We start from the raw sequence: 56,040 nt of genomic DNA, 5'->3' as shown, positions 1-56,040 counted from the left end.
TTCACCAGCTTGATCGCATCGTCGCTCGCCCATTCGGCGGGACCGGCGATATTGGCGATTTCGCAGCCCTTGCCGTCGATCAGCACCGACGTCGGCATGCCCAGCGCCTTGCCTATGTTCTTAAGGTCCTGAAAGACCTTGGCTTTCTGGTCGCTGAAATAGCCGAGATTGGTCAGATTGGCTTCCTTCAGGAAGTTCTTCGGCTTGTCCGGATCGCGCGTGTCGATGTTGATCGCAACCACCTCGAAATCCTTGCCGCCGAGCTTGGTCTGCAGGCTGTCGAGCGCCGGCATTTCCTTGCGGCAGGGCACGCACCAGGTCGCCCACAGATTGACCAGCACCGTCTTGCCGCGCCAGTCAGAGAGTTTCTTCGGCTGGCCGTTGGCGTCCTCGAAGGTCAGGTCGGGAAGCCGGAGCGGCGTAGTCGCCATGGTCAGCGCCGCGACCTCGCCATGGGCGAGCGGGGCGATCTTCTTGGCCAGATCCACCGCGCTGTTGCAGGCGATATCGCCGCCGGCGGGATGCCTGAGGCCGGAGACGCCGACATAGCCGATCACGGCCCCGGCCAGCACGGCGCCGATCACCAGCGGGATGCGCCATTTGGCCGTCGGCTTGGCGGTCGGTTCGGATGGGGTCGTCTCGGGCATATCGTTTGTCATCCTGGGTCAGATATGGCTATGCAGTGCCGGGAATACGTCCGGAACCGCCATGCTGTTTCGCCACTACGGCCAAAGAAACAGCACGGCCTGAAATACAAATTCGTGAGCGAGATGTCATGAGCAACAAGATGTGGGGCGGCCGGTTCTCGGAGCGTCCCGACGCCATCATGGAGGAAATCAACGTCTCCATCGACGTCGACCGTCACCTTTACGCCCAGGACATTGCCGCGTCCAAGGCCCACGCCGCGATGCTCGCCGCGCAGGGCATCATCACCTCAGCTGATGCGAAAAATATCGGCAAAGGTCTAGACACGATTTTGTCAGAAATCGGCAAGGGTGATTTCGATTTCAAGCGCGCGCTTGAGGACATCCATATGAATGTCGAGTCGCGGCTGTCCGAATTGATCGGGCCCGCGGCGGGCCGGCTGCACACCGCGCGCTCGCGCAACGACCAGGTCGCGACCGATTTCCGGCTCTATGTCCGCGACACGATCGACGAGACCGAAGCCGCGCTGGCCGCGTTCCAGCAGGCGCTGGTCGCCCGCGCGCTCGAGCATGCCGGAACCGTGATGCCGGGCTTCACCCATCTGCAGACCGCGCAGCCCGTGACCTTCGGTCATCACCTCCTGGCCTATGTCGAGATGGCCGGCCGCGACCGCGGCCGCTTTATCGACGCGCGCAAGCGGCTGAACGAATCGCCGCTCGGCGCCGCTGCGCTCGCCGGCACCTCGTTTCCGATCGACCGCACGGCGACCGCCAGGGCGCTCGGCTTCGACCGGCCGATGGCCAATTCGCTCGACGCGGTGTCCGACCGCGATTTCGTGCTGGAAACGCTGTCGGCGGCGGCGATCTGCGCGGTGCATATGTCACGCTTCGCCGAGGAGATCGTGATCTGGACCTCGCCGCTGGTCGGTCTCGTCAAGCTCAGCGACAAGTTCACCACCGGCTCGTCAATCATGCCGCAGAAGCGCAACCCGGACGCGGCCGAACTCGTGCGCGCCAAGACCGGCCGCGTGATCGGTGCGCTGACCGCGCTGCTGATCGTGATGAAGGGCCTGCCGCTCGCCTATCAAAAGGACATGCAGGAGGACAAGCAGGGCGCCATGGAGGCGTTCAAGGCGCTGTCGCTCGCGATCCGCGCCATGACCGGCATGGTCGAGGACCTGGTGCCGGACGAAGCCAAGATGAAGGCCGCGGCCGGCGAGGGCTATGCCACCGCGACCGATCTGGCCGACTGGCTGGTGCGCACCCTGAAAATGCCGTTCCGCGAGGCCCACCACGTGACCGGACGCATCGTCGGCCTGGCCTCGGCACAGGGCGTGGCGCTGCACGAGCTGCCACTGAAGGCCATGCAGGAGGTCGAGCCGAAGATTACGGCAGAGGCGCTGAAGGTGCTCAGCGTCGAATCCTCGGTCAAGAGCCGGACCTCGTTTGGCGGCACGGCGCCGAAGAATGTGATGGCGCAGGCCAAAGCCTGGGCCAAGCGGCTGGAAAAAGAGCGAAAATTGGGCTGATCCGGAAAATTTGGCCGTGATTTCATGGCGCTCCGCCTCTCGCCAGAGCACGCCAATGTTTGTATGGTGCCGCCCGAATTGGGGAATTCGTCGTGATTAGCAAGAACCGCCTGACCCCCTCGGGATGGGCCATCATTGTGCTGAGCGCTGCAACGCTTGCGCTCGGCGGCTGCGGCCGCAAGGGACCGCTCGACCTGCCGCCGACCGCGAACGCCGCGCCGGCCACAGCACCGGGCGACACCGAGAGCGAGCGGGCGGCACAGCCCAGCGTGTTCAATCCGACCTATGGCTCGGATGCCGCGCCGGCCGCGTCGAAAGGCAATAAACGGTCTTTCGTCCTCGATCCGCTGCTCGGCAACTAGTATCTAAAAGCCCGTCATGAACCATTTCGACTATCGCAACGGCGTGCTGCATGCCGAGGCGGTCAATCTCATTGAGCTGGCGGAGGCCGTCGGCACGCCGTTCTATTGCTATTCGACCGCGACGCTGGAGCGGCACTACCGCGTCTTCACCGAGGCCTTTGCCGGCGAGAAGGCGCTTGTCTGCTACGCGATGAAGGCCAACTCCAACCAGTCGGTGCTGCGCACGCTGGCCAAGCTCGGCGCCGGCGCCGACGTGGTGTCCGGCGGTGAGTTGAAGCGGGCGCTCGCGGCCGGCATTCCGCCGTCGAAGATACTGTTCTCCGGCGTCGGCAAGACCGAAAGCGAGCTCCGCGCCGCGCTCGCCGCCGACATCCTCTGCATCAATATCGAGTCCGAACCCGAGCTCGAGATGCTGTCGCGCCTTGCGGTCGAGATGAAGACGACCGCGCGCATCTCGGTGCGGGTCAATCCCGACGTCGATGCCGGCACCCACGCCAAGATCTCGACCGGCAAGTCGGAGAACAAGTTCGGCATTCCGATCGCGCGCGCCCGCGAGGTCTATGCCCGCGCGGCGAAGCTGCCGGGCATCAAGGTCACCGGCACCGATGTGCATATCGGCAGCCAGATCACCGATCTCGGTCCGCTGGAGGCCGCGTTTCGGCTGCTCGCCGAATTCGTGCAGACGCTGCGCGCCGACGGCCACGACATCTCGCATGTCGATTTCGGCGGCGGCCTCGGCATTCCCTACTACATGGATCGCGCCGCGCCGCCGGCGCCGGCCGCCTATGCCGCAATGGTCAAGCGCGTCACGCATAATCTCGGCTGCACGCTGATGTTCGAGCCGGGCCGGCTGATCGTCGGCAATGCCGGCATCCTCGTCACCCGCGTGATCCATGTGAAGCCGGGCGACGCCAAGAACTTCGTGATCATCGACGCCGCGATGAACGACCTGATCCGGCCGACGCTGTATGAGGCGCATCACGACATCCTGCCGGTGCGCCAGCCTGCGCAGGGCACACCGACCATGGTCGCCGACGTGGTCGGCCCGGTCTGCGAGACCGGCGACTATCTCGCGCTCGACCGTTCGCTGCCGCAGCCGAAGGCCGGCGATCTCCTGGCGATCATGACCGCCGGTGCCTATGGCGCGGTGCAGGCCGGCACCTACAACACGCGGGCACTGGTGCCGGAAGTGCTGGTCAAGGACGACCAGTACGCCGTGGTCCGCCCGCGCATCGACGTCGACGCGCTGATCGCGATGGACAAGCCCGCGCCCTGGTTGTGATGGCCGGTGTCGCGCCTCACTAACGGTGTCGTCGCTGCGAAAGCAGGGACCCATGACCACCGCTTGTTGTCGTTGCAGTTATCTGGGGCCACAGCCCCTTAAACCACAAACGCCTGTGGTTATGGGTCCCGGGTCGCGCTTCGCTTGCCCGGGACGACAGCGTTATTTTGTCGACGGCGCTTACTTCGCGGCGTGACTGCCGCCCTTAGCACCACCCACGATCACGCCCGCGGCCTTTTCGATCGGCTTGATCGCCGCGGTGAAGTCCGACTCCGGTCCCTCGTCGCGGATGATGACTTCCCAGAGCCGACCAACCGCCTCGGCGACTTCCATCGACAACCCGAGCGAGCGCATCTCCTCGACCGCGAGCCGCACGTCCTTCACCATCAGGCCGGTGGCGAAGCCGAAGTCGAAGCTGCGCGGCAGCACCGAACGCGGAAACTTGTCGCGGCTCGCGGTGTTCAGCCCCGAGCCCGCATTGATAACGTCGATCATCACGGCCGGATCGAGCCCGGACTTGACGCCCATCACGACAGCTTCCGAGGTCGCGACCATCGCGGTCGCCGACAGGAAGTTGTTGGCGAGCTTCATGGTCTGGCCGGAGCCCGGCTTGGTGCCGATGAAGAACACCTTGCCGATGACGTCGAGCGCGGATTTCACCAGCTCGAAATCGGCGCGCGGGCCCGACACCATCACCGCCAGCGTGCCCTTCTCGGCGCCGGAGACGCCGCCGGAGACCGGGCTGTCGATCTGCACGATGTTCTTCTTGGCTAGCAGGTCGTGGATCTTCACCGCCATCTGCGAGCCGACGGTGGAGAGATCGATGAAGCGCTTGACGCGCTTGCCCTCGATCACGCCGCCTGCGCCGGTCGCGACCTCGAGCGAGGCCTGCAGCGAGGGCAGGCTCGCCATCACGGTCTCGACGCGGTCGGCGATGTCCTTCGGTGAGGTTGCCGTTGCGGCGCCGCGCGCAACCAGCCTGTCGAGTGCGTCCTTGCTCGTGTCGAACACGGTGAGCCTGTGGCCGGCCTCGATCAGCCGGCGCGCCATCGGGAAGCCCATCTTCCCGAGGCCGATGAATCCGATTTCCATGGGTCGTGTCCTCTATGTCGTTATGTGCCGGGCCGTGCGCCCCACATTCATCGTCGTCCTGGCTTTCGCCGGGACGACGATGCGGAGGCAGCCGCGCCTCACGCCTTGTTGTCGAGCTCGGCGAACACCTCGCGCGCGATGCGGAAGCTGTCGACGCCGGCGGGAATGCCGGCATAGATCGAGACCTGCATGAAGATCTCGCGGATCTCGTCGCGCGACACGCCGTTGGTCAGCGCGCCCTTGATGTGCGCCTTCAGCTCGTGCGGCCGGTTCAGGATCGAGATCATGGCGAGGTTCAGCATGCTGCGCGTCTTGCGCGGCAATTCCTCGCGGCCCCAGACCGCGCCCCAGCAATATTCCGTGACGAGTTCCTGGAACGGCTTGTTGAAGCTGTCCGAATTCTTCAGCGCATTGTTGACATAGGCCTCGCCGAGCACCGCCTTGCGGATTTCGAGCCCCTTGTCGTGTGTTTTTTGGTCCATGTCGTTTCCTCATGCGTAAGGCGTTGGTTCGGCCGGGACGTTACGGGGTCGAACCGCCGCAGTCACGCCTTCGTGTTATGCGTATTTCCCGGTGTGGGTTACGTCCCGGAACGGGTGCCTCAAAGCCGCCGCTGTGCTAGGCTGACCTGCCGGCTACCCCGGAGATTCTTATTGAGCGGAGCCAACATCGACCCGTCTGAGAACCCGTCACGCGCCGTCAACGACAGCGATGCGGACGCGCGGCTGAAGCTGACGCAACTGAAGCTGACCGAGGCTCTGCAGCGGGCGAAATTCGCGATTGCGTGGGAGCGGGCGTGGCCGCATCTGGCGCGGTTCCTGACGGTCGCCGGTCTGTTCCTGGTCGCGTCCTGGGCCGGGCTGTGGCTGCTGCTGCCGTTTGCCGCACGCGTGGCCGGCGCCGCCCTGTTCGGCATTGCCGCGCTCGCGGTGCTGGCGCCGCTGCTGCGCTTCCGCTGGCCGAGCCGCGAGGAGGGCCTGGGCCGGCTCGACCGCGGCGCCGGCGTCCGCCATCGCCCCGCGACCACGCTCTCCGACACGCTCACCAACAAGGATCCGTTCGCGCTGGCGCTGTGGCAGGCGCAGCGCGAGCGCACACTGGCCTCGATCAAGCGCATCCGCGCCGGCCTGCCGCGGCCGCGCGTCTCGCTGCACGACCCCTGGGCGCTGCGCGCGCTGGTCATCGTGATGCTGGTCGCGACCTATGTCGCCGCCGGTGACGAGCGTGGCCTGCGGGTCGCCTCCGCGTTCGACTGGAACGGCATCATGGCGCCGGCCAATGTCCGGGTCGACGCCTGGGTGACGCCGCCGAACTACACCGGCAAGCCGCCGATCATCCTGTCCAACGCCAACAAGGACGCCAACGCGGCCGACAGCACCCCGCTTGCGGTTCCGGCCGGCAGCACGCTTTTGGTGCGCTCCAGCGGCGGCACCATCGACGTCGTGGTCGGCGGCGGCGTCGCCGAGGTCGCGCCGGAGGGGCAGGCGCCGAAGGGCACCAATGAGCGGCATTTCAAGATCACCGGCGACGGCACCGCGCATGTCCGCGCCCCGGCCGGCCAGCCGCAGTGGAAGTTCACCGCGACGCCGGACCGTCCGCCGTCGATTGCGCTCGCCAAGGATCCGGAGCGGCAGGCGCGTGGCGCCCTGCAGATGTCCTACAGGCTCGAGGACGATTACGGCGTGACCGAAGCGCGCGCGCAGTTCGCGGCGCGGCCGGGCGATGCGCCCAAGGATGCGGCCAAGGATGCCGACGGCAAGGCCGCGCAGCCGCGTCCGCTGTTCGAGCCGCCGCAATTTCCGCTGGTGCTGCCGAATGCGCGCACCCGCAACGGCGTCGGCCAGACCGTCAAGGACCTCAGCGAGGACCCTTACGCCGGCGCCGATGTGACGCTGACGCTGACCGCGAAGGACGAGGCCGGCAATGAGGGCAAGAGCGAGCCCTTCAACATGCGCCTCCCCGAGCGCCTGTTCACCAAGCCCCTGGCGCGCGCGCTGATCGAGCAGCGCCGCATCCTGGCGCTCGATGCCAACCAGAACGGCCAGGTCTACGCCGCGCTCGACGCGCTGATGATCGCGCCGGAAATGTTCATGCCGGAAACCGGCTATTACCTCGGCCTCCACACCGTGAGCCGCCAGCTCGAGGCGGCGCGCACCGACGACCAACTGCGCGATGTCGTCGCCAGCCTGTGGGCGCTCGCCGTCACCATCGAGGACGGCAACATCAGTGATGTCGACAAGGCGCTGCGCGCGGCGCAGGACGCGCTGAAGCAGGCGCTGGAGCGCGGTGCGAGCGACGAGGAGATCAAGAAGCTCACCGACAATCTGCGTGCGGCGCTGGACAATTTCCTGCGCCAGATGGTCGAGCAGTTCCGCAACAATCCGCAGCAGCTCGCGCGCCCGCTCGATCCCAATGCCAAGGTCCTGAGCCAGCAGGATCTCAAGAACATGCTCGATCGCATGGAGCGGCTGTCGCGCTCCGGCGACAAGGATGCGGCGCGGCAGTTGCTGGAACAGATGCAGCAGATGCTGGAAAACCTGCAGATGGCGCAGCCCAACCAGGGCGACGACGACATGCAGCAGTCGCTCAACGAGCTCGGCGACATGATCCGCAAGCAGCAGCAGTTGCGCGACAAGACCTTCAAGCAGGGCCAGGATTCCCGCCGCGACCGCATGCGCGGCAAGCAGGGCGATCAGTCGATGGGCGACCTGCAGCAGGATCAGCAGGCGCTGCGCGACCGGCTGAAGAAGCTGCAGGAGGAGCTCGCCAAGCGCGGCATGGGTCCGGAGCAGCGCGGCCAGAAGGGCCAGAAGGGCCAGAAGGGGCAAGGCCAGAAGGGCGATCAGGCGCAGCAGGGCGACCAGGGCGGCGACCAGGGTGATGACGACGGCGACGGGCTCGACCAGGCCGATTCCGCGATGGGCGATGCCTCCGGACGGCTCGGCGAGGGCAATGCCGACGGTGCGGTGGATTCGCAAGGCCGCGCGCTGGATGCGTTGCGCAAGGGCGCGCAGAGCCTTGCCGACGCGATGCAGCAGGGCGACGGCGACCAGCCCGGCGATGGCCCCGGCAACCGTGCCGGCCGCCAGCAGAGCGGCGGCAACCAGACCGACCCGCTCGGCCGGCCGCTGCACGGCCGCGAGTTCGGCGACGACTACACGGTGAAGATCCCCGGCGAGATCGACGTCCAGCGCGTGCGCCGCATCCTCGAAGAGCTGCGCCGCCGCCTCGCCGATCCGTCACGGCCGCAGATCGAGCTCGACTACATCGAGCGGCTGCTGAAGGATTATTGAGCCCGCCATTCCCCTCCGCTGTCATCGCCCGGCTCGACCGGGCGACCCGGTATTCCAGAGGCGCCAGCGATGGAATCGAGAGGCCGCGGCGTACTGGATGCCCCGCTGGAGCCTGTCATCGGGCGCGCGTTCGCGCGACCCGGTGGCGAGGCATGACACGGAATGTGAGGCGAGTTGCTCCGCCCCGCAATGACGCCTAGCTCGCCTTCCTTGCCGCCAGCGCATCCGCCACCGCAGTGCGGATATCGGCCACCGAGAATGGTTTCGTCACCACGTCGTGCACGATCGCCTCGAGGCCGGAGGCGCGCTCGCGCTGGTGAGCGAAGCCGGTCATCAGCAGGATCTTCAATGCGGGAAAGTCGCGGGCCGCGGTCAGCGCCAGCGCGATGCCGTCCATCACAGGCATCTGGATGTCGGTGAGCAGGAGGTCGAACGCGCCTTCGTCGCGCGTCAGCATCTCCAGCGCCTCGGCGCCGTCCTGCGCGGTCACGGTCTCGTGGCCGTCCATGGCGATGGCGCGCGCCACCAGGGAGCGCATCGAGTCTTCGTCGTCGGCGATCAGAACACGCGTCATGGTGATTGGTCGGTTTCCGAAAGTGCTGGCCGCTAGCCTCAGGCGCGGCCGCCGGTGAGATCATGCTTGTTGAAGAAGCGTACGTCGATATTGCGGCCTTCGGGCGGCGGCGAGGCGAGGCGCGACTTGAAGAAGGCGCGTTCGCCGGGATTGAGCACCGGCTGCTCCAGCACCGCGTTCCAGGCATAGATTTCGGCGCCCTGCGCGTCGCGGACCGAGAAGCGCAGCCGCGGCAGTTCGACCGGCTTCCTGGTCTGGCCGACGATCATGCCCTCGATCACCAGCACCGGCTTGCCGTCCACGGTCTCGTTGGTGATCTTGAGGTCCTTGAAGGCGAGGCCGCGCAAATTCACGTCGAGCCCGACCATCTTGTAGAACAGCGCCGTCTGCGGCAGCAGCCGCACCACGTCGTTGCGCCAGACGAACAGCGCAATGATCAGCGCGCCCATCGCGGCGCAGGTGGTCGGCAGGGCGCCGATCACGGGCATGAAGGGAATCCGGGGCAGCGAGGGCAGCCGGAACAGGCGGGGCAGCCGCGGCAGGCGGAAGCGGCGCTTTCCGGCGGCGTCCTGGGTACCGGCATGGGCGGCGGCATCCGCCTCGGCCACCGCCGGCCATTCCGTGGCGGCGTCCCCGTCGGCGGGCAAATCGGCCGAAATCGAGGGGCTGTCGACCATCGGGGTCGTGTCAGCCTCCTCGCGGCCCATCGCGTCCCATTCGGCGGCGAGATTGGAGCCCGCGGCCTCGTAGGCCAAACTGGGTGCGGTCGCCCCGATCGCGTCCTCCGGCCGGGCCAGCCAGACCTCGCGGCAGCGGGAACAACGGACCGTGCGTCCGGCCTCGCCGAGGGTGGCCGGATTGATGGCGTAAGATGTTGTACAATGCGGGCAAACGATATGCATATGGAGCCGAATCTCCACCGTGTGGTATGCCCGGATGCTACCGAGCGACCGTTAACGAATCGGAAACCATAATCGACGCACAAGCTTTCTGTGCGGTTCGCGGCCGCTCGGCGGGTGTTCGGGCCGCGAAAGCGTTTTCGAGCGAAGTGGGTACCGGTTCGCGTGAAGAAAACGCGTCCAAACAAGAATCCAGAGCCTCGTTCCGATTTCATCGGAACGGAAAAGGCTCTGGAGCTGGGTATTGGGCCACAGGCCCTCTCGAACGGAGCTAGCGCATTGGTTCGGTTCGAAAATGTCGGTCTGCGTTACGGGCTCGGCCCGGAGATTTTGCGCGACCTCTCCTTCATGATCCCGGCGCACTCGTTCCAGTTCCTCACCGGGCCGTCCGGCGCCGGCAAGACCTCGCTGCTGCGGCTGCTGTTCCTGTCGCTGCGGCCGACCCGCGGGCTGGTCAATTTGTTCGGCAAGGACGTCTCCCTGCTGAGCAAGGACCAGGTCGCCGACCTGCGCAAGCGGATCGGCATCGTGCTGCAGGATTTCCGCCTGCTCGACCATATGACGACCTACGAGAACGTCGCGCTGCCGTTCCGGGTGATGGGCCGCGAGGAATCGACCTATCGCCGCGAGGTGATCGACCTCCTGAAGTGGGTCGGCCTCGGCGAGCGCATGGATGCCTTGCCGCCGATCCTGTCGGGCGGCGAGAAGCAGCGCGCGGCGATCGCGCGCGCGGTGATCTCGCGGCCGCAATTGCTGTTGGCGGACGAGCCGACCGGCAGCGTCGACCCGACGCTCGGGCGCCGTCTGTTGCGGCTGTTCATCGAGCTCAACAAATCCGGCACCGCGGTTATCATCGCGACCCACGACATCACATTGATGGATCAATACGAGGCGCGGCGGCTGGTGCTGCATCAGGGACGGCTGCACATCTATGAGTAGGAGCGGCGACGAGAAAGTGTCGTTGGTCGATCTCGGGCGCGAGCGCCCGCAGGTCCCGGCCACCGCGCGCAACATGTCGCCGATCGTGCCGCGCGCCTCGATCTCGGGCCGCGCGCTGGTCGCGGTGGTCGCGATCATGACCTTCCTCGCCTCGCTGACGACCGGCACCGTGCTGCTGGTCAGCGCGTCGGCGGCCGAATGGCAGTCCGAAGTGTCGAGCGAGATCACCATCCAGGTGCGCCCCGCGCCGGGCCGCGATCTCGATCGCGATGCGCAGGCCGCCGTGGAGGCGATGCGGGCGCAGTCCGGCATTCTCGAGGTCCGTCCGTTCAGCAAGGAGGAATCCGCCAAGCTGCTGGAGCCCTGGCTCGGCAGCGGGCTTTCGATCGACGAGCTGCCGGTGCCGCGCGTGATCGTGGCGCGGGTGCAGCCCGGCACCACGCTCGATCTCGCCGCGTTGCGCGCGCGGGTGACGCAGGTGGCGCCGACCGCGAGCGTCGACGATCATCGCGCCTGGATCGAGCGCATGCGCTCGATGACCGGCGCCACGGTGTTTGCCGGCGTCGGCATCCTGATTCTCGTGATCATCGCCACCATCATCTCGGTGTCGTTCGCGACCCGCGGCGCGATGGCGTCCAACCGTCCGATCGTCGAGGTGCTGCATTTCGTCGGCGCCGGCGACAGCTTCATCGCCAACCGCTTCCTGCGGCATTTCCTCCGGCTCGGTCTCGAGGGCGGGCTGATCGGCGGCGGCGCGGCGATGCTGGCGTTCGGCTTCTCCGAGTCGATCGCCAACTGGTTCTCCGGCACGCCGGTGGGCGACCAGTTCGCGGCTCTGCTCGGCACGTTCTCGCTGCGTCCGTCGGGTTACCTCGTCCTGGCGTTGCAGGCGGTGCTGATCGCGGCGATCACCGCGTGGGCGTCGCGGCGCACCCTGTTTGCCACGCTCGACGACATCGACTGACGGCCCGCAGCGTCGCAATCATGGGGCCGGTTTCGTGATCGCGTTTCGCCGCCAGAGTGTGATTTCGCGCGGATCCGCGCCGCTCTGGCCGGGCAAAACCGGTTTCCACTTTTCCGGATCATGCTCTAAAATCCCCGGGGGGAAGGATATCAGCATCACATGAGCTTGCAGCCCGACGATACGTCGCCGAAAGGCCATGCCGCGCAGGCGCGCGGCTGGCTTCGCGTCGTCATCGTCGTGCCGCTGGCGCTTGCCTTCGTTGCCGCCGCGGTCGGTTTCATCGGCTTCCTGTCGCAATTGCGCGGTGTCGAGACCGATCCGCCGCACAATGCCGACGGCATCGTGGTGCTGACCGGCGGCTCGTCGCGGGTGTCCGACGCCATGGAGCTGTTGGCGGCGGGCTACGGCAAGCGCCTGCTGATTTCCGGCGTGCATCCGACCAACGACGCCAATGACATTTCGCGCTCGGTTCCGGACAGCCAGGGGCTGATGCGGTGCTGCGTCGATCTCGACCGCTCGGCGGTGAACACCCGCAGCAATGCGGCGGAGACGCGGCGCTGGGCGCACGAGCGCGGCTTCAAGTCGCTGATCGTGGTGACGTCGAACTACCACATGCCGCGCGCGATCGTGGAACTGTCACATGCGATGCCCGATATCACGCTGATCCCGTTCGCGGTGGTCGGCGACAAATGGCGCGACGAGCCGTGGTGGACGAGTGGCGGAACGTTCCGCCTCTTGCTATCGGAATACGCCAAATATGTCGCCGCGGAGATGCGGGTGCGGCTGGCCGATATCGGCCTCGACCTGACCTCCGATCTCGCCGAGCCGGCAGCCGTGCCACGCCGCCCGGCGACGGCGCAGGCGAATAGGGACTAGGCATGATCCGGAAAAGTGCGGAGCGGTTTTCCTTCGCGACAAGCGCGGAACGCGTTTGCGCGGAGATCATGCTCAAACAAGGACTGAAATGATTTTCCTGCGCTCGCTGATCTTCAACGTGCTGTTCTACCTGGTGCTGGTGCTGCTCTGCATCGTCGCGCTGCCGGCGCTGCTGCTGCCGCGCGGCGCGATGATGGCGATCGAGGCCGCATGGGCCAACATCAGCCTGTTCCTGATGCGCGTGATCTGCAACATCCGGATCGAGTTCCGCGGCGTCGAGAAGATTCCAAAAGGCCCGCTGATCGTCGCCTCCAAGCACCAGTCGTTCTGGGAGACGTTCGCGCTGGTGCGCTTCTTCGAGTATCCGCTGTTCATCCTCAAGCGCGAGCTGATGATGATCCCGGTGTTCGGCTGGTACCTCAAGAAGGTCGGCATGATCTCCGTCGAGCGCGGCGGCGGCCCGCGCTCGCTGATCAAGACGCTGAAGCGTGCGGCGGCCGAGGTGAAGCTCGGCCGGCAGCTCGTGATCTTTCCGGAAGGCACCCGCACCGCGCCCGGCGCCGCGCCGAACTACAAGGCCGGCGTCGCGCAGATCTATGCCGAGAGCGGCGTGCCGTGCCTGCCGATCGCGCTCAATTCCGGGCTGTTCTGGCCGCGCCGCACCTTCATGCGCTATCCCGGCACGCTGGTGGTCGAATTCCTCGATCCATTGCCGCCGGGCCTGCCGCGCGAGGAGTTCATGACCCGCCTGCGCGAGGCGATCGAAACCGCCACCACCCGCATCGTCGACGCCGGCCGCGCCGAGCAGGCGAAATTGTTCGGCGGCGTGCCGGGTTCGGCGAAGGGGTAGGGCGCGCGCTGCGACGCTCCGCGCCGGCGGGCATATCCGAGGTTGGTCAATCGATGCCGGCGGAAGGCAGGCGTATCGCGACCTGGAGCCCGCCGAGCGAGGACCGGTCCAGAGCGAGGGAGCCGGCATAAAGCTCGGCGAGCTCTCGCGTGATCGACAGCCCGAAGCCGAATCCGGGAGAGCTCTCGTCGAGCCGTCGGCCGGCCTGTGTCGCCGCCGACATCTGCTCCGGCGAAAGTCCCGGTCCGTCGTCCTCCACGACGATGACCGCGCTCCTGCCGTCCTCGCTCGATCTGACCAGAACCTTGCTTCGGCACCAGGAGAACGCATTCTCCAGAACGTTTCCGAGCATCTCGTCGATGTCCTGCTGCTCGCACGCCACCGACAGCCCGGGCGGAATGGTGTTGACGAAGGTTGTCGACTTATCGGCGTTCACCTTGCCGAGGACCAGGGCAAGATCGGCGACGCGTGATGCGACCGCCGTTCTGGTGCGGACCGGACCGCCGAGTGCGGCCGACCGGGCGCGCCCCAGATGATGGCGGATGCGGCGGTCCATCAGCACGACGAGATCGTGAAGATCATCGGACCCCGGCGTCTGCTTCTGCAGCGCAATGGCCAGCGTAGCGAGAGGCGTCTTCAGGCCGTGCGCCAGATTGGAGACGTGCTTGCGCGCCCGATCGAGGTTTGCGGCATTTTGGACCAGCAGCGCATTGAGTTCGGTCGCCAGCGGCTGTACCTCGCTCGGCTGAGCATCCGGCACACGTTCGCGAAGCCCTGATCGTACGTCGGCGACCGCGCGACGAAGTCGCTCGAGCGGTCGCAGTCCGAGGCGAACCTGGATCAGCATGGCGCCGATCAACGCGATGCCGAGCACCGCAAGCGACAGCGCCAATGTGCGCATCGCTTCCCACAATGGTCCGAGCACCGCATCCCTGGGCGCGGACGCGACGATCGTAGCCGGAACGCCGGATGCGGACACGTTCAGGATGCGGAAGTGGAGCCTGCGGTCGTCCGGACCCACGCCATCGGCCGGAGCCGGGCGGCTTCGTGAAGGCGGATCGTCGGCCCGACGAGGCGGGGGCGGAGGCGGCGGGGGCCTGTCACGGATGTCGGGAGGCGACAGGTCCGCGCCATCGAGTGACCGGGACCGCAGCACGTTTTTTGGTCCGGAGATCTTCCAGTACCAGCCGTGTCGGCGCCGATCGAAAGGCGGGCCGTCGGCGGATCCTGCCAGGCGCAGATTGTCGCTACCATCGACGTCGAGCATCGAAGACAGAAACTGGATCTGGGCATCGAGCCTCTGATCGATCTGCCCTTGCACGAAACGATGCAGAACGAACGAGATCAGGACCGCGGCCACGACGAGCGCGGCGGTGATGAATATGCCGGCCCCGATCATGAGGCGTCGGCCGAGCGACGTGCTCTGGCTCATCATCAAGATCCCGAGTTGAGCTTGTAGCCGCGGCCTCTTTCGGTCTCGATCAGCGTCTTCCCGACCTTGCGGCGCAGTCTGGCGACGATCACTTCGATCGAATTCGAGTCCGTCCCGATATCCCCTTCGTAGACCTTCTCCGTCAACAGGCCGCGCTCGACCACGGTATCCTTGCGCAGGACAAGGCACTCCAGAACGCGCCATTCCAGCGCAGTCAGCTTCAACGGAAGGCCGTTGAACTCGAACACCCCGGTCTGTGTTTCGAACGTCAGAGGGCCGCAGGAGATGCGCGGCGCGGCATGCCCGGAGGCACGACGGACCAGCGCACGAAGGCGCATGACCAATTCCTCGGTCCGAAACGGCTTCGTCAGATAGTCGTCGGCTCCTGCCTTGAAGCCCTCGACCTTTTCAGTCCAGCCGTCGCGCGCGGTCAGGATCAGCACCGGCAGATGCCGGTCGTGCTTTCGCCATCGACGCAGCACCTCAACCCCGGGCACCCTGGGCAATCCAAGATCGAGCACCGCGACGTCGTAGGATTCCGTCTCGCCGAGATGCTGTCCGTCCTCGCCGTTCGCCGCCACATCGACCGCGAAGTTTTCCTCACGCAAGGCGCGGGCAATCTCTTGCGCGAGCAGGCGATCATCTTCCACCAGAAGGATTTTCATGCCGCTTCCACCTCGGACGGGACCTATGCCCGGGAGCTTAACCCAACCTGAACGAAACGGTTCAGGCTGGATTGGGGGCGGTGTCCTAGGCTTCGGTCATCGCAATCGAAAGGGACCACCCGATGACCGAGAGCCATTCACATCCAGATGCCGCCCCATCGCCCCCGGCGCGCCGACAGCCGCGGCATCGAGCCCTGCTGGCAGGTGCAGCACTCGCCGTACTCGCCGTCGGTGCTGCCGGCGGCGCGGGTGGGGTGAGACTCGCCCAGAATTGGCAACCGCGCAGCGTCATGCTGCTGCAGCCGACCGCCATCAATGCGCTGCAGCCTGGAAGTCCATCCGCGGTGCGCGGCAGCGTCGCCGAGATTTTCGGCAACAAGTTCATCATCGACGACGGCAGCGGTCGGGCGCTGGTCGACCTCGGACCGCGCGGAGAACGTACCGGCTTGGTGACCAAAGGCGAGACCGTGACGGTCGAGGGCATATTCGAGCGCGGGATCGTCCACGCCCAGATCGTTTCGCATGCCGACGGCAGGGCGGAAGCCTTCGGTCCCCCGCCGCATCCGCCTCGAGGGGCGCCACCTCCGCCGCCGCGGGCGGACGCGCCGCCGCCACCGCCTCCTGGAGCGCCGCCGCCGCGCGCGGATGCACCACCGCCACCGCCGCCTGGGGCTCCTCCGCCCCCGCGGGCCGATGTACCGCCCCCGCCGCCACCTCCGGGGCCCAAAGCGCTGTGAACGAATGACGAATGAATGAAAATCAGGAGACCAGAATGTCCGAAGACCAGATCAAATTATCCGGGAAGATCGTGCACGTGTTCGCACACCGCTTCGTGGTTCAAACTGCGAATGGTGCAGTACTTGCCGATCTCACGCCGCACGGAGCGGACCTCGTCAAGCTCCGGATCGGAGCTGACGTCGAGCTGGAAGGCGAACAGAAGCCCTCCGAGCTCAAGGTGACGCGTTTCGCCTGCGGCCGTGAGAACGTGATGATCCAGCACAAGAGGAAGCCCGATCACGGCCATCACGAACCCGCGGACTCCGCTACGGCGATCGAGGCCGCGCGCGCGGCCGGGTTCGAGCCGGTCGGCGCGCCGCGTCGCAAGCCCAAGCACTTCGAAATCGAGGGCCGGCGAAACGGTGAGACCTACGAACTGCACGTTGAATTGGGCGGCCGGATTCGGAAGGCCAAGCTGGTCGGCAACGGACACGAGGCTGCCTGAGGCTTGGGGCTTCGCCCCGGCAGCGACCCGACGTCAGAAATGGCGGCCGGAGCCGGAACTCAACCGGCTCTGGCTCCATTGAGGAGCCGGCGAGCGGACGGATCAATCACACATTGGGAGATGTTGTGTCCAATTCACGCGAAGAGATTCCGTTGCGGTTCGTGCAGATGGGCGACCTGCATCTGACCGAGCAGCGATTGCAAAACCATCAGGACTTCATCCGCATCGTGCGCGAACTCAACCGGAGCGTCGCTGGTGACGTCGATTTCGTTTATCTGCCTGGCGACAATGCCGACGACGGCACCGACGATCAGTTCGGCCTGGTGCGCGGTGGACTCGACGAACTCCGTCTTCCATGGCGCGCGATTCCGGGCGATCACGACTTCAAGCCGCGATCGCTTGACAGCTTCTATCGCGGACTTGGTGTCCCGCAACTGCCTTTTGCCGAGGAGATTCGAGGGCACCTATGTCTGTTCCTGGACGTCGTCTCGCAGGGCGCCGGCGGTCCGGATTTCAGGTTGGGCGCCGAACAGTTCGACTGGCTGAAGGATCGGCTTGCCGAAGCGCAGCGCGATGGGAAAGCCTGTGTCGTCTTCATGCACGCCTATCCGGCCGATCTCGGTGAAGAAGCCGAGCGACTGTCACAGCTGCTCGACCTGAGCTGTGCCCGTCTCGTCGCCATGGGCCACACGCATTATAACGAGATCGCTCATGACGGACGCACCATCTATGCCGCGACGCGATCGACGGGACAGATCGAAGAGGGGCCCGTCGGCTTCAGCTTCGCCGCGCTCGACGGCGATGTCGTGAGCTGGCGCTTCAAGCCGCTCGATTCGCCCTGGCCCTTCGTCATGATCACGTCGCCCGCGGACCGGCGGCTCGATCTCCGTGAGGCCGAGGCCGCACCGACGCGTCTCATCCGTGCCTGCGCCTGGGGTGCTGCAACTGTTACGTCCGGCGCGTTTCGCGTCGACGACGGTCCGTGGAGTCCGATGTCTCCTGGCGATCGCGGCATCTTCACGGCACCGATCCTTGCCGGCCGTGGAATGTTCCGCCTCGAAGTGCGCGTGACAGACGAGAACGGCGCAACGGACAGCGACGTCATCGAATGCGACGCGAGCGGCGTTGGTCGCAGCTCCACGGGAAGTGATGCCGGCTCGATCGGCGCATGGCCGGAACGCCATCTCTTCGCAACGCAACTGGGGCCGAACCGTAACGGGCGGAAGTGGTGACGATGCAGAATCTCGGTGCCGTCTGGCTTTATCCGATCATCCTCGTCGCGGGCGCGCTGCAGGCCTGGGGTCCACCCATGAACAACGCCTTGCGCAACTCGATGGAGAACCCGTGGCTGTCGAGCATCGTCTCGTTCCTGCCGGTGGTCGCGTTCCTGTCTGTCATCTGGATGTGTCAGCCGCATCCGTTCCCGACCCGCGAAAGCATCGCGGCGATGCCCTGGTGGGCGCCCCTCGGCGGCCTCATCGGTGCGTTCGCCGTCGTGGCCGGTCTGCTCTTCGTCGGACAGGTCGGTGCAGGAACGTTCGGCGGCCTCACCATCACCGCGAACATCCTGATGTCTCTGCTCGTCGACAAATACGGCTGGTTCGGCATGACGGTTCACGCGCTCACGCCAGGCCGCGCGGCCGGCGCGGTTCTGATGATGGCCGGCATCTTCCTCATTTCGCGTTTCTGAGGAGCAGCGCCGGTGACCACACACAACGCAAAACGAGATGGCGCGCTGCGTCCGCTGCTCGCGCTGAACTTCTTCATGGCAGACATGCAGGCCGGCATCGGCCCGTTCCTGGGCGTGTTTCTGCTCGCGCATGGCTGGCAGAGCGGCTGGATCGGAACGGTGATGACGGCGGGCGGCATCGCCGGGATGCTGATGACGACGCCGGCAGGGGCCCTGATCGACGCCACGCGCAGCAAGAAGCTGTTCGTCATCATCCCCGGCATCTGCACCGTCATTGCGTCCGGCATCGTGCTGCTGTCGCAGGAGTTCTGGCTGGTGGCCGCCTCCCAGGTCGCGACCGCGATCGCGGGCGCCGCGATCGGCCCGGCCGTCGCCGGTATCACGCTGGGCATCGTCCGCCAGGCCGGCTTCAATCGGCAGAACGGCCGCAACCAGGCCTTCAACCACGCCGGCAACATGGTGGGCGCCGGGCTGTCCGGATTCGCCGGCTGGATGTACGGCTTCACGGCGGTGTTCTGGCTCGCCGCGGTCTTCGGCGTCCTCTCCATCACTTCCGTGCTGCTGATCCCGAGCGCGTCCATCGACGACGACGCAGCGCGCGGGCTCGAACACGAGGCCGGTGACAACAGGCCCGCCAGCGGGCTCCAGGTGCTGTTCGAGTCGAAGCCACTGCTGGTCCTCGCCGCAGCGCTGCTGTTCTTCCACCTCGGCAATGCCGCGATGCTTCCGCTCTACGGATTGGCCGTCGTTGCCGACAAGCAGGCCGACCCCGCGAGCTTTGTCGCCATGACCATCGTCATCGCCCAGGGCACCATGATCCTGACCTCGCTGGCTGCGATGCGGATGGCCGAAAAGGAAGGCTACTGGCTGGTCTTGCTGGTGTCGTTCATGGCTTTGCCGATCCGGGGTATCATCGCGGCCTGGCTCTTGAACAGATGGGGTGTCTATCCGGTGCAGATTCTCGATGGGGTTGGGGCGGGCCTTCAAAGCGTCGCGGTGCCGGGCCTCGTCGCGCGGATCCTGGACGGCACCGGGCGGATCAACGCCGGTCAGGGCGCGGTCATGACGGTGCAGGGAATCGGCGCCTCGCTCAGTCCGGCGATCGGCGGCTGGATCGCGCAGGAGTTCGGCTACGGGCCGATGTTTCTCATCCTCGGCGGCTTCGCCGCGGTCTCGGTCGCGCTGTGGAGTGTCTTCGCTCCGTTGCTGAAACCCGCCTGTGCGACGAAGCCCGGGCGGGCATCAGGCGCGACGGCCTCACACGTCGCAGGTGTCGCCTGATGTTCGCCAACAATGCCGCGACCTGGGGCATCGCGGGTCTTGCGACCCTGGGCGTCATCGCCCGTCCGTGGAATCTGCCGGAATACATCTGGGCGGTGACCGGCGCCGTCTTGCTGATCGCCTTCGATCTGCTGCCATGGCGGGATGCCGTCGCAGCCGCAGGGAAAGGCACGGACGTCTATTTTTTTCTGATCGGCATGATGCTGCTGGCCGAGGTCGCACGGAAGGAGGGCCTGTTCGACTGGCTTGCCGAACAGGCCGTCAGGCAAGCGCACAATTCGGCGTCCCGGCTGTTCTCGATCGTCTACGCGGTCGGTACGCTGGTCACGATCTTCCTGTCGAACGACGCCACTGCGGTCGTGCTGACGCCCGCGGTCTATGCCGCGACCCGTACCGCGAAGGTCGAGCCGTTGCCGTATCTGTTCGTTTGCGCGTTCATCGCCAATGCTGCCAGCTTTGTGCTGCCGATCTCGAACCCGGCCAACCTCGTCCTGTTCGGCGCGCGGATGCCGACGCTGCCGGAGTGGCTGCACTACTTCCTGCTGCCGTCGATCGTGGCGATCGCAGTGACCTTCATCATGCTCCGGATCAGCTTGCGCAAGAGCCTGCTGGGCGACGTCGATGAGCGCGACGGAGAGCCGGCCATTCTGACGAGGAGCGCTGCGATCGTGGCGGCCGGCATCGGCGCGACAGCCGTGGTGCTGCTCGCCGCATCGGCTCTCGGTCTTGATCTCGGAATCCCGACCTTCGCCTGCGGTGCCGTAGTAACCGCGATCGTTCTCCTGCTCGGCCGCAAATCGCCGCTTTCTGTCGCCCGCGATATCTCCTGGTCGGTGCTGCCTCTCGTCGCCGGGTTGTTCATTCTGGTCGAAGGGCTCAACCGGACCGGCGTCCTGCCGGCGCTCGCCGAAGAGCTCAAGCGAACCGCCGCGCTGTCGCCGCACACAGCCGCATGGGGGGCCGGCATCATCACGGCGATCGCCTCGAACCTCATCAACAACCTGCCGATGGGGCTGATCGCGGCGACGACGACGCAAGCCGCACAGGTGTCGCATCACGTCACAGGCGCCGTCCTGATCGGCGTCGATCTCGGACCCAATCTGTCGGTCACGGGCTCGCTTGCGACCATCCTGTGGTTGATCGCGCTGCGCCGCGAAGGCGAACACGTCAGCGCGCTGCAGTTCTTCCGGCTGGGAATCCTTGTAACGCCTCCGGCCCTGATCTTGGCGTTACTGGCGCTTTCGCTGGTTGCGCCGTGACGTGGGCAGTCTTGTGAGTCTGCGGGCTTGATGCGCCTCTCCCACCGGGGAGAGGTGCATACCGGACCTTCTTCACCGCATCACGAACGGATTCGCCGGCACGTCCGTCGCGGTCGAGATCCAGACGCTCTTGGTCTCCTGATATTCGCGCACCGCGTCGATGCCGCTCTCGCGACCGACGCCGGAGAACTTCATGCCGCCGAACGGCATCATGTAGCTGATGGCCCGGTAGGTGTTGACCCACACGGTGCCGGCGCGGAGCTGCTTCGGCACGCGGATGGCGCGCGCCAGATCCTTGGTCCAGATGCCGGCGGCAAGGCCGTAGATCGTGTCGTTGGCGATGCGGATGGCGTCTTCCTCGGTGTCGAAGGAGATGATCGACAGCACCGGGCCGAACACCTCCTCGCGCGCGATCCGCATGGTGTTGTCGACGTCGGTGAAGATGGTCGGTTCGACGAACTGGCCGCCCTTGATGCCGTCGCCGGAGGCCGGCTTGCCGCCGAGCAGGCAGCGCGCGCCTTCGGCCTTCGCGATATCGATGTAGTCGAGCACCTTCTTGTACTGCGCCGGCGTCGTGATCGGGCCGACATTGGTGTCGGCTTGCATGGGATCGCCGATCTTGGCGGACTTCGCCAGCTCCAGCACGCGCGCGACGAACGTCTCCTTGATCGAGCTCTGCACCAGCAGGCGCGATCCGGCGATGCAGGTCTGGCCGGTGGCGGCGAAGATGCCGGAGATCGCGCCGGCCGCAGCCGCCGTCAGGTCGGCATCCTCGAATACGATGTTGGGGGACTTGCCGCCAAGCTCGAGCGAGACCCGCTTCAGGCTCTTGGCCGCGGTCTCATAGACCTTTGCGCCGGTGGCGTCCGATCCCGTGAAGGTGATTTTTGCGACGCCGGGGTGCGAGATCAATGCGGAGCCTGCCTCGGGCCCGAAGCCGGTCACCACGTTGAAGATACCGTCGGGAATTCCGGCCTCCTTGGTCAGCGCCGCGAACTCCAGCGTGCTGGCCGAGGTGAATTCCGAGGGCTTCACGACCACGGCGCAACCGGCGGCGAGCGCGGCGGCGCATTTCCAGGCGACGAACAGCAGCGGCGAATTCCAGGCGGTCAGCGCCGCGACGACGCCGACCGGCTCATGCGTCGTGTAGGCGAAGGTATCCGCCTTGTCGATCGGTACCAGGCCGCCCTCGAGCTTGTCGACGAGGCCGCCGAAATACCACCACCATTCCGGATGGTAGCGCAGCTGGCCCAGCATCTCGGCCATCAGCTTGCCGTTGTCGCGCACCTCGATCTCGGCGAGACGCTCCGCGTTGGCCGCGACGAGGTCGCCGAGCTTGCGCATCACCTTGCCGCGCGCGGACGCCGTCATCTTCGCCCACGGGCCGCGCCACATCGCCTCATTGGCGGCTTTCACTGCCTTGTCGGCATCGGCCGCCGAGCCGCGCGGAATTTTGGCCCAGGCCTCGCCGCGATAGGGATCGATGCTGTCGAACCATTCGCCATTGGCGGGGTCGACATACTGGCCGTCGATGTAGAGCTGATAGGTCTTCATGAGATCCTCCCGCAAGGCGATGGGTCTGGTTGGCGAAACGCTATCACGCATTCCGCGACGCCGTCATAACGCAGCCGCGGGAATGGGTTGCAGGCCGTGTGGGCCGGCATTAGCCGTGCGGCGCGGCCAGCTCGGCTGCGATGATGGCGCCGAGTGCCATGTCGCTCTGCTGCCCAAAGCCGTGATGCACGATGTTGCCGTCGCGGCCGATCAGGATGCTGGTCGGGGTTCCCTGCATGCCGTAGCGCTGCATGGTGACAGGGATCGGCGTGCCTTCCCCCACCTCGTCGACGCCGATCGGGAAGGTCAGCCGGTACTCGTGGATGAAGGCTTCCAACGTGACCTCCGTCATCGCCGCGTGGTGCTCGAACACGGTGTGCAGCCCGATCACCTGCAGATCCGAGTGCTTGAACAGCTCGAACGCGCGCTGCGTCTGCGGCGTGCCGTGCGAGACGCAGCCGGGACACAGCATCTGGAACGCGTGCAGCAGAACCGGGCGGCCGCGCAGCGCGGCCAGGGTCAGGGGTTCGCTGCTGTTGAACCAGCGGGACGCGGCGATTTCCGGTGCTGCAGTCACGGCCTGGTTCCTTGCGCCTGCTATCTGGCGGCAGGTTGGCAAGGCGGGACAAGGTCTGTCAACGACCCCCAAAGCATGATCCGGCAAGTGTAAAGCCGTCGTCCCTCGTGACAAACGCGGAACGCGTTTGCGCGGAGGATCCGCTCGGACAAGAGGCTAACGCGCGAGGACGCTTCAATCTGATCTCATGTGACCCGCAAGAGATGTCGGCGACTCCCAATTGCTGCTGCGCAAAATAGACCATCGAGCATATTTCGCCGGTCGCATTTCCCTGCTGTAATCAGGGTAGCTGCAAGCCACTGGTGTTTCGAGCCACAGCGAGGCGATGCAGCGACTTTCATTGCAGGAGACCATGGTTGCACGCCGATTTTTTGTCGGCGTCTCTTAAGGGAGATCAGTCATGAGAACCTTACTGGCGAATGCTGGTTTGGCGCTGTTGTTGGCCTTGGCAACGGGACCAGGCGTCAGCGCTCAAGAGGCCCCTGACTATTTCAAACAAACATTTCCTGACCAGGTACTGAAGCCGCATTGGGACGAACAGCTGGCGGTGATGAATCCCAACGGAGCTTTGGACGCGAAGACCAAGCAGCTCATCGCCCTCAGCGTGGCAGCACAAATTCCCTGTGTCTATTGCGTTTACGGACACACCAAATTGGCAAAGGCCGCTGGTGCGACCGATGCGCAAATAAAGGAGGCCGTCGCGACCGCCGCGCTGGTCCGTTTCAACAGCACGATGCTGCAAGGCGCGGGCTATGACCTGCAGAAATTCCAACAGGAAGTTGATAGACTGTCCGCACCGAAATAGCCTTGGTGCCAGTTTTGCTGCATCTGCTCACGACCGCTATTGGCCCTTGGCGGACATTCGCTCAGGCATCGCCGACGCTTGCTGTGCAAGGCTAACGCGGATCTCGCTGCTCTGCGCGCGCTTCGGATTTGTGAGCGCGCGCTCTGGTCAGGACGCGCGTGCCGTGGCCCGCCGTGCCCGTCGGGCGGCGCGGCGGCGCTGGACCCACAGCCTGGCGCGGTCGAGATAGAGATAGACCACGGGCGTGGTGTAGAGCGTCAGGATCTGGCTCAGGATCAGTCCGCCGAAGATCGCGATACCGAGCGGCTGGCGCAGCTCGCTGCCTTCGCCAAGGCCGATCATCAGCGGCACCGCGCCGAACAGCGCGGCGAGCGTCGTCATCATGATCGGGCGGAAGCGCATCAGGCAGGCCTCGTAGATCGCATCGCGCGACGACAGCCCGCGCTGGCGCTCGGCGTCGAGTGCAAAGTCGATCATCATGATCGCGTTCTTCTTGACGATGCCGACCAGGAGGATCACCCCGATCATGCCGATGATGTCGAAATCGGTGTGCGACAGCATCAGCGCCGCCACCGCGCCGACGCCGGCCGAGGGCAAAGTGGAGAGGATGGTCAGCGGGTGGACGTAGCTCTCGTAGAGCATGCCGAGCGAGATGTAGATCGTCGCGAGTGCTGCGAGAATCAGAAACAGCTCGTTCGCCAGCGCCTGCTGGAAGATCTTTGCGGAGCCCGCGAACCCGCCGGAAATGCCCGCCGGCATGCCGAGCGTGTGCATCGCGTTCTCGATCGTGGTGGTCGCGGTGCTGAGCGAGACGCCCGGCGGCAAATTGAACGAGATGGTGCTGGCGACCAGCAAATCCTGGTGGTTGACCGCAAGCGGCGTCTCGCCGTGCTCGAAGCGGGCGACGCTCGACAGCGGGATCATCGTCTCCGCGCTGGTCGAGACCGCGGTTCCGGTCGAGGCGACGCCCTTGCCCGTGGCGCCGATCGAGTTGGTCGCCTGATTGCGCACCACATTGGCGGCGACCGAGCTGATCGAGCTCTTCTGCGACGACGAGGCCACCGTGCCGGCCACCGCATTGGTGCTCTGCGTGCCGGTCGCCGATCCGCCCGAGGTCGAGATATAGACCTCCTTCAGGGTCTGCGGGTCCTGCGAGAAGCGCGGCGCGACCTCCATGATCACGTGATACTGGTTGCGCGCGACGAAGATGGTCGAGACCTGGCGCTGCCCGAATGCGTCATAGAGCGTGTTGTCGAGCTGGCTGACCGTGATCCCGAGCCGCGAGGCGGCGTCGCGGTCGATGACCAGATTGGCTTGCAGCGCCTTGTTCTGCTGGTCGGTGTTGACGTCGGCGAGCGTCGGCTCCTTCTGCAGTGCGGCGACGAGCTTGGGCGTCCACTCGTTCAGCTCCTCGAAGGTCGAGCCCTTCAGGGTGTATTGATACGCCGCGTTGCCCGAGCGGCCGCCGGCGCCGAGATCGCCGATCGATTGCAGGAACAGGGTGGCGCCCGCCACCTTTGCCAAGGGATCGCGCAGCCGCTCGATCACCTTGTCGGCGCGCAGCTTGCGTTCGTTCATCGGCTTCAGCGAGGCGAACACGGTGCCGGTGTTGGTGCCGCCCGGACCCACGCCGCCGCCGCCGGTGAAGCCGACGGCGGTATCGACCGCCGGATCTGACTTCACGATGTCGATGAACTGGGTCAGCTTCTGCTGCATCAGCTGGAACGAGGTGCTCTGGTCGGCCTGGATCGAGCCGATCAGCAGCCCGGTATCCTGTTGCGGAACGAAGCCCTTGGGCACCACCGTGTAGAGATGGACGTTCAGATAGAGCGTGCAGCCCAGGATCAGCATCACCAGCAGCGGATGCCGCAGCGCGAGGCCGAGTGTCGCGCGGTAGCCGCTCAGCATCAGCTCGAAGGCGCGCTCGTTGATCCGGTAGATCCAGCCATGCGGCTGGCCTTCCTCCTTGCGCAGCAGCACCGCGCACATCATCGGCGTCGTCGTCAGCGAGACCACCAGCGAGATCACGATCGCGATGGTGATGGTCATGGCGAATTCGCGGAACAGGCGGCCGACCAGGCCGCCCATCAGCAGGATCGGCACGAACACCGCGATCAGCGACACGCTCATCGACAGCACGGTGAAGCCGACCTCGCGGGTGCCGACCAGCGTCGCCTCCAGCCGCGACATCCCGGCATCCAAGTGACGGGCGATGTTCTCCAGCACCACGATGGCGTCGTCGACCACGAAGCCGGTCGCCACCGTCAGCGCCATCAGCGAGAAGATGTCGAGCGTGTAGCCCAGCAAATACATCACGGCAAAGGTGGCGATCAGCGACACGCCGACCGCCACGACAGGCACCAGTGTCGCCCGCGCATTGCGCAGGAAGGCGAACACGACCAGGATCACCAGCGCGACGGCGATCAGGAGCGTGATCTCGACATCGTGCAGCGAGGCCCGGATCGTCTTCGAGCGGTCCATCGCCAGCGTGATGTCGATCGCGGGCGAAACCGAGGCCCTGAGCTGCGGCATCAGCCCTTTTACGCTGTCGACCATCTTGATGATGTTGGCGCCCGATTGCCGGTACACGATCATCACGACGGCCGGCTTGCCATTGGACAGGCCGAGCGTGCGCACATTCTCCACGGAATCGATGACGTCGCCGACATCGGTCAGGCGCACCGCCGCGCCGTTGCGGTAGGCGACGACGAGCGGCTTGTAGTCGGCGGCTTTCCGCGCCTGGTCGTTGGCGTAGATCTGGTAGCGCTGGTCGCCGACGTCGATGCCGCCCTTCGGGCTGTGCGCGTTGGCGCTCGACAGCGCCGCGCGGACATCCTCGAGCCCGATGCCGTATTTGTAGAGCGCCGGCGGGATCAGCTCGACGCGCACCGCGGGCAGCGAGCCGCCGCCGACCGAGACTTCGCCGACGCCCTCGACCTGCGACAGCTTCTGGGCCAGCACGGTCGAGGCGGCGTCATAGAGCTCGGCCGGGGTCAGCGTGTCCGAGGTCAGGGTGTAGATCAGGATCGGCGCCGAGGCCGGGTTGAACTTGCGGTAGGTGGGGTTGGCGCGGAGGTTGGTCGGCAGGTCGGCGCGCGCGGCGTTGATCGCCGCCTGCACGTCGCGCGCGGCGCCGTTGATGTCACGGTCGATGTCGAATTGCAGCGTGACGCGGGCCGAGCCGAGCGAAGACGTCGACGTCATCTCGGTGACGCTCGCGATCTGGCCGAGATGACGCTCGAGCGGGCTCGCCACGGTGGAAGCGACGTCGGCCGGGCTGGCGCCAGGCAAGGTCGCCTGCACCATGATGGTCGGGATGTCGACGTCGGGCAGCGGCGACACCGGCAGCTTGAAAAACGCAATGATGCCCGCCACCACCAGTCCAAGAGACAGCAGCGTGGTGCCGACCGGCCGGCGGATAAAGGGGGCGGAGAGGTTCATTGCATCAGTGTCGATGTTCGCGGATGAGCTTCTATCCGTCCGTGCCGCGATGCAAAAGCCTAAATGTCACAGGCCGCCGCCATACAGCCGCCGCGATTTGTCTAGCCGCAACAAAGCGCCAGACGGCGGCCATATTCCCGATCGCATCGTTCTCGGCCGCGCGGACACGGATTACTTCGCCGCATTCTGGCTCGCGCTGACAAAGTAGAAATCCTCAGCTCCCGGCACCGAACCGTAGCTGAAGGGCTGCTGGCGCCGATCCGTCGCCGCCATGACGTCGTCGCGCACGAGGTCGAACAGCTTGCGGATCTCGATCCGCGGGGTCTGCATGCGCCTGATCAGGGCGGTCACGAACGGGCTGTGACCGCCGTCGCCGTCGAGCGCGACCTGGCCGTGCTTGGCGGCGTAGACGACCAGCGTGCCGCTGTCGGGTTCGACCTGGGCCAATCCCCTGCCGATCGAGCGTGATGCGACGGTGCGCTTGATCTGGTTGGCAAACGGATTGTCGCGGCAGGCATCGAGAATGACGAGGTGCAGCTTGCGGGCGCCTTCGGTGGCGCCCATCACCTGGGTCAGGGCGACGGCCTCGAACGACACGTCGCGGTCGGTGGCGAGTTTGGCGTCGACCGGCACCAGATAGTTCTCGCCCGCCATCTCCATGCCGTGGCCGGCATAGTAGATCACCGCCCAGTCGGCGCCGTCCGCCGCGCTGGCGAATGATTTGAGGGCCTCGACCAGGCTGTCCCGCGTCGCGTCGGTGACGAGGCGGACATCCTGAAAGCCCACCGCGCGCAACGTGTCGGCGATCGCCGCGGCGTCCTGGCCGGGGTTCGGCAGCACCGGGACGGAGCGGTATTTCGAGTTGCCGACGACCAGGGCGATGCGCCGTTCGGTCGTTGTTGCCTTCGGGCCCGCGCCGATCGGCGCGAGCGGAACGGCCGCGGCGAGCGCGGGGGCGGGCTTGACCGTGTCAGGTTTGGTCGCGACGTGATCGGCGACGACGCTCTTCTCCGTAGTGGCGACCTGATCCAGCCGTTGCAGGCCTTCCCTGGCGATGCGCTGGCCCTGCGTGCGGTCGAGCTGATCGAGGCCGATGACGTCGAGCGCGTGGCGGAAGTCGGTGCGCGCAGCGTCGATATCGCCCTTCTTCTCGTCGGCGAGACCGCGGCGTGCGTAATTCAGCGCGCCCTGTGCATTGAGTTGCGTGGCGTGGTCGTAGTCGCGCATCGCCTGGTCGAGCTCGCCCTTGCTGGCGAGCGTCAAGCCGCGCAGCGAGTAGAATTCGGCTTGCCCATCCTGGATGCCGATCGCGCGTTCGATATCGCGTGCGGCATGGTCGAGATCGCCGGCGCTGATCTCGACCACGGCCCGGCAATAATAGGGGCCGGCTGCGCGCGGCGCGAGCTTGATCGCATCCTGGCAATGCAGCGCCGCGAGCCGATCTTTGCCGCTGAAATCATAGACCAGCGCGCGATTGACATAGGCGTACCACGAGTTGGGATCGAGCTCGATGGACTTGCCGTAATCGGCCAGCGCGCGATCATAGTCCCCGGTGGCGACGAACAGCTCGGCGCGATTGTTGAACCAGCCGGCGCTGAACGGACCGGCAGGCTTGAGCCGGATGGCCTGATCGAAGTCGCTCAGCGCGCGGTCATAGTCTTGGTTTTGCAGATAGACCTTGGCCCGCTGGCCGTAGGAGGGCGCAAACGACGGATTGATCGCGATCGACTGATCGTAGTCCGATTTGGCTTTCGCCAGATCGCCCTTGTTATGCCAGGCGAGCGCCCGGTTGTAATAGGTGATCGCGAGGTCGCGTCCCCTGGGATTGGCCGCGATCAGGCGGGTGCAGGCGGGGATCGCGAGCTCCGGGTGCGGCTCCTTGGCGTCGCATGCCGCGCCATCCTCTCTCAGCCCGGCATAAGACGGGGTGTTCAGCAGCAACAGCAGGCCGAGTGCGGCGAGCTTCAGCAATGAGGGGCGCATTCCAGTCGTTCCATTCCAGCGATCGGAAATTGAAACCACAATATTGTTCGCGCCGTGGCAAAATTCCGCGAACCGGTTCCTCAATGCACGCGATCGACGCCAATGGCGCTGCCGCACTCAGGCCTGGTCGAGCCCGTCCGCCGCACGTGCATCGCGATGCAGCGTCGTGCCCGCGTCATGCAGCATCACCGCCAGCTGGTGCAGCGGCTGATCGCGAAAGCCCTGCTTCTCGATCGCGGCGACCGTCGAGAGCACATAATCGCGGTTGTTGCCGGAGCGACCGTGGCCCTGCTGCACCAGGCGCAGTTGCTCGGAAAGCGACAGCCGCCCGGCATATTGCACATGGCCGCGATCGACCACATAGGCCAGCGCACTGACGCGGTCGCGCGCTGCATTCTCCAGCCACACCGAGCGCATCACCTCGCGGTAGACGTTGGTGGTCTGCTCGCGCGCCCGCAAATAGGCGACGGTGTCGTGGCGCAGGCGGGCGGCGACGCGGAATGCGATGCCGCGGCAGGCGCCGCCGCGGTCGAGGCCGAGCACCAGGCCCGGCTTCTCCGGCGTGCCGCGGTGGTCGAACGAATAGACGCAGAGCGCGCGATGCTCGCCGATCAGCCGTGCCGGCACCTGCTCCAGGAACTCGAAGCCCGGCTTCCACATCAGCGAGCCGTAGCCGAACACCCAGAGGTCGCCGTCGGTTTCGGAATTGGGAGGATTTGCTGACATCGCGCAGATGGGCTAGCAGAACACGCCGTCGAAGCGAAGCAGATTCCGTGATGTTTCCAAGGGTTACGTAAGGGTTACGCAAAGGTTGCGCGAGGATTGCACAACAGGTGCGTAAGGGTTGCCCGCGGCCTGCTGCCGCTTCGATTTTGACAAATTCGCCCGCCAAAGGACGCCGCATGTCCGATTTGAACTCAGCCCCCCGCCGTCGCTCGCGCTTCGGCCTCTATGCCGTCCCTGTCGTGGTCCTGATCGCCGCGGTGCTGTGGAGCGGCTTCTGGTTCTTCGCCGCCTCGCAGGTCGGCGTGCAGGCCGATGCCTGGCGCGCGCAGGAGGCGACGGCCGGCCGGGTCTATGATTGCGACAAGCGCTCGGTGGCGGGGTACCCGTTTCGATTCGAGGTCCGTTGCACCGATCCGAGCGTGATGCTGGTGTCGCAGACCGCCTCGCCGCAGATGGCGTTCGTGGCGCGGCTGGCCGAAATCCTGGTCGTGGCACAGGTCTACGATCCCAAGCTCGTGATCGCCGAGTTCAAGGGACCGGCCACGATCGCCGAGCGCAACGCGCAGCCGACGCTACAGGTCAACTGGAGCCTGGGACGCTCCAGCGTGGTCGGCCTGCCGGCAGTGCCGCAGCGCGCCTCGCTGGTGTTCGACAATCTCGCCATCGATCGCACCGGCGGTCCCGCGCCGACGCCGCTGATGCGCGTCAATCATATCGAGCTGCACGGCAGGCAGGTCGACGCCTCGGCCCCGGACAGCCCCGCGATCGAGACCGTGCTGCAGATCGCCGGCGGCACCCTGCAGGACGTGCATCCGCTGCTCACCCAGCCGTTCAACGCCGACATCCATGCGCGGCTGAACGGCCTGAAGGATTTTTCGCCGAAGCCATGGCCGGATCGTTTCCGCGAGATCCAGGCGGCCGGCGGCAGCGTCGAGATCCAGCAGTCGCGGATCGAGCAGGGCGACGTGCTGTCGGTCGCGGCCGGCACGCTCCGCCTCAACGCGCAAGGCCGCATCGAGGGCGAGCTGCAGATGACGGTCGCCGGCCTCGAGCGCGTCATTCCCGCGCTCGGCATCGACAAGATGCTGGAGGACGGCGTGCCGCAGGCGACGCTCGATCGCGTCGCGCCTGGTGTGAAGAGCCAGGACCTCAGCAATCTGTTCGGCGCGCTGGACCGCGCGATCCCCGGCCTCGGCAAGGTGATCAAGCAGAACGCCAATGCAGGCATCTCCGCCGGCATCAATTCGCTCGGCACCGAGGCCACGCTCGAAGGCAAGAAGGCGCGCAGCTTCCCGCTGCGCTTCGCCGATGGCGCGGTGTTTTTGGGACCGCTGAAAGTCGCGCAGATTCCGCCGCTGTTCTGAGCGGCGCAGCCCGAGAAGGGCGGGTTTGGCGAAGCCGTAACCCGCCGAGCAAGCCAACCAAACATGGCGGATTACGCTACGCTAATCCGCCCTACGCACTACGCACCGTTACGCATGCTCAAACGGGCCGACTTCGCGGATCACCTTGCAGATCTGCAGGAAGCCGCTGGCGTAAAATTCGGCATGTCCGCGCTGCATGGTTTCGACATGTTCCGGATGATGGCGCCAGGTCTCAAGCGCCTCTTCCGAGGCAAAGCGAAACAGGGTGAGCTCCTCGCCATCCGCCGCCTTGAACGATTTCACCGACAGGAATCCCGGAAGGCGGCTGACGATGTCGTACATGCGTTCGCCCAGCCGGCTGTATTCGTCGAGCGAGGCGTCATCCCGCAACTTCAGGTCACCGACCACAATGACTTCACCGATCATGTTGCTGTCCTTCGTCCTTCGAATGTCCATGGCAGCCTGAAGCAGGCGCCGAACGACAATTCGATCTCGCGACCGGTGTTGTTACATGTCCGCCGTCGCTCTCCGCAGGCTGAGAGGCGGATTGTGCTGCGCAAAATCCACCCTCCGCAGTGCATCGACACCTTAACCCCTCGCGCGCGATATCGTCCGTCGCGGCAAAACATTCCCGCGGCCGCGATGAGAAAAACGTGACCGGAATATTGCGGGCCGCCGCGAATATCAGTCCTCGAATACCGCTCTCTCTGGCCTGAGGAAACAACCTCGCGTGGGAGAGAAGCGATGCGAATTCTCGGGGGAATTCTGCTCGGCAGCATGCTGCTGTCGACTGGTTCTGCGTTTGCGGAAGACGATGCGTCCGAGCTGAAGGCGCTGAAGACGCGGCTCAAGCAGCTCGAACAGAAAATGGAAGTGCAGGCGCGCAAGGAGGAGGCGCTGGCGGCAAGACAGAGCGCAATGCAGAACACGCGGATGGCGGCCAAGGCGCCGGTGCCGTTCGATCCCTGCGCATCGGGCAAGCTCTGCTACAAGGGCGTCACCTTCACCTTCGGCGGCTGGGTCGATCTCACCGGCATCTATCGCACCCGCAATCTCGCTTCCGACACCGGCTCGGTCTACGCCTTCATTCCGTTCCCGCAGAGCAAGAACTTCAACACCGGCGAGTCGCGCTTCTCGGCGCGGCAGACCCGCTTCTCGGTGCTCGCGGAAGCCGAAATCTTCGCCAACACCCGCGTCGCCGGCTACGGCGAAATGGATTTCGAAGGCGCGGCGCAGACCGCGAACTCGGTCGCCACCAACTCGTTCAACCCGCGGCTGCGTCAGGCCAGCGTCGAGGTCAGCCGCACCGATCTCGGCCTGCACGTGCTTGCCGGTCAGAGCTGGTCGCTGAATGCGCCGAGCAAGTCCGGCATCGATCCGCGCGGGGTCGATGCGCCCGGCGTGATCGATTTCGAATCGGTGCCCGGCTTCCTTGCGGCGCGGCAGCCCGGCATTCGCGTCTGGCAGGACATCGGGCCCGAGTTCAAGCTCGCGGTCTCGGCGGAAAATCCGCAGACGTCGTTCTTCGGCGGCAACACCCCGCTGGTCGGCACGCCGGCGGTTGGGCCACAGGGCGTGCTCAACCCGAACCTCCTGGTCAACCTCACCGGGCCGGGCGGCAGCTTCTTCAACAACGCCAACAATGTCAGCCTCAATCACGTGCCTGATTTCACCGTGAAGGGTGCGTGGGATCCGCGGCTTGGGCCCTACAAGCTGCATGTCGAGGGCTGGGCGATGTATCGCGATTTCTACGATCGCTTCAACTTCGCAAATCACGACGTCAACACGGTGAGCTTCGGCGGGCATTTCTCGGCGGAGATCGTGCCGCAGCTCTTGGAGCTGCAGGGCTCGGCGTCGCACGGCGCGCTCGGCCGCTTCACGGCGACGCCGTTCCCGGATGCGACGGTGCGCCAGGACGGCTCGATCCAGCCGCTGCCGATCACGGCGTTCCTGCTCGGCACGGTCTGGCACACGACGCCGTCGCTCGATCTCTATGCCTATGCCGGCCTCGAGAAGACCAAGGCGACGTTCTCCAATGTCGGCACGGTGCCGTTCGGCTACGGCAATCCGCTCTACAACAATCTCGGATGCAACATCGAGAACTCGCCGGCGGCGACCTGCAACGGCAACACCTCGGAGGTCAGGCAATACACGGTCGGTTTCTACGACACGATCTTCAAGGGCGACTACGGGGCGATCAAGGCCGGCGTGCAGTATTCCTATAACCAGCGCTTCGCCTTCCAAGGTGTCGGCGGCGCGCCGAAGACCGACGACCACATCGTCATGACCCAGATCCGCTACTACCCGTTCTAGGACTCCGGTTACCTCGCCCCGCGTGCGGGGAGAGGCGCAGGCCGCCTTCGGCGGCCGTCCTTAAGAACGCCGAGGCAGAGCTTCGGCTACGACGCATCGAAGATGCGATCTGGGTGAGTGGGAGTCTCCGCGAGTTCGTTAGCCAGCATTGTTGCGGAGACGGCCCTTCACCCCAACCCTCTCCCCGTAAGAACGGGGAGAGGGAGCGTAGAGCTGGAAAGGAACATGCAGATGAGGATCGTGAGCAGCAAGGAGAGGGCCGTGATCGCCCGCGAACTGATGATGGTCAGCCGCGCCGCGCATGTGTTGCAGCGAACCGGTCTGGCGATGGCCGGCGCCATGGCCGGCACCTTCGTCGCCGCCCAGCTCGCGAAGGGGCACATCGCTTTCTTCGGTACGCTTGCCTTCATCGTGACGACGATCGTGATCGGTGCCGTCGGCTTCTATCTCGGCATCGATATTCCAAGGCCCGCCTTGCGCGCCACGGGGCGCATCGATGCCGTCGAGCTCATGAGCGCGGGCGGCATCTTCCTCGCCGCGCTGGCTGCGCTGGTGTCGGTCTATGGCATCGTATTCGACGAGATTCCGCCGCGCGCCTGGGAGTTCGTGATCGGCTCCTGGTGGTTCGGCGGCGACGTCATGCTGGCAACCGCCGGCCTCGTCGGCCGCCAGCGGCTGACCCAGAAGGTTGCGCCGATATCGGCGGCGGGGCCGATTCGGGATCAACGGTTGCGACGGTGAGGTTCGGCGCGGTGGTAGCTTAATCGTCATGCGCCCGGGCTTGTCCCGGCATCCACGTCTTGGGTTTCCAGCGTGAAGAAAGACGTGGATGGCCGGGCATAGGCGAGCGGAAGCGACGCCGTTCTTCGAACGGCTAAGCCCGGCCATGACGGCCAGGAATCGAAAGCGCTCTAGCTACCCCAGCCGAAGCGGTAGTTGAAGCCTACCTTGACGGTATGGTCGTCGTCCCTGAACCGGACGCCGACGATCGTGGCGGGGCCGCCGGCGAAGCTGGTGTTGCCGAAGTTGTAGTACTGATACTCGGCCTTCGCGGACCAGTTCCGCGCGAACATGTATTCGAGACCGCCGCCGAGGGTAAAGCCGCCCCGGTGACTGCCATTGGTCGCAACGACCACCGGAATTCCGCCGGAGCTGGCGCTGATATTGAGGTTGTCGCGGACGGCGTAACCGCCCTTGGCGTAGAGAAGCGCGGGGCCCCAGGCGTAGCCGAGCCGGCCGGTGATCGAGCCAAGCTGATTGCTTGTTACCAGGGTGCCTGCCGGAAGGGTCGAGTCTTTGCCACCGTTACCGGTGAGCCCGCTAAACTGAACCTCGGCACCGATCACCCAGTTCGAGAACTGGTAGTCGAAGCCACCCTGCAAGCCGCCCAGGAATCGGGCCTTGTCCCCGCCGAGGCTGTTGTTGCCCGCGAAGGCACCACCAACGTGGCCGCCGATATAGAAGCCGGTCCAGTTATAGACCGCCTCCGGCGCCGTATAGGCCGGCGCCTTCGGATAGGTGCGCGCCGGAAGATCGGCCGCGAACGCGGGAGCCGCGCAGGCGATACCAGCGACCGCACCGAGCAGAAGCTTTTTCATGAGATTGGTTTCCCGTTGTTGTGGTTGTGTGGCGAGGTCCGGAGGACCGTCGTTGATGCGCGCGTGTGTTGTGGCGACTTGCGCATTGAAGGGTCTTCCTGCCCCGCTTCTGACCTATGACCTTGGGGCCGGCTCAAGCGGTTTATCGCCCGCCGCGCCGAAAAAGGCCTTGAGCCGGACCTAAGGTCACACCGTAAGGTACGGGCGAAGGGGCCTCCGTCGATGAACGAGCCGAGAGACAAAGCCGACAGGGACGTTTTGCTGACTGCGGCAGAGTGCGCCGCTCGCATCGGTCTCACGGTACGCGGACTTCGGCTCTATGAGAGCCGCGGCCTGATTTCGCCGCGCCGCACGGCGAAGAGTTGGCGGCTCTATGGTGCTGCGGAGATCCGCCGGCTGCACGAGATCCTCGCGCTAAAGCGAATGGGGCTCAGCCTGGCGCAAATCGCCAAGCTTCTCGACGGCGGCGCGATCGATCTCGACCGAATCCTGGCCATGCAACAATCGTCGATCCTTCAACTGCGCAACCGCGCCGATGAGGGCCTTGCGCTGGTGAATGTGGCGCGTTTGAAGCTTTCTGCGGGCGGGTCGCTCTCGATCGCCGACCTCATTGCGCTGGCCAAAGAGACCAACATGGCCGAAGCATCATTCGATGCCGTCGCGCAACGGCGCTACGAACAGGCCCGGCCCCGCGCTGCGATTCAGATCGATCCCGGCGTGATAGAGCGCTACGTCGGTCATTTTCGGTTTCAGACCGGCGGGCAGGTGGTGACGATCACACGCGATGGCGGTCATCTGTTCGCGAAGCCGCTCGGACAGTTCGCCTCGGAAATACATCCCGAAAGCGAGCACACGTTTTTTCTCAAGGTCACGGCGGCGCAGATTGCCTTCGCCGTCGAGCCGGATGGAATCGCGAACGCCCTGACGCTTCATCAAGGCGGGTTGACGCACAACGCGACCCGGATCGACGACGGGCAGGCCCAAGATGCGGCGACCGCGCTGGCAAAGAGGATCGATGACAAGACGCCGTCGCCGGGAACCGAGGAGGCGATCCGCCGCCTGATCATTCAGCACCAGCAAGGTGCCGTCGACTACGCCGGCATGAGCGACGTCATGGCGGCGGTGGCCCGCGAGCAGGCTCCGGCGATCATCGCCGCGCTGGACCTGGCCGGGGGCATGCAAACGATTCGCTTCAAGGGCGTCGGGCGAGACGGTTGGGATGTCTATGACGTCAGCTTCGCCAATGTCGACATGGAGTGGCGGATCATCTTGGCATCCGACGGAAAGATCGATGGAGTGCTGCTTCGGTCGTTGCCTTGAGCAGAAGCGAAGAAGCGGCGCTGAAGCTGTTCGGCAGGAATCGGGTGCGACAAAATCAACCCGACGGGCAGCGCAGCAAAACCTGTCAATCCTTCGCCTCGGGCAAATCGTGTCGCGAGAATGCGAAGCTGCACCCCACCCACACTGTCATCGCCCGGCTCGACCGGGCGCTCCAGTACGCCGCGGCTTCTCGATTCGAGCACCGGCGTCTCTGGAATACTGGATCGCCCGGTCGAGCCGGGTGATGACACCGAGATGAAGTGCGCAATGACGGTGCGTCGTATCGCGCGAGAACCATCCTCATCGTCGTCCTGGCGAAAGCCAGGACCCATTACCCCAAGTGTCAGTTGTCGTGCGACGCTGGGCTGCGGTCCCGTTCACAACCCAATGCGGTGGCAATGGGTCCTGGCTTTCGCCAGGACGACCAAGTGGAGAAATCGCGGGCCCCGGCTACTTCTTCAAATTCGCATGCGGCCGGCCGAAATCGGGCGCAGCCGAATCCTGGCCGATCTCGACGATGCCGCGGCGGATGGCGCGGGTGCGGGTGAAGTGGTCGAACAGCGCGTCGCCGTCGCCGCGCCGGATCGCGCGGGTCAGCTTCGACAGATCCTCGGTGAAGGTGCCGAGCATCTCGAGCACGGCGTCCTTGTTGGCGAGGAACACGTCGCGCCACATCGTCGGGTCGGACGCTGCGATGCGGGTGAAGTCGCGGAAGCCGCCGGCGGAGAACTTGATGACCTCGGATTCGGTCACCTGCGCCAGCTCGTCGGCGGTGCCGACGATGGTGTAGGCGATCAGATGCGGCAGATGGCTGGTGATCGCAAGCACGAGGTCATGATGATCCGGCGTCATGATCTCGACCTTGGCGCCGAGCGCGGCCCAGAACGCGCGCAGCCGGTCGGTCGCCGCGGGATCGGTGCCTTCGGGCGGCGTCAGGATGCACCAGCGGTTGATGAAGAGCTCGGCGAAGCCGGAATCCGGTCCCGAATGCTCGGTGCCGGCCACCGGATGCGCCGGCACGAAGTGCACGCCGTCAGGCAGATGCGGCGCCATGTCCTTGACGACAGCGCCCTTCACCGAGCCGACGTCGGAGATAACAGCGCCGGGCTTGAGGTGGGCTGCGATCTCGGCCGCGACCGGGCCGCAGGCGCCGACGGGAATGCAGAGAATGACGAGATCGGCATCCTTCACCGCCTCGATATTGGTCTCGACGACACGATCGACGATGCCGAGCTCGGCGACGCGGGCGCGCGTCTTCGAAGAGCGCGCGGTGGTCACGATCTCGCCGACGAGGCCTTGCGCGCGCGCGCCGCGCGCGATCGAGCCGCCGATCAGGCCGAAGCCGATCAGGGCGATGCGGTTGAAGAGCGGAGCCGTGGTCACGTCGGTGTTCACTTTCCGGCCAGGAAGTCGCGCAAGCCCTCGACCACGAGGCGGTTGGCTTCCTCGGTGCCAATGGTCATGCGCAGCGCATGCGGCAGCTTGTAATTGTTGAGCGCGCGCAGCACGAGACCGCGCCGCGTGAGATAGGCGTCGGCTTCCGCGGCGGTCTTGCCCTTGTCGGCCGGGAAGTGGATCAGCACGAAGTTGGCGACGCTCGGCGTCACCTTGAGCCCGAGCTTGCCGATCTCCTCGGTCAGCCAGTTGCGCCACTGTTCGGTGTGCGTTCGCGACATCTGCACATGGGCAGAGTCCTCGATCGCCGCCACCGCCGCCAGCATCGCCGGCGTCGTGACGTTGAACGGACCGCGGATGCGGTTGCAGGCATCGACGATATGCGCCGGGCCGAACATCCAGCCGACCCGCAGCGCGGCAAGGCCGTGGATCTTCGAGAAGGTGTGCGTCACCACCGTGTTGTCGGTGGTCGCGACCAGCTCGATGCCGAGCTCGTAGTCGTTGCGCGAGACGTAGTCGGCATAGGCGGCGTCGAGCACCAGCAGCACGTGCGACGGAAGTTCGGCGCGCAGTCGCTTAACCTCGTCGAACGGGATATAGGTGCCGGTCGGATTGTTCGGGTTGGCGAGCCAGACCAGTTTCGTGCGCGGCGTCACCACCTTGAGGATGGCGTCGACGTCAGCGGTGAAATTGGTCTCGGCCGCGATCACGTTCTTGGCGCCATTCGCCATGGTGGCGATCGGGTAGACCAGGAAGCCGTGGGTGGTCGAGATCGCCTCGTCGCCGGGGGCGAGATAGGTGTGCGCCAGGAGATTGAGGATCTCGTCGGAGCCGGCGCCGCAGATGATGCGGTCGGGATCGAGCCCATAGGCACGGCCGATCGCCTCGCGCAGCACCCGCGAGGTGCCTTCCGGATAGTCCTCGAGATGGTCAGCCGCGCCCTTGTAGGCCGCGATCGCCTTCGGAGACGGACCGAACGGCGTCTCGTTGGCGGACAGCTTGAACACCTTGCGGCCCGGTTCCGGCACCGGGCTCTTGCCGGGCGTGTAGGGCGCAATATCGAGGATGCCGGGATTCGGCACGGGGCGGGACATCATCAACTCCGGATATACAGACGGCTAGCTCTTGGCCGATCCGTTAGAGGGCACCGTATAGCGCGTTGCGTGGCTGCCGACGAGGGCCGAAGAGCGCACCGAGGCGCCGGCCTCGATCAAGGCGAGCTTGATCTTCTCGAAATCGTGCCCGGTGACCGAGACCAGCAAAGCCGCGCCGTCGAACGCGGTGTCGGGGACCGCGACGATCTCGGCGAGCGGGGCCAGCGCCCGGGCGACATCGGCGTTCCAGCCGGAGACACGCACGCTCCAGATCTGCACCTCCGTGACCATAGCGTCGTCGGCGACCCGCGAGATCAGGAACACCGGCAGCGCGGCGGGATGGTCGGCGCGTTCGAGGAACGGCAGCCGCGCGATGATCTTCGGCGCGCCATCGGCCTCGAGCGCATTCCACCACGGTGTGCGGCTCGCGATCGCGGAGACCAGCGCGAGGTCGCCCTTCGATTTCGCCGCCGCCTCGACCGCGGCCTGGGCGCTGAAATGCGACACGTAAGGCACCACGAAGCCGAAGTGAAACCGCGCCGAGTCGCGCATCGCGGACTCGCCGACCGAGACATCGGCATGCACCGCGAACGGCGCCTGCACATAGGTGAAGGTCGAGATGATGACGCGCCAGATGCTCTCGATGGTGTCGAGCGGCAGGATGCCGCGATGGCGCCGCACCAGCTCGCGCATCATGCTGGCCTCGCGCGCCGGGCGGAACGCCGAGCCGACCTCCTGGGTCTTCTTGACCTGGATCAGGCGGTCGATGATGTCGCCGCGCGCCATCAGCAGGCGGTGAACCTGCTCGTCGATCGCATCGATCTCCTTGCGCAGCTCCTGCAGCGAGGGCGGCGACGGGGGTGGGTTGGACATGCTCTCAAACCTTGTCGTCCGGGCGGCCCGATGCCGTGCCAGACAGGGTCCCTGATTAGGAAAGACGGCCAGCGAAAGCAAAGAGAAACGTCGCAGGCGTGCCTTGCGCATTCGGTTAACCATCGGCGCCCGGCAAGGGGAGGTTCACTGGCCGCCTTGACGACGGGGGGCCTGAGGACTAGGTTCGCGTTACTCCGTGGTCATTTGAGCCGGCCGGCTTGCAGCCACGTTAAACAACTCGCTAAACAGGCCGGGGACAGATCAGCTCCCGGCCGAACCTTGTTCAGGCCGGGTTTTTTATGGCCTGATTTCTGTTCGAGCCCTCCCACGCGGAGGCAGGGTCGCCTAGATGAGCAACGTGCGTCCGATACCGAGCCCGCCGATGTCCAGCGATGATCGCGCCCATGAGGCGGATCATCCGTCGTCATTGGTGGCGAAGTTCGGCATGGATCAGCCGCTGAAGCTGGATTGCGGCGTCGATCTCGCGCCGTTCCAGATCGCCTATCAGACCTATGGCGAGCTCAATGCTGACAGGTCCAACGCAATCCTGATCTGCCACGCGCTGACCGGCGATCAGCACGTCAACAACACCCATCCCGTCACCGGCAAGCCCGGCTGGTGGGACACCATGGTCGGCGCCGGCAAGCCGATCGATCCCGAACAATACTTCATCATCTGCTCCAACGTGATCGGCGGCTGCATGGGCTCGACCGGGCCCGCGTCGCTGAATCCTGCGACCGGCAAGGTGTGGGGGCTCGATTTCCCGATCATCACGATCCCCGACATGGTGCGCGCGCAGGCGATGCTGATCGATCGCCTCGGCATTGCGACGCTGTTCTGCGTGGTCGGCGGCTCGATGGGCGGCATGCAGGTGCTGCAATGGACCGCGGCCTATCCCGAGCGCGTGTTCTCGACGCTCGCGATCGCCTGCTCGACGCGCCACTCGGCGCAGAACATCGCGTTCCACGAGCTCGGCCGTCAGGCGGTGATGGCCGATCCGGACTGGCGCGGTGGCCGCTATGTCGACGAGGACACCCATCCGCATCGTGGACTGGCGGTGGCGCGGATGGCGGCGCACATCACCTATCTCTCGGACGCCGCGCTGCACCGCAAGTTCGGACGGCGGATGCAGGATCGCGAGCTGCCGACCTTCTCGTTCGATGCGGATTTCCAGGTCGAGAGCTATCTGCGCTACCAGGGCTCGTCCTTTGTCGAGCGCTTCGACGCCAACAGCTATCTGTACCTTACGCGCGCGATGGACTATTTCGACATCGCTGCCGACCATAATGGTGTGCTCGCAAAGGCGTTCACCGGCATCAAGACGCGGTTCTGCGTGGTTTCGTTCACCAGCGACTGGCTGTTTCCGACCTCGGAATCGCGCGCGCTGGTGCATGCGCTGAACGCGTCGAGCGCACGGGTGTCGTTCGCCGAGATCGAGACCGATCGCGGCCATGACGCATTCCTGCTCGACGTGCCGGAATTCCTCGAAATTTCCCGTGCCTTCCTGCAGGCCGCGGGCAAGGCGCGCCGACTGAAGGACGACGGCCAGTCATGAGCATGCAGCAAACCTTGCCCTTGCCGGGCGTCGCGCCGGAGCGGACCGGCGGCTATCGTACCGATCATCTGCTGGTCGCCGACATGGTGCGGCCGGGTTCGCGCGTGCTCGACGTTGGCTGCGGCGACGGCGAATTGCTGCAGCTCTTGGAGAGCCGCGGCATCGACGGCCGCGGCATCGAGCTGTCGCGCGAGGGCGTCAATGGCTGCGTTGCCAAGGGCCTCGCGGTGGTGCAGGGCGATGCCGACACCGACCTCGTCAACTATCCCGACGATGCGTTCGACTATGTCATCCTGTCGCAGACCTTGCAGGCGACGCGGCAGCCCAAGGTGGTGCTGGAGAATCTGCTGCGGATCGGCCATCGCGCGATCGTCTCGTTCCCGAATTTCGGGTTCTGGAAGATGCGGCTGCAGCTTTTGATCGGCGGCCACATGCCGCGGACCGAGAATTTGCCCGCGAGCTGGTACGACACCTCGAACATCCATTTCTGCACCATCAAGGATTTCGTGCAGCTCTGCGAGGAGATCAACGTCAAGATGGAGCGCGCGGTGGCGCTCGATCTCTACGGCCGCCCGGTGCCGCTCAACCTGCCATGGTGGGTGTGGAACATGTTCGGCGAGCAGGGCGTGTTCCTGCTCAGCCGGGGTGAGAAAGGGAAATAGTTGCCGTCATTGCGAGGAGCGATAGCGACGAAGCAATCCATGCTTCCGCGTGTGGGAAGATGGATTGCTTCGCTTCGCTCGCAATGGCGATCGATCACACCGGCGCCGCCACCAGCGACCGCGGATCGCGCACCGGCCAGCGGCCGGCCTCGACCAGTGCGATGAAGCGCTCGACCATCTCGTTGAACAGCGCCGGCTCCTCGAGGTTGAGCACATGGCCGGATTTCGGGAAGAAGGAAAGGCCGGCGGCCGGCAGATGCTGCTTCAGGAACATGCTCGGCGCGATGCAATTGTCGTCCTCGTCGCCGCACAGGATCAGCGCCGGCGTCGCTGCGCGCTTGATGGCCGCGGTCATGGTGTAGATCGAGGGCCTGCCGCCCTGGAAGCTGCGCATCGTGTTGGCTGAGCCCTTGGCGTCGTGGCGCGCGAGCGCGGCGTAGAAATCGGCGTGGCCGCGCGGGTCCTTGACCAGGAACGGAATCCGGCTCGGTGCCTCGCGGGTCACCTTGGCGACTTCGGCGGAGCCGATGGACTCGAGCTGCTCGGCATTGGCGCGGCACTGCGCGCGGAAGGCAGCGAGATTCTCGAGGCTGGAGCCCGAGCCGACCGCGGCCAGCGTCATCGACAGCGCACGCTCAGGTGCGTTGAGCGCGACCTGCAGCGACGAATAGGAGCCCATCGAGAGGCCGATGAAATGGGCCTTCGCGATGCCGAGATGGTCGAGCACCGCGAGCGCGTCGGTGTAGAAATGCGTGTAGGTGTAGACGTCGGCGCTCGGCGGCACGTCCGACGGCGTGTAGCCGCGTGCGGAATAGGCGATGCAGCGGTGACCGCGCGAGAAGTAGCGCATCTGCGGTTCCCAGTTGGTGTGGTCAGCTGCGAACTCGTGCAGGAAGATGATCGGGGTCCCACTGCCTGCCTCTTCGAAATGCAGGCGGACATGATCTTTCGTGATGGCATGGGGCATTGAAATTCTCCTCTCGTTGGCCGCCCTCAGATTTGCAATTAATTTCCGCGGCTGCAATGCGGCAGTTCTGGCTATTTTCGTCATGGAATTTGCGCGGAATGACCCCGAAATCGTTTTCGCAACGCCGCATGAAATCTTCCTCTCGCCACATCCCGATCTTCAAAACCACCACCGCATCCCCTTGGGAATGCGACGGGGAGTTGGGGGGCGTTTCAGAGGGTCTCGTGAAGTATGGTTCAGTTGCTTGCGTATCGCCGGTCGCTTCGAGTTTTGGCGCTGGCTCTGTGTTCGCTCACGCTCGCCGTGATCTCCGCCGTTCCGGCGTCCGCCCGTCCGCACCATTCGCGTCACGCGCATTCGGCTCATGCCGGCCATCACACGCGGCATTCAGCTCATCATCACTACCGGCACACAGCGCGGCTGTCGCGTGCCGAGCGTCGCGCCCAGATGCAGGCGGGCGGCTTTGGCGAGGCCAATGCAGCCGTGTTACCGGGCAGCGCTGAGGCCGCGTCCAACTCCGACGTGAGCGCGACAGGTGGCTTCGGCTCATCCGGCATCGTCGACACGGCGCGCCGCTATCTCGGCGGCAATCCGACCGGCCGCTCCAGCCTGTGGTGCGCGCGCTTCATGAACATGGTGCTGCAGCAGACCGGCCATCGCGGCACCGGCTCCGACATGGCGAGCTCGTTCGCCAAATACGGCCAGCGCGTCTCCGGGCCGCAGGTCGGCGCCATCGCCGTGATGGGCCGCCGTGGCGGCGGTCATGTCGGGATCATCACCGGCGTCGATGCCAAGGGCAATCCGATCATGATCTCGGGCAACAGCAGCCACCGCGTCCGCGAGGTGCCGGTCTCGCGCGGCCGGATCTACGCCTATGTGATGCCGACGAATTGATCAGGGACTGGCCACCTCTCCTCTGAGAATGGGGGAGGTGGTCATACGCGGTGCGAGATCAACCGATACTGCCGGCTGGCCTCACTTCTCGTGCTCCTTCGCCTCGATCGTGTCGACGTTGGTCGTCTCGAGGTTGCTCAGGGGGACTTCGACCGCAGCGGGTTGATACCAGGCGAATTGCGAGAAGTAGTTCGCGAGCACCTGATCCTTGAAGAACCGGCCATGCCGCGCGAAAATCTCGTTTCGTGCGATCCGCAGCTCGATCGCCGACATGTCCTTGAGATCGGCCTCACTCAGAAATCGTCGATCGGAATCAGGAAAGAGAAAGCCGTCATGCGCCTTGGCGCGCTGCGTGACGGAGGCCGGAACGGCGGGCGGCGTCGCGCGTCCGACGGTGGTCTGATCGTCCTGCCCGCCTGACTTCGCCACGGTATGTTCGAACGCGGGCCCGACGGTCCAGACGGCCAGCGCCAATGCCGCGGCGGCGAGGCCTGCGCCGTACTTCCAGTAGCGCTTGATCGGCGAAACTTCACGCAGCGGCGATCGCCCGGCCTCACTCAGGACCTCGTTGATCGTATCGATCAGGCGGGTCATGTGCACGCGAAAATCCTGACCCGAGTCGACCCGGGCGGCGTTGCAGAAGTGCAGGAAGCGAAGCGATTCCGGCAGCTCGGCGGCCTCCGGCATGGTTGCGCCGTTCACCAGCAGCGGCAGCAGCGTCTTGTTGTGCTTCAGCGCCGTTTCGATCTCGAAGCGCACGGAATCTGCGGGATCCTCCAGACGCGCAGGTTTCCCATCGTCGGTCTTGCCGATCCAATGCGGACCGATCACCGCGATGACGATGTCGCAGGCGACGATGGCCTTGGCGATCCGGTCGACGAAGTTGGCGCCGGTGCGAATGCTGTTGACGTCGAAGAAGACGGATTTCTCACCGTACTTCTCGATCAGATGGTCGGCGATGCGGCCCGCTGTATCCTGATCGACCCGCCGGTACGAAACCATGATCATGCTCATGGCAACCCCGTACAATCAATTTCGACAAATTTGCTGCAATTCAAAATGTCGAGTGAAGTCTATTGCACGCAACCAAACATTGCAATGCGATGCACGTTTATGCCGTCTTCAAGGAATACGGAACCTGGCGTGACCTAGTGCGGTTCCGCGGCAATCGTGTCGCCGACGGCCGCGCCGCCGTCGCTGATGATCTCGGCGTAGATGCCGCATTCGTTGTTGCCGAAGCGCTGCATCAGCGTGTTCGGGACCGAGAGGTCGCGCGCGCCGGTATCGGGATCGACATTGACCGCTGCACAACGTGTGATCCGCTTCACAACTTTTGCCCGTGCGCTGCCGATCGCAATGGTCTGGTCGAGCAGGTTGGCGTCATGCCAGGCCGGCCAGCCCTCGACATAGAGGTTGGCGCGGAAGCGCAGCGGATGGACCGGCGCCTGCACCATCTCCTCGATCGCCCGCAGGCTCGCCAGATTGATGATCGAGACCACCTTGCGCGGCACGTCGGAAAAACTGTGCCCGGGGCTCACCAGCACCTTGGGCGGTCCCTTGATCTGGCCGGCGTGACGATCGGCGAAATAGCGCTCGATCGCCGCGCGCCCTGCTTCCGTTTCGAGATCGCCCTGCGCCACCATCGCGCCGTCCCGGCGCAAGGTCAGCACGTGGCTGTCGTCGTCGAAATGGGCACGCAGCGGCGCCAGCCACTCGTCCCGTTGCAGCATCAGGAAATGCGGCTTCGCCAGCCACTTCGGCGCCGCGGGATCGAAACCGCTCGGGCCGTTCTCGATCGCGTAGCGGCGATCGGAGCGGAGCGTCTCGCCGACCTTGAGCTCGGCGCGGGGCAGGGACTCGGGCGTCAGACCCTTGACGGGATAGCGGTAGATGCCGGTGATCCGGGCGGAAGAGGTGTGCGTGCTGTCCATGCGTCCGCTCTAGCCTGTTTGGCGCGCGAGGAGAACCGCCGCCGATGCGAAGGCAGCTAGTCGGGCCGCGCCGCGCCTGCGGCATCCAGCACGCGCTGCATGAAGACGAGGTCGAGCCAGCGGCCGAACTTGCGTCCGACCTCCGGCATCCGCGCGACCTCGACAAAGCCGGCCTGCGCGTGCAGCCGCAGCGAGGCGGGATTGCCGCCGTCGATGCCGGCGATCATGACGTGCTTGCCAAGCGCCGTCGCGGCGGCCACGAGCGCGTCGACGATGACGCGGCCAAGGCCGTGGCCGCGATGATCGGCGTGGATATAGACGCTGTGCTCGACGCTGTAGCGGTAACCCGGGAAGGCCCGGAAATCGCCGAACGTGCCGTACCCGAGCACCACAGGCCCATCGGCCGCGACCAGCACCGGATAGCCCAGTGCCAGCCGCGCCTGCATCCAGGCCAGCCGCTCGGCGTCGGAATCCTGCTTCTCGGTCCAGATCGCGTTCGAGTTGGCGACCGCCTCGTTGAAGATCGCGGTGATCGCAGGAATATCCTGCTCGGTGGCGGGGCGGATAATCATTGGTCGTTCCTCGATAAACCTCTTGAACGGACCCCATCGTCTACTATATAAGACATCATGTCAATTATAGAAGACGGGCCTGATGAGGCTCTCGGGCGGCGGGTTCGCGCTGAACGGGAGGGCCGCGGCTGGTCGCTGGCGGAACTCGCCGGGCGGGCCGGCGTGTCCAAGGCCATGCTGAGCAAGATCGAGCGGGCGGAGGCCAGCCCGACGGCGGCGACGCTGTCGCGGATTGCCACGGCCTATGGCCTGACCATGGCCGCACTTTTTGAGGTTGCCTCACACAGTTCCCGCCTGCAGCGGGCCAAGGATCAGCCGGTGTGGCGCGATCCGAAGGCGGCCTATCTGCGGCGGCAGGTGTTTCTGCATCCGGCCAATCCGCTGGAGCTGGTGGAGGTCGAGCTGCCTGCCGGGCAGGAAGCCGGTTTTCCCGCCAGCGCCTATCACCTGATCCGTCAGGTGGTCTGGGTCATCAGCGGCCGCCTCACCTTGATGGAAGGGGCGGAGCGCCATGAGCTCGCTGCGGGTGACCGCGTCGAGCTCGGGCCGCCATCGGACATCGTCTTCCGTAACGAAACTGCTCAGCCCTGCCGCTACCTTGTCGCCATCGTGCGGCGCTGAGCTCCATCGGGTGAAATCGCAGACCGTGGCTCTTCCGTTTCGGAACCAAGTGCCCACATCTGCGGCAAGCCTGAAAAATGATGGCGACGACCAGAGGCTGGTTGAGGAACGTCAACGCGGCCCGCGGAAAACCCAATGAAGATGCCGTTGTCATGCCTGAATGGGTGACGATGGCAGGCCGAGGGAAAACGAATGAACATCGAGAAGTACACCGAGCGCTCGCGCGGATTCATCCAGTCTGCCCAATCGCTCGCCATGCGCGACGGTCACCAGCAGTTCTCGCCCTTGCATCTGTTGAAGGTGCTGCTGGACGACAATGAGGGGCTCGCCGGCGGTCTGATCGACCGTGCGGGCGGCAATTCCAGAGCGATCCTGAAAGCGACCGAAGAGGCGCTGAACAAGCTGCCGAAGGTTTCGGGCAATGGTGCCGGACAGGTTTACCTGTCGCCGGAGCTGGCGCGCGCCTTCGACGCGGCGGAAAAGGCCGCCGACAAGACCGGCGACAGTTATGTCACCGTCGAGCGGCTGCTGCTCGGGCTCACGCTCGAGAAAGGCAGCGAGGCGGCCTCCATCCTGAGCAAGGGCGGCGTCACGGCGCAGAACCTGAATGCGGCGATCGAAGCGCTGCGCAAGGGCCGCACCGCTGACAGCGCGACCGCCGAGAACGCCTACGACGCGCTGAAGAAATATGCCCGCGACCTGACTCAGGCCGCGCGGGACGGCAAGCTCGACCCGGTGATCGGCCGCGACGAGGAGATCCGCCGCACCATCCAGGTGCTGTCGCGGCGGACGAAGAACAATCCCGTCCTGATCGGTGAGCCCGGTGTCGGCAAGACCGCGATCGTCGAGGGCTTGGCGCTACGCATCCTCAACGGCGACGTGCCGGAGAGCCTGAAGGATAAGAAGCTGCTGTCGCTCGACATGGGCGCCTTGATCGCCGGCGCGAAATATCGCGGCGAGTTCGAGGAGCGGCTGAAGTCCGTCCTGCAGGAGGTCTCGTCCGCCGAGGGCGGCATCATCCTGTTCATCGACGAGATGCACACCCTGATCGGCGCCGGCAAGACCGACGGCGCGATGGACGCGTCCAACCTCCTGAAGCCTGCGCTCGCGCGCGGTGAGCTGCACTGTATCGGTGCGACCACGCTCGACGAGTACCGCAAGCATGTCGAGAAGGATGCCGCGCTGGCCCGCCGGTTCCAGCCGATCTATGTCAGCGAACCGACGGTCGAGGACACCATCTCGATCCTGCGCGGCCTGAAGGACAAGTACGAGCAGCATCACGGCGTACGCATCACCGACTCCGCGTTGGTGGCCGCGACCACGCTGTCGAATCGCTACATCACCGACCGCTTCCTGCCCGACAAGGCCATCGATCTGATGGACGAGGCGGCGGCGCGGCTGAAGATGCAGGTCGATTCCAAGCCTGAAGAGCTCGATTCGCTGGATCGCGACATCATCCGGCTGAAGATCGAGCAGGAGGCGCTGAAGAAGGAGAACGATGCCGGCTCGAAGAGCCGCTTGCAGACCCTGGAGAAGGAGCTCGCCGGGCTCGAGGAGAGATCGGCGGCGCTGACGGCGCGCTGGAGCGCGGAGAAGAACAAGCTCTCCAACGCCCAGAAGCTGAAGAGCGAACTCGATGCGCTCCGCGTCGAGCTTGCCAATGCGCAGCGTCGCGGCGAATTCCAGAAGGCGGGCGAGCTGGCCTATGGCCGGATCCCCGAGCTGGAAAGGAAGCTCGCTGATATCGAAGCGCAGGAGAGCAGCAAGCCGAACGGCGGCGAGATGATGGAGGAGGCAGTCACCGCCAACCACATCGCGCAGGTCGTCTCGCGCTGGACCGGCGTGCCGGTCGACAAGATGCTCGAGGGCGAGAAGGACAAGCTCCTGAAAATGGAGGACGCACTTGCCAAGCGCGTCGTCGGCCAGGCCGAAGCGGTGCGTGCGGTGGCAACCGCGGTGCGCCGTGCCCGTGCGGGCCTGCAGGATCCGAACCGGCCGACCGGCTCGTTCATGTTCTTGGGTCCCACCGGCGTCGGCAAGACCGAGCTGACCAAGGCGCTCGCCGCTGACCTGTTCAACGACGAGACCGCGATGGTTCGCCTCGACATGTCCGAATACATGGAGAAGCACTCGGTCTCGCGGCTGATCGGCGCGCCTCCCGGCTATGTCGGCTACGACGAGGGTGGTGCACTGACCGAAGCTGTGCGGCGCCGACCCTACCAGGTCGTGCTGTTCGACGAGATCGAGAAGGCGCATCCCGACGTCTTCAACGTGTTGTTGCAGGTGCTCGATGACGGCCGCCTGACCGATGGTCAGGGCCGCACCGTCGACTTCCGCAACACGCTGATCATCATGACCTCGAACCTCGGTTCGGAATTCCTGGTGAATCAGCCGGAAGGCGAGGACACCGCGGCGGTCCGCGATCAGGTGATGGGTGTCGTGCGGGCGCATTTCAGGCCGGAATTCCTGAACCGCATCGATGAGATCATCCTGTTCCACCGGCTGCAGCGGAACGAGATGGGCCGCATCGTCGAGATCCAGTTCGCGCGGCTGACCAAGCTGCTCGAGGATCGCAAGATCGAGCTCACGCTCGATCCGAAGGCGCGGAACTGGCTCGCGGAAAAGGGCTGGGATCCGGCTTACGGCGCCCGCCCGCTGAAGCGGGTGATCCAGCGCAGCGTGCAGGACCCGCTGGCCGAGATGATCCTCGCCGGCGAGGTCAAGGACGGCGATCGCGTGGTGATTTCGGAGAAGGGCAACGTGCTGACCTTCAACGGTCAGGTGCCCAACACCGCCGAGATCGTGCAGTTCGATGCCCCGGTCTCGAAGCGCAAGCTGAACTGATGCGCATGCAAAAGCCCTCCCCGCGGTCGCGGGGAGGGCTTTGTTGTCCAGGCTAGTCCTGCGGGACGATCGGTGGACCGAGCTGACCGGGCTCGTCGTCATCGGCGGGTTCGAGTTCGGACAGGATATCGACCAGCTCGCGGGTGCGGCCTGTGGCCAGCGGCCTGCCGGCGTTCATCAGCGGCTCGTCATTGGCAAGCCAGGCCTGGGCTTCGGCAAGCTCGGTGATCGTGGCGCCGGATGCGATGATCCTGGCGATGGTGACATCGTCGGCGTGGCCGACGGCCTTCAGCACATCGTCGCGGGTGAGCTGGGTCATGGCGCAAATCCTTGTGCATATCTTCGTTGAGCACGACCAAACCCCCGCCCGCCGGCGATCCGCGCCAGCGGGTAGGGATGCATCGTTTCAAGGCCTCAGCTGTGTGTTGTGAGCCGAGGCGGATGCTGTGACATCGCCCAGAGTTCGATCGCGGCAAGGACCGCGACGGCGACGCCGATCACCACGTGCACGGTCGTCGCGGTGGTCATTGCCTGGAACCCGAGGACCCAGGGCGAGACCATTGCCCAAAGCCCGACGATGAGGTTCAGCCACTCCTCCCAGACCGCGAATGCCGCGAGCGCGGCGATCGCAAGGATCGCCATCACGAGGCCGACGATGTGGGCGTTGGTGGAAACCATTCCGGCGTCGAACTTGAACAGCCACGGCGAGAGGAAGAGAATCGCGCCGAGGATCAGGTTTGCGACGTCGCACAACCTTGCGTTCGTCCAGTTCTCCATGACACCCTCCATTGGAGGTTTTACTGCTGAATCAACTGGATGATCGCCGTTCGGGTTCCCATCCTACGGCGCGAAATTTGCTGAAACTGGCGGCGTCATGGCCTCGAAACGGCATCGCATCTGATCTGCGCCTGCAGCGTTTCCTGGGATCTGCGCGGCCGGACGGGCCGGCCTTTTGCATCATCAGCGGTTGCTGATGGACCGCGTCATCGGCGCGCTGCCGGTGGCATCCGAAACGATGCGCGAGCTGCCGCGGCTGGACATCTGGGCTTCGATCCGGTCGCGCTCCTTCTCGAAGCCCGCCAGCATCGGGCCTTCGAGCGACCGGCCGCGCGGCAGCTTCACGCGCATAGGGTCGACGAATCGACCGTTGACCAGGATTTCGTAGTGGACGTGCGGGCCGGTCGACTGGCCGGTCGAGCCGACAAAGCCGATCACCTGGCCCTGCCGCACCTTCTTGCCGATCTCCATGCCCTTGGCGAAGGCCGACATATGGCCGTAGGCCGTCTCGTAGCCATTGGAGTGCTTGATGCGGATATATTTGCCGTAACCGCCCTCGTACCCGACCTTCTCGAGCATGCCGTTGCCGGAGGCGAAGATCGGCGTGCCGTAGGCGGTGGCCCAGTCGACGCCGGTGTGCATCTTCACGTAGCCGAGGATCGGATGGCGGCGGCCGCCGAAGCCCGAACGCATGATCGCGTTGTTGACCGGCTTGCGGACCAGGAACTTCTTCGCGCTCTTGCCGGTCTCGTCATAGTAGTCGACGACGCCGTCGTCGGAGCTCTGGAAGCGGTAGTATTTCTTGGTTTCGCCGCCGACGGTCAGCGCGGCGTAGAGCACTTCGGTCTTTTCGGTGCTGGTGACGCCCTCATCCTCGCCGGCATAGAACACGTCGAACGAGTCGCCGGGCTGGACCTTGCGCTGGAAATCGACGTCATAGGAGTAGATCTTGACCATGTCGTCGATGACGGTCGGCGGCACCTTGTTGCGCAGGGCGGTCTCGTAAATGCTCTGATAGAGCCGCACGCCGCTGCCATCATCCTCTTCATCGTCGCTGGAATTGTCGGCGGTATCGGTCGTGGTGTTCATGCTCTGCACGTCGACGGCAACGTATCTGCCGATATCGGACAGTGCGGCGACGGCTTCGACGACGGAGTCGTTGGCGACGATCACCCGATAGGGTTGCAGCCGGGCGCCCGGTGCTGACGGCGCCATCAGGATTCGCACCTTCTGGCCTTCCTTCAGGCCGCCGTCGCGGCCGCGCGGGCCGAGCGTTGCCGCAATCGCCTTGGCCTCGTCGGGCGTTGCGCCCTGATCGCGCAGGATCGAGGTGATGCTGTCGCCCTTCTTGACGAGGTGAACCCGTTCACCGACCGGATTGCCGCCGGTGACCTGCTCCTTGGTCTTCGGCAGCAGGGTGACGTTCTCCGGCACCACGCGGGTCTCGAAGCCTGCATAGGGGTCGGAGGTGTTGCCCTCGGTGGCGTAGGCCATCCTGATATCGGGGCCGGCGCCGGTGGCATCGGCCGCGGCATTGGCGAGTGACGCGTAGCGCACCGAACCGCCGGAGCCGCGCCAGTTGGCGGCGTCGCGGACCCGCATCAGCACGTCGTCGAGTGCGACAACGGCGGCGAGCTTGGCCTTCGGCAGCACGGATCCGAGATCCTTGGTGACGAACGAGACCTCGGCGTCGGGCTCGGCGGCGTCGGCCGCATTCGGATCCTCGGCCGCCGCCGGCGTGTCGGAGCCGACGTCGGTCAACAGACGCTGCGCGTTGAACGCTGGAATCTTGGACGACAGATCGCTCGTGGTCATCGAGAGATTGCCGGAAATCCGGATGAAGGGCCGCACCCGCATCACGTCGCGATTGCCGACGCGGGTCACGGTCGACACGCGCACCAGGCTGCGGGAGGCGGAGGATTCGCTCGGCGGCGGCAGGCGGTCGCCCTTGTGCAGGCTGACGACGCGATCATTGCCGGTGAAGGCGCCGCGCAGCGCGCCTTCGACGCGCTCCGGCACCTTGGCAAACGTCATCTCGCCATCGAGCGACGCAAAAACGGCGCCGCCGATCAGGGCCGCGCCACATAGTCCAGTCAGAATGGTGCCGCTGAACCATTGTACGGAGACACGGCGGCGATCGATCACCGCGGCCTCGGTGCCGTCGACTGAAAGCGGCGGTTCGTGACCGAGATCGATCATCCCGGTCTCGCGCCCAATGCCGCTTCCGCGTGACGCCCGTTGGCTCAACCCGATATCCCCCCAAAATCCAGCAACTGCGATCGACCTCTGCTCGTCCTCGTCCCCACCTCGATCCCTTGAAGAGGAATCTCGGCAGTGTGGCGAGCCACACGCATCGAAGTCGAGAAGACGAAGGCCATTAGCTAGCCGCACTCTCGAACGTCAACGGTGTGCAGATCTCTCGATGTTGCTCGGCCGCGAAGGGAAGAAGGCGACGGGTTCTTGGAGAAAATCGCCTGGTCCCCCAGAAAAACCACCCGAGCCCCCACAGGTTTCGAGCGGTTCAATGCATGTCATATAGCCAGATCGTCGCAGGATTGTGGCTCAAGTGCGGCATTTGAGATGGAAAAGTTTCCTGAAGCAGGTCCATGCCGCCGCCCGGTCCGGAGCGCCGGGGGACCCGTTCAGGAGGGCTGGGGAACCCGTTCCGGAGGGCCTCACGAGCCCTTCGGCAACAAACTTTTTTTGAAGTTTTTTGCAACGCGGGTTGGGTTGCGAATTTTTACCTCCGACCTAAGCCACAGAAAATACGAGAATTTTTCCGCACTGCACACGCGATTTCGGCGTGCGACGATTTGTTGACAATGGTCGTTGACAATCCCGAGGGGTGGGGACTATAAACCAACCACTGAGCGCGGCGCCGCCGGGTCACTGACCAAGGCGAGCGAACGCGCCACTGATGCTCCTCACTTCGATGAGTGACACAGCAGCCGACATAAATCGGTTGAGGTTCACTGTTCGTCGCTGAAGGGTAGAACCACCCTCTAAGGGTGTGGGGTCATCGGATCCCGGGCTGTTTGACAAGTGAAGATGAAGAAAGAGAAACGTGGACGGCGGAGTCCTTGCGTCTCTCGGAATACTTGAAAGCTTCGGCTTTTGACTTTCTGAGGGTGGACGAAAGACTTCGGCGGTACACGTTTAAAGGTTACACCATCGTTGCCAGCGATGTGAATCGTAGGCAGCTCGCAGACTTCGGTCGGCGAAGAATGGTGGGACCTCGTCAAACGTTGTGATCAGCCGGTTCAAAGTTCAAGTCCAACTTGAGAGTTTGATCCTGGCTCAGAGCGAACGCTGGCGGCAGGCTTAACACATGCAAGTCGAGCGGGCATAGCAATATGTCAGCGGCAGACGGGTGAGTAACGCGTGGGAACGTACCTTTTGGTTCGGAACAACACAGGGAAACTTGTGCTAATACCGGATAAGCCCTTACGGGGAAAGATTTATCGCCGAAAGATCGGCCCGCGTCTGATTAGCTAGTTGGTGAGGTAATGGCTCACCAAGGCGACGATCAGTAGCTGGTCTGAGAGGATGATCAGCCACATTGGGACTGAGACACGGCCCAAACTCCTACGGGAGGCAGCAGTGGGGAATATTGGACAATGGGCGCAAGCCTGATCCAGCCATGCCGCGTGAGTGATGAAGGCCCTAGGGTTGTAAAGCTCTTTTGTGCGGGAAGATAATGACGGTACCGCAAGAATAAGCCCCGGCTAACTTCGTGCCAGCAGCCGCGGTAATACGAAGGGGGCTAGCGTTGCTCGGAATCACTGGGCGTAAAGGGTGCGTAGGCGGGTCTTTAAGTCAGGGGTGAAATCCTGGAGCTCAACTCCAGAACTGCCTTTGATACTGAAGATCTTGAGTTCGGGAGAGGTGAGTGGAACTGCGAGTGTAGAGGTGAAATTCGTAGATATTCGCAAGAACACCAGTGGCGAAGGCGGCTCACTGGCCCGATACTGACGCTGAGGCACGAAAGCGTGGGGAGCAAACAGGATTAGATACCCTGGTAGTCCACGCCGTAAACGATGAATGCCAGCCGTTAGTGGGTTTACTCACTAGTGGCGCAGCTAACGCTTTAAGCATTCCGCCTGGGGAGTACGGTCGCAAGATTAAAACTCAAAGGAATTGACGGGGGCCCGCACAAGCGGTGGAGCATGTGGTTTAATTCGACGCAACGCGCAGAACCTTACCAGCCCTTGACATCCCGGTCGCGGACTCCAGAGACGGAGTTCTTCAGTTCGGCTGGACCGGAGACAGGTGCTGCATGGCTGTCGTCAGCTCGTGTCGTGAGATGTTGGGTTAAGTCCCGCAACGAGCGCAACCCCCGTCCTTAGTTGCTACCATTTAGTTGAGCACTCTAAGGAGACTGCCGGTGATAAGCCGCGAGGAAGGTGGGGATGACGTCAAGTCCTCATGGCCCTTACGGGCTGGGCTACACACGTGCTACAATGGCGGTGACAATGGGATGCTAAGGGGCGACCCTTCGCAAATCTCAAAAAGCCGTCTCAGTTCGGATTGGGCTCTGCAACTCGAGCCCATGAAGTTGGAATCGCTAGTAATCGTGGATCAGCACGCCACGGTGAATACGTTCCCGGGCCTTGTACACACCGCCCGTCACACCATGGGAGTTGGTTTTACCTGAAGACGGTGCGCTAACCCGCAAGGGAGGCAGCCGGCCACGGTAGGGTCAGCGACTGGGGTGAAGTCGTAACAAGGTAGCCGTAGGGGAACCTGCGGCTGGATCACCTCCTTTCTAAGGATGGTTCTTCAGCGAGCTCACGCTCACTATCGAACCGTTTTAGAAACATTCAGGGGCCAACAGTTTCAGGATTGTTGAGCTCCATTGGCGGGATTTCGCCGTCTTCGTTTCTCTTTCTTCGCGGACGAACACGCGCCAGGGCTGAGCGCTGTGCGACGCACCGACGATAAGTCGGGTGCGCGCCGGCATGTCCCTCGTGTTAGGGGCTTGTAGCTCAGTTGGTTAGAGCGCGCGCTTGATAAGCGTGAGGTCGGAAGTTCAAGTCTTCCCAGGCCCACCATTTTGATCGAGTGCGGAGCATTCGTCTTCTGGTACGGGGCCATAGCTCAGCTGGGAGAGCGCGTGCTTTGCAAGCATGAGGTCGTCGGTTCGATCCCGTCTGGCTCCACCAGATGGAATTGAAGCTCGACAATGCGCCTTGTGCAGCAGGCTCTGTTCAAATCGTCCGCGAAACATCACTTCGCACTCATTGGTCCGGATGGACGGTGACGTGCGTGTTTTCTGACATCGTAAAGAGGAGATCGATCCGAGTTTGGATCTGCGAAGCAAT

General features: G+C 64.9%; 48 protein-coding genes, 2 tRNA genes, 1 rRNA gene and 1 riboswitch (1 of these 52 cut by a window edge). Of the genes, 26 read left to right on the top strand and 25 right to left on the bottom strand.

Annotated features, from left to right (window positions below; translation table 11 throughout):
* On the bottom strand, positions 1-647 hold the 5' portion of the coding sequence (gene tlpA / locus JQ573_RS31775; RefSeq protein WP_249132578.1) for a thiol:disulfide interchange protein TlpA. Its footprint begins 34 nt before the window's first position; only the first 647 of its 681 coding nucleotides appear in the window; the start codon lies at positions 645-647; its stop codon lies beyond the left edge, outside the window.
* 128 nt (positions 648-775) lie between these two features.
* On the opposite strand from tlpA, the gene argH reads away from it, so the two are divergent.
* The 3 genes from argH (at position 776) to lysA (ending at position 3,817) form a co-directional block, all read left to right on the top strand.
* Positions 776-2,173 carry an argininosuccinate lyase gene (gene argH / locus JQ573_RS31770; RefSeq protein ID WP_212318255.1) on the top strand — a complete coding sequence of 466 codons (1,398 nt, stop codon included), beginning with the start codon at positions 776-778 and terminating at the stop codon, positions 2,171-2,173.
* Positions 2,174-2,265: 92 nt separating this feature from the next.
* Positions 2,266-2,535, top strand: coding sequence for an LPS translocon maturation chaperone LptM (lptM, locus tag JQ573_RS31765; RefSeq protein WP_212318253.1), 270 nt, complete (start codon positions 2,266-2,268; stop codon positions 2,533-2,535).
* Positions 2,536-2,551: 16 nt separating this feature from the next.
* Positions 2,552-3,817 carry a diaminopimelate decarboxylase gene (lysA, locus tag JQ573_RS31760; RefSeq protein ID WP_212318251.1) on the top strand — a complete coding sequence of 422 codons (1,266 nt, stop codon included), beginning with the start codon at positions 2,552-2,554 and terminating at the stop codon, positions 3,815-3,817.
* Positions 3,818-3,997: 180 nt separating this feature from the next.
* On the opposite strand, the gene JQ573_RS31755 is transcribed toward lysA, so the two are convergent.
* Positions 3,998-4,909, bottom strand: coding sequence for an NAD(P)-dependent oxidoreductase (locus tag JQ573_RS31755; RefSeq protein WP_212318250.1), 912 nt, complete (start codon positions 4,907-4,909; stop codon positions 3,998-4,000).
* 98 nt (positions 4,910-5,007) lie between these two features.
* The gene (locus JQ573_RS31750) at positions 5,008-5,391 is read right to left on the bottom strand and encodes a carboxymuconolactone decarboxylase family protein (RefSeq protein ID WP_018268955.1); all 384 of its coding nucleotides are present in this window, start codon (positions 5,389-5,391) and stop codon (positions 5,008-5,010) included.
* Positions 5,392-5,562: 171 nt separating this feature from the next.
* On the opposite strand from JQ573_RS31750, the gene JQ573_RS31745 reads away from it, so the two are divergent.
* Positions 5,563-8,202 carry a TIGR02302 family protein gene (locus tag JQ573_RS31745; protein WP_409334709.1) on the top strand — a complete coding sequence of 880 codons (2,640 nt, stop codon included), beginning with the start codon at positions 5,563-5,565 and terminating at the stop codon, positions 8,200-8,202.
* 196 nt (positions 8,203-8,398) lie between these two features.
* Here JQ573_RS31745 and JQ573_RS31740 read toward each other — a convergent pair whose 3' ends face one another.
* Both JQ573_RS31740 and JQ573_RS31735 read right to left on the bottom strand, forming a co-directional pair.
* A complete protein-coding gene (locus JQ573_RS31740) occupies positions 8,399-8,776 on the bottom strand; it encodes a response regulator (protein WP_097674090.1) in 378 nt (125 codons plus the stop codon).
* A gap of 38 nt (positions 8,777-8,814) precedes the next feature.
* On the bottom strand, positions 8,815-9,678 hold the full coding sequence (locus tag JQ573_RS31735) for an MJ0042-type zinc finger domain-containing protein (RefSeq protein WP_212318248.1): 864 nt from the start codon (positions 9,676-9,678) through the stop codon (positions 8,815-8,817).
* Between the two features lie 276 nt (positions 9,679-9,954).
* Here JQ573_RS31735 and ftsE point away from each other — a divergent pair, with 276 nt between their 5' ends.
* From ftsE to JQ573_RS31715, 4 genes are all read left to right on the top strand, one after another.
* Positions 9,955-10,614, top strand: coding sequence for a cell division ATP-binding protein FtsE (gene ftsE / locus JQ573_RS31730; RefSeq protein WP_021079468.1), 660 nt, complete (start codon positions 9,955-9,957; stop codon positions 10,612-10,614).
* Positions 10,607-11,578, top strand: coding sequence for an ABC transporter permease (locus JQ573_RS31725; RefSeq protein WP_212318246.1), 972 nt, complete (start codon positions 10,607-10,609; stop codon positions 11,576-11,578). The genes ftsE and JQ573_RS31725 overlap by 8 nt, the downstream gene beginning before the upstream one ends.
* Before the next feature lie 159 nt (positions 11,579-11,737).
* Positions 11,738-12,454, top strand: coding sequence for a YdcF family protein (locus JQ573_RS31720; RefSeq protein ID WP_212318244.1), 717 nt, complete (start codon positions 11,738-11,740; stop codon positions 12,452-12,454).
* A gap of 88 nt (positions 12,455-12,542) precedes the next feature.
* On the top strand, positions 12,543-13,304 hold the full coding sequence (locus JQ573_RS31715) for a 1-acyl-sn-glycerol-3-phosphate acyltransferase (RefSeq protein ID WP_212318242.1): 762 nt from the start codon (positions 12,543-12,545) through the stop codon (positions 13,302-13,304).
* A 46-nt stretch (positions 13,305-13,350) separates the two neighbouring features.
* Here JQ573_RS31715 and JQ573_RS31710 read toward each other — a convergent pair whose 3' ends face one another.
* From JQ573_RS31710 to JQ573_RS31700, 3 genes are all read right to left on the bottom strand, one after another.
* A complete protein-coding gene (locus JQ573_RS31710; protein ID WP_249132577.1) occupies positions 13,351-14,736 on the bottom strand; it encodes a sensor histidine kinase in 1,386 nt (461 codons plus the stop codon).
* Between the two features lie 2 nt (positions 14,737-14,738).
* On the bottom strand, positions 14,739-15,401 hold the full coding sequence (locus tag JQ573_RS31705; RefSeq protein ID WP_212318238.1) for a response regulator transcription factor: 663 nt from the start codon (positions 15,399-15,401) through the stop codon (positions 14,739-14,741).
* Between the two features lie 137 nt (positions 15,402-15,538).
* Positions 15,539-15,907 carry a hypothetical protein gene (locus JQ573_RS31700; RefSeq protein WP_212318236.1) on the bottom strand — a complete coding sequence of 123 codons (369 nt, stop codon included), beginning with the start codon at positions 15,905-15,907 and terminating at the stop codon, positions 15,539-15,541.
* A 266-nt stretch (positions 15,908-16,173) separates the two neighbouring features.
* On the opposite strand from JQ573_RS31700, the gene JQ573_RS31695 reads away from it, so the two are divergent.
* The 5 genes from JQ573_RS31695 (at position 16,174) to JQ573_RS31675 (ending at position 20,853) form a co-directional block, all read left to right on the top strand.
* A complete protein-coding gene (locus JQ573_RS31695; RefSeq protein WP_212318234.1) occupies positions 16,174-16,623 on the top strand; it encodes a hypothetical protein in 450 nt (149 codons plus the stop codon).
* A gap of 125 nt (positions 16,624-16,748) precedes the next feature.
* Positions 16,749-17,855, top strand: coding sequence for a metallophosphoesterase (locus JQ573_RS31690; protein WP_312011690.1), 1,107 nt, complete (start codon positions 16,749-16,751; stop codon positions 17,853-17,855).
* Between the two features lie 2 nt (positions 17,856-17,857).
* Positions 17,858-18,313, top strand: a complete 456-nt coding sequence (locus JQ573_RS31685; protein WP_212318415.1) for a DMT family transporter — start codon at positions 17,858-17,860, stop codon at positions 18,311-18,313.
* Positions 18,314-18,325: 12 nt separating this feature from the next.
* Positions 18,326-19,594 (top strand): MFS transporter, encoded by a 1,269-nt coding sequence (locus tag JQ573_RS31680; RefSeq protein WP_409334708.1) that lies wholly within the window; start codon positions 18,326-18,328, stop codon positions 19,592-19,594.
* Positions 19,594-20,853 (top strand): arsenic transporter, encoded by a 1,260-nt coding sequence (locus JQ573_RS31675; protein WP_212318232.1) that lies wholly within the window; start codon positions 19,594-19,596, stop codon positions 20,851-20,853. The genes JQ573_RS31680 and JQ573_RS31675 overlap by 1 nt, the downstream gene beginning before the upstream one ends.
* A 72-nt stretch (positions 20,854-20,925) precedes the next feature.
* Here the strand turns inward: JQ573_RS31675 and JQ573_RS31670 are convergent, their stop codons facing one another.
* A complete protein-coding gene (locus JQ573_RS31670) occupies positions 20,926-22,407 on the bottom strand; it encodes an aldehyde dehydrogenase (RefSeq protein WP_212318230.1) in 1,482 nt (493 codons plus the stop codon).
* Between the two features lie 109 nt (positions 22,408-22,516).
* Complete coding sequence (locus JQ573_RS31665) at positions 22,517-22,984, bottom strand: peroxiredoxin (protein WP_212318228.1); 468 nt, start codon at positions 22,982-22,984, stop codon at positions 22,517-22,519.
* A 400-nt stretch (positions 22,985-23,384) separates the two neighbouring features.
* Here JQ573_RS31665 and JQ573_RS31660 point away from each other — a divergent pair, with 400 nt between their 5' ends.
* Entirely contained in the window at positions 23,385-23,789 is a 405-nt protein-coding gene (locus tag JQ573_RS31660; RefSeq protein ID WP_212318226.1) for a carboxymuconolactone decarboxylase family protein, read from the top strand.
* Positions 23,790-23,936: 147 nt separating this feature from the next.
* Here the strand turns inward: JQ573_RS31660 and JQ573_RS31655 are convergent, their stop codons facing one another.
* From JQ573_RS31655 to JQ573_RS31645, 3 genes are all read right to left on the bottom strand, one after another.
* Complete coding sequence (locus JQ573_RS31655; protein ID WP_212318224.1) at positions 23,937-27,230, bottom strand: efflux RND transporter permease subunit; 3,294 nt, start codon at positions 27,228-27,230, stop codon at positions 23,937-23,939.
* Positions 27,231-27,401: 171 nt separating this feature from the next.
* The gene (locus tag JQ573_RS31650) at positions 27,402-29,213 is read right to left on the bottom strand and encodes a caspase family protein (protein WP_212318222.1); all 1,812 of its coding nucleotides are present in this window, start codon (positions 29,211-29,213) and stop codon (positions 27,402-27,404) included.
* Between the two features lie 117 nt (positions 29,214-29,330).
* Positions 29,331-29,939, bottom strand: a complete 609-nt coding sequence (locus tag JQ573_RS31645) for a gamma-glutamylcyclotransferase (RefSeq protein WP_212318220.1) — start codon at positions 29,937-29,939, stop codon at positions 29,331-29,333.
* Between the two features lie 176 nt (positions 29,940-30,115).
* Here JQ573_RS31645 and JQ573_RS31640 point away from each other — a divergent pair, with 176 nt between their 5' ends.
* Positions 30,116-31,303: a DUF2125 domain-containing protein gene (locus JQ573_RS31640; RefSeq protein WP_212318218.1), complete on the top strand. Its 1,188-nt coding sequence runs from the start codon at positions 30,116-30,118 to the stop codon at positions 31,301-31,303.
* 108 nt (positions 31,304-31,411) lie between these two features.
* Here the strand turns inward: JQ573_RS31640 and JQ573_RS31635 are convergent, their stop codons facing one another.
* Positions 31,412-31,729 (bottom strand): antibiotic biosynthesis monooxygenase, encoded by a 318-nt coding sequence (locus JQ573_RS31635; RefSeq protein WP_212318216.1) that lies wholly within the window; start codon positions 31,727-31,729, stop codon positions 31,412-31,414.
* A 318-nt stretch (positions 31,730-32,047) separates the two neighbouring features.
* On the opposite strand from JQ573_RS31635, the gene JQ573_RS31630 reads away from it, so the two are divergent.
* Together JQ573_RS31630 and JQ573_RS31625 are read left to right on the top strand one after the other, a co-directional pair.
* The gene (locus tag JQ573_RS31630; protein ID WP_249132576.1) at positions 32,048-33,616 is read left to right on the top strand and encodes a hypothetical protein; all 1,569 of its coding nucleotides are present in this window, start codon (positions 32,048-32,050) and stop codon (positions 33,614-33,616) included.
* 225 nt (positions 33,617-33,841) lie between these two features.
* The gene (locus tag JQ573_RS31625; protein ID WP_249132575.1) at positions 33,842-34,357 is read left to right on the top strand and encodes a hypothetical protein; all 516 of its coding nucleotides are present in this window, start codon (positions 33,842-33,844) and stop codon (positions 34,355-34,357) included.
* Between the two features lie 170 nt (positions 34,358-34,527).
* Here JQ573_RS31625 and JQ573_RS31620 read toward each other — a convergent pair whose 3' ends face one another.
* Positions 34,528-35,214 carry an outer membrane protein gene (locus tag JQ573_RS31620; protein ID WP_212318214.1) on the bottom strand — a complete coding sequence of 229 codons (687 nt, stop codon included), beginning with the start codon at positions 35,212-35,214 and terminating at the stop codon, positions 34,528-34,530.
* Between the two features lie 222 nt (positions 35,215-35,436).
* On the opposite strand from JQ573_RS31620, the gene JQ573_RS31615 reads away from it, so the two are divergent.
* Positions 35,437-36,534 carry a MerR family transcriptional regulator gene (locus tag JQ573_RS31615; RefSeq protein ID WP_212318213.1) on the top strand — a complete coding sequence of 366 codons (1,098 nt, stop codon included), beginning with the start codon at positions 35,437-35,439 and terminating at the stop codon, positions 36,532-36,534.
* A gap of 450 nt (positions 36,535-36,984) precedes the next feature.
* On the opposite strand, the gene JQ573_RS31610 is transcribed toward JQ573_RS31615, so the two are convergent.
* The 3 genes from JQ573_RS31610 to JQ573_RS31600 are packed head-to-tail and all read right to left on the bottom strand — an operon-like array spanning position 36,985 to position 39,896.
* Positions 36,985-37,917, bottom strand: coding sequence for a prephenate/arogenate dehydrogenase family protein (locus tag JQ573_RS31610; protein ID WP_212318211.1), 933 nt, complete (start codon positions 37,915-37,917; stop codon positions 36,985-36,987).
* Positions 37,918-37,925: 8 nt separating this feature from the next.
* Positions 37,926-39,023 (bottom strand): histidinol-phosphate transaminase, encoded by a 1,098-nt coding sequence (hisC, locus tag JQ573_RS31605; RefSeq protein ID WP_212318209.1) that lies wholly within the window; start codon positions 39,021-39,023, stop codon positions 37,926-37,928.
* Between the two features lie 24 nt (positions 39,024-39,047).
* On the bottom strand, positions 39,048-39,896 hold the full coding sequence (locus JQ573_RS31600; RefSeq protein WP_212318207.1) for a chorismate mutase: 849 nt from the start codon (positions 39,894-39,896) through the stop codon (positions 39,048-39,050).
* A 186-nt stretch (positions 39,897-40,082) separates the two neighbouring features.
* A riboswitch (SAM riboswitch) is annotated at positions 40,083-40,162 on the top strand.
* A gap of 83 nt (positions 40,163-40,245) precedes the next feature.
* Here JQ573_RS31600 and JQ573_RS31595 point away from each other — a divergent pair.
* Together JQ573_RS31595 and metW are read left to right on the top strand one after the other, a co-directional pair.
* A complete protein-coding gene (locus JQ573_RS31595; protein ID WP_212318205.1) occupies positions 40,246-41,451 on the top strand; it encodes a homoserine O-acetyltransferase in 1,206 nt (401 codons plus the stop codon).
* The gene (metW, locus tag JQ573_RS31590) at positions 41,448-42,113 is read left to right on the top strand and encodes a methionine biosynthesis protein MetW (RefSeq protein WP_212318203.1); all 666 of its coding nucleotides are present in this window, start codon (positions 41,448-41,450) and stop codon (positions 42,111-42,113) included. Before JQ573_RS31595 ends, metW begins: the two co-directional genes overlap by 4 nt.
* A 94-nt stretch (positions 42,114-42,207) precedes the next feature.
* Here metW and JQ573_RS31585 read toward each other — a convergent pair whose 3' ends face one another.
* On the bottom strand, positions 42,208-43,080 hold the full coding sequence (locus tag JQ573_RS31585; protein ID WP_212318201.1) for an alpha/beta fold hydrolase: 873 nt from the start codon (positions 43,078-43,080) through the stop codon (positions 42,208-42,210).
* 231 nt (positions 43,081-43,311) lie between these two features.
* Between JQ573_RS31585 and JQ573_RS31580 the strand changes: the two genes are divergently transcribed.
* On the top strand, positions 43,312-43,974 hold the full coding sequence (locus tag JQ573_RS31580) for a TIGR02594 family protein (RefSeq protein ID WP_212318199.1): 663 nt from the start codon (positions 43,312-43,314) through the stop codon (positions 43,972-43,974).
* A gap of 81 nt (positions 43,975-44,055) precedes the next feature.
* Here the strand turns inward: JQ573_RS31580 and JQ573_RS31575 are convergent, their stop codons facing one another.
* From JQ573_RS31575 to JQ573_RS31565, 3 genes are all read right to left on the bottom strand, one after another.
* The gene (locus JQ573_RS31575) at positions 44,056-44,988 is read right to left on the bottom strand and encodes a YARHG domain-containing protein (protein ID WP_212318197.1); all 933 of its coding nucleotides are present in this window, start codon (positions 44,986-44,988) and stop codon (positions 44,056-44,058) included.
* 134 nt (positions 44,989-45,122) lie between these two features.
* Positions 45,123-45,905, bottom strand: a complete 783-nt coding sequence (locus JQ573_RS31570; protein WP_212318195.1) for an MOSC domain-containing protein — start codon at positions 45,903-45,905, stop codon at positions 45,123-45,125.
* Positions 45,906-45,961: 56 nt separating this feature from the next.
* Entirely contained in the window at positions 45,962-46,477 is a 516-nt protein-coding gene (locus JQ573_RS31565; RefSeq protein WP_212318193.1) for a GNAT family N-acetyltransferase, read from the bottom strand.
* 57 nt (positions 46,478-46,534) lie between these two features.
* On the opposite strand from JQ573_RS31565, the gene JQ573_RS31560 reads away from it, so the two are divergent.
* Together JQ573_RS31560 and clpB are read left to right on the top strand one after the other, a co-directional pair.
* The gene (locus tag JQ573_RS31560) at positions 46,535-47,098 is read left to right on the top strand and encodes an XRE family transcriptional regulator (RefSeq protein ID WP_212318191.1); all 564 of its coding nucleotides are present in this window, start codon (positions 46,535-46,537) and stop codon (positions 47,096-47,098) included.
* Positions 47,099-47,290: 192 nt separating this feature from the next.
* Positions 47,291-49,942 carry an ATP-dependent chaperone ClpB gene (gene clpB, locus JQ573_RS31555; protein ID WP_212318189.1) on the top strand — a complete coding sequence of 884 codons (2,652 nt, stop codon included), beginning with the start codon at positions 47,291-47,293 and terminating at the stop codon, positions 49,940-49,942.
* Positions 49,943-49,994: 52 nt separating this feature from the next.
* On the opposite strand, the gene JQ573_RS31550 is transcribed toward clpB, so the two are convergent.
* From JQ573_RS31550 to JQ573_RS31540, 3 genes are all read right to left on the bottom strand, one after another.
* Positions 49,995-50,261 (bottom strand): hypothetical protein, encoded by a 267-nt coding sequence (locus JQ573_RS31550; RefSeq protein WP_212318187.1) that lies wholly within the window; start codon positions 50,259-50,261, stop codon positions 49,995-49,997.
* Between the two features lie 95 nt (positions 50,262-50,356).
* Positions 50,357-50,719, bottom strand: a complete 363-nt coding sequence (locus JQ573_RS31545; RefSeq protein ID WP_212318186.1) for an SPW repeat protein — start codon at positions 50,717-50,719, stop codon at positions 50,357-50,359.
* 183 nt (positions 50,720-50,902) lie between these two features.
* Positions 50,903-52,966, bottom strand: a complete 2,064-nt coding sequence (locus JQ573_RS31540) for a M23 family metallopeptidase (protein WP_212318184.1) — start codon at positions 52,964-52,966, stop codon at positions 50,903-50,905.
* A 1,027-nt stretch (positions 52,967-53,993) separates the two neighbouring features.
* On the opposite strand from JQ573_RS31540, the gene JQ573_RS31535 reads away from it, so the two are divergent.
* The 3 genes from JQ573_RS31535 (at position 53,994) to JQ573_RS31525 (ending at position 55,881) form a co-directional block, all read left to right on the top strand.
* A 16S ribosomal RNA gene (locus tag JQ573_RS31535) occupies positions 53,994-55,484 on the top strand.
* A 209-nt stretch (positions 55,485-55,693) separates the two neighbouring features.
* Positions 55,694-55,770: transfer RNA gene (locus JQ573_RS31530), tRNA-Ile, on the top strand.
* A gap of 35 nt (positions 55,771-55,805) precedes the next feature.
* Positions 55,806-55,881: transfer RNA gene (locus JQ573_RS31525), tRNA-Ala, on the top strand.
* Positions 55,882-56,040 lie beyond the last annotated feature (159 nt).

The organism is Bradyrhizobium sp. AUGA SZCCT0105 (genome assembly GCF_018129565.1).
Classification (GTDB): domain Bacteria; phylum Pseudomonadota; class Alphaproteobacteria; order Rhizobiales; family Xanthobacteraceae; genus Bradyrhizobium.
This window is presented reverse-complemented; position numbering and strand designations above follow the sequence as displayed.

Bases quoted from the DNA above. Each gene is read 5' to 3' on its own strand.
- argH (WP_212318255.1), top strand. From the start codon at position 776: ATGAGCAACAAGATGTGGGGCGGCCGGTTCTCGGAGCGTCCCGACGCC.
- lysA (WP_212318251.1), top strand. From the start codon at position 2,552: ATGAACCATTTCGACTATCGCAACGGCGTGCTGCATGCCGAGGCGGTC.
- JQ573_RS31755 (WP_212318250.1), bottom strand. From the start codon at position 4,909: ATGGAAATCGGATTCATCGGCCTCGGGAAGATGGGCTTCCCGATGGCG.
- JQ573_RS31750 (WP_018268955.1), bottom strand. From the start codon at position 5,391: ATGGACCAAAAAACACACGACAAGGGGCTCGAAATCCGCAAGGCGGTG.
- JQ573_RS31740 (WP_097674090.1), bottom strand. From the start codon at position 8,776: ATGACGCGTGTTCTGATCGCCGACGACGAAGACTCGATGCGCTCCCTG.
- JQ573_RS31735 (WP_212318248.1), bottom strand. From the start codon at position 9,678: ATGCATATCGTTTGCCCGCATTGTACAACATCTTACGCCATCAATCCG.
- JQ573_RS31725 (WP_212318246.1), top strand. From the start codon at position 10,607: ATGAGTAGGAGCGGCGACGAGAAAGTGTCGTTGGTCGATCTCGGGCGC.
- JQ573_RS31720 (WP_212318244.1), top strand. From the start codon at position 11,738: ATGAGCTTGCAGCCCGACGATACGTCGCCGAAAGGCCATGCCGCGCAG.
- JQ573_RS31715 (WP_212318242.1), top strand. From the start codon at position 12,543: ATGATTTTCCTGCGCTCGCTGATCTTCAACGTGCTGTTCTACCTGGTG.
- JQ573_RS31710 (WP_249132577.1), bottom strand. From the start codon at position 14,736: ATGAGCCAGAGCACGTCGCTCGGCCGACGCCTCATGATCGGGGCCGGC.
- JQ573_RS31705 (WP_212318238.1), bottom strand. From the start codon at position 15,401: ATGAAAATCCTTCTGGTGGAAGATGATCGCCTGCTCGCGCAAGAGATT.
- JQ573_RS31695 (WP_212318234.1), top strand. From the start codon at position 16,174: ATGTCCGAAGACCAGATCAAATTATCCGGGAAGATCGTGCACGTGTTC.
- JQ573_RS31685 (WP_212318415.1), top strand. From the start codon at position 17,858: ATGCAGAATCTCGGTGCCGTCTGGCTTTATCCGATCATCCTCGTCGCG.
- JQ573_RS31675 (WP_212318232.1), top strand. From the start codon at position 19,594: ATGTTCGCCAACAATGCCGCGACCTGGGGCATCGCGGGTCTTGCGACC.
- JQ573_RS31670 (WP_212318230.1), bottom strand. From the start codon at position 22,407: ATGAAGACCTATCAGCTCTACATCGACGGCCAGTATGTCGACCCCGCC.
- JQ573_RS31660 (WP_212318226.1), top strand. From the start codon at position 23,385: ATGAGAACCTTACTGGCGAATGCTGGTTTGGCGCTGTTGTTGGCCTTG.
- JQ573_RS31655 (WP_212318224.1), bottom strand. From the start codon at position 27,230: ATGAACCTCTCCGCCCCCTTTATCCGCCGGCCGGTCGGCACCACGCTG.
- JQ573_RS31650 (WP_212318222.1), bottom strand. From the start codon at position 29,213: ATGCGCCCCTCATTGCTGAAGCTCGCCGCACTCGGCCTGCTGTTGCTG.
- JQ573_RS31645 (WP_212318220.1), bottom strand. From the start codon at position 29,939: ATGTCAGCAAATCCTCCCAATTCCGAAACCGACGGCGACCTCTGGGTG.
- JQ573_RS31640 (WP_212318218.1), top strand. From the start codon at position 30,116: ATGTCCGATTTGAACTCAGCCCCCCGCCGTCGCTCGCGCTTCGGCCTC.
- JQ573_RS31635 (WP_212318216.1), bottom strand. From the start codon at position 31,729: ATGATCGGTGAAGTCATTGTGGTCGGTGACCTGAAGTTGCGGGATGAC.
- JQ573_RS31630 (WP_249132576.1), top strand. From the start codon at position 32,048: ATGCGAATTCTCGGGGGAATTCTGCTCGGCAGCATGCTGCTGTCGACT.
- JQ573_RS31625 (WP_249132575.1), top strand. From the start codon at position 33,842: ATGCAGATGAGGATCGTGAGCAGCAAGGAGAGGGCCGTGATCGCCCGC.
- JQ573_RS31620 (WP_212318214.1), bottom strand. From the start codon at position 35,214: ATGAAAAAGCTTCTGCTCGGTGCGGTCGCTGGTATCGCCTGCGCGGCT.
- JQ573_RS31615 (WP_212318213.1), top strand. From the start codon at position 35,437: ATGAACGAGCCGAGAGACAAAGCCGACAGGGACGTTTTGCTGACTGCG.
- hisC (WP_212318209.1), bottom strand. From the start codon at position 39,023: ATGTCCCGCCCCGTGCCGAATCCCGGCATCCTCGATATTGCGCCCTAC.
- JQ573_RS31600 (WP_212318207.1), bottom strand. From the start codon at position 39,896: ATGTCCAACCCACCCCCGTCGCCGCCCTCGCTGCAGGAGCTGCGCAAG.
- JQ573_RS31595 (WP_212318205.1), top strand. From the start codon at position 40,246: ATGAGCAACGTGCGTCCGATACCGAGCCCGCCGATGTCCAGCGATGAT.
- metW (WP_212318203.1), top strand. From the start codon at position 41,448: ATGAGCATGCAGCAAACCTTGCCCTTGCCGGGCGTCGCGCCGGAGCGG.
- JQ573_RS31585 (WP_212318201.1), bottom strand. From the start codon at position 43,080: ATGCCCCATGCCATCACGAAAGATCATGTCCGCCTGCATTTCGAAGAG.
- JQ573_RS31580 (WP_212318199.1), top strand. From the start codon at position 43,312: ATGGTTCAGTTGCTTGCGTATCGCCGGTCGCTTCGAGTTTTGGCGCTG.
- JQ573_RS31575 (WP_212318197.1), bottom strand. From the start codon at position 44,988: ATGAGCATGATCATGGTTTCGTACCGGCGGGTCGATCAGGATACAGCG.
- JQ573_RS31570 (WP_212318195.1), bottom strand. From the start codon at position 45,905: ATGGACAGCACGCACACCTCTTCCGCCCGGATCACCGGCATCTACCGC.
- JQ573_RS31565 (WP_212318193.1), bottom strand. From the start codon at position 46,477: ATGATTATCCGCCCCGCCACCGAGCAGGATATTCCTGCGATCACCGCG.
- JQ573_RS31560 (WP_212318191.1), top strand. From the start codon at position 46,535: ATGTCAATTATAGAAGACGGGCCTGATGAGGCTCTCGGGCGGCGGGTT.
- clpB (WP_212318189.1), top strand. From the start codon at position 47,291: ATGAACATCGAGAAGTACACCGAGCGCTCGCGCGGATTCATCCAGTCT.
- JQ573_RS31550 (WP_212318187.1), bottom strand. From the start codon at position 50,261: ATGACCCAGCTCACCCGCGACGATGTGCTGAAGGCCGTCGGCCACGCC.
- JQ573_RS31545 (WP_212318186.1), bottom strand. From the start codon at position 50,719: ATGGAGAACTGGACGAACGCAAGGTTGTGCGACGTCGCAAACCTGATC.